A 57,671-nucleotide genomic window follows, 5' to 3' on the forward strand; every position below is an offset into this window, starting at 1 on the left:
GGGATTGTCGTGGCTGCGTCTCATAGAATTCGATACCGTCAAGATCGACCGGTCCTTCCTCCATGACTGCAACACGGAGCGAGGACGACGAATGATGTTGGACATCATCGGTCTGCTTCGTAATCGTGGAACCCGCATTCTTGTCGAAGGGGTAGAAACTATCGAGCATCAGCGTCTGATGCAGCAGTACGGCATTCATCAGCTACAAGGGTACTATCTTGGCCGACCGGCGGCTGCAGACCAACTTCACACCCTCAACGTGGTGCCGTTCGATATCATGAAGAGCCGAATCTGCTAGATTCTGTAAAGTAGGCGCCGAATTACGTGAAGCAACATAGCTCCCGCAGGTGACGACGTATGACACACTGGTGCCGCGGAGCTTCGCAGGTCCGCCATGCCAACCCTGCCAAAGATTCAGGGTTTGACTATATCTTCACATGTAGCCTTTACGACTTGATAGAAGTCGCCATTGAGACTAGGTGCAGCGCCGACCATCAAGTTGATCGACGACGATAGCGGAGCGCCCAACGCATGTTCCCGAGGAAGCAGACCCAATATTGGATCTTTATTGGGCTACTGTTGCTGGGCTTTTGCGGAGCTTCCGCAGTTATGCTGGCCGAACTGCGCCAAGAGAGCTGGACGACTGCCAATACCGGCGCAAAAAACCTCCTGACTAGCCTGTCCCAGGATATAGAAAACCGCATCGACGTCTATGACGACGCTCTGGAGAGCGTTGCCTCCCGGCTGGAGCAGGGAGGCCTTGCAGACCTGCCAGCCGATCTTCAACAATCGGTGCTTTTCGATCGTGTTCTGAAGAAGCCATACTTCTCAAGCTTGCTGGTCCTCGATAGCGTCGGGAACGTTCTGCGTGATGCCGGCGCGTTTCCTGCGAGAACTGATAACTTTGCAGACCGTGTCTACTTCCAGGTCCACGCGGAGGGAGAGGTCCAGGGGCTTTACATAAGCAGCCCTTTTCAGAGGCGTCTGACCGGAGACGACCAGGTGATAGCCTTGAGCCGCCGCATCAATGGTCCAGACGGTAGTTTTGCCGGAATTGTTGTCGGCACGTTGAAACTCAGTTATTTCCGCAATCTCTTTGAGACGGCCAATCTAAACGAGAATGATGCCATCAACCTGTTCTCTCAAAACGGCGTCCTTCTCATGCGCACACCGTATCTACCCGACCAGATTGGCCGCAACCTGTCCGGATCTGAGAATGTCCGCCGCTTCCAAGAGTCTAATGCGGGCGCGTTCTCGGGTACTGCTGCAATCGACGGCATCACTCGACTTTACAATTTTAAAAGGTGGGTTCGCTACCCTTGATCCTCAACGTAGCACTGTCCCATGACGACATCTGGTCTGGATGGCGTAGGCAAGCAATCACTATAGTCGCCATACTGGCTCTGCTTTGCACACTGGCCGGGGCTCTCGCTCTGACGGTGCGTCGCGAATTCAACCGCCGCGCACAAGGAGAAGCAAGGACGCGTGAAAGCGAAACCCAGTACCGCTTGCTGGCGGATCATGCCACTGACGTAGTCACCCGTCTGGACGCAGGTTTGATACGGAGGTACGTTTCTCCTGCATCACGCGATATGCTGGGTACAGAGCCTTCCGAACTGTTTGGAAAGGCTGCCAGCGAAATCATTCATCCGGAAGATTGGCCAAGGGTTGAGAATGTCGCCAGTGAAGCACGCGCAACCCGCTTGCCAGTCGAAGCCATTTACCGCCTGAGGCACAAGCGAGGGCACTATGTATGGGTCGAAGGCCGGTACCGCTACGTTGCTGAAGACAATGGCTTCATCGTCGTCCTGCGAGATATTTCTCAGCGCAAGGCCGCAGAGGCAAAGCTTGAGATTGCTCATGCCGAACTTGCACGCCGCGCCAATACCGATGGATTGACTGGCCTCGCGAACCGCCGGAGCTTCGATGAGAGACTACATGAGGAATGCGAGAAAGCTATTGAGAGGAATGTACCGCTCTCACTTCTTTTCATCGATGTCGACCGCTTCAAACTTTTCAATGATACCTACGGCCACCAAGCTGGGGACGGCACCTTGAAGCTGGGGCTGCCGATCCTAGTTTATTAGCCGATACGCTTTCGCTTTTGCTGGAAGGCGCACGTGTAAACCGACAAGCCACGGGGGCCGAAGGTTCAACAAGTCGGCTGCGGGATTCTTGCAATGCGACTATCAAAGCGTTTGTCCCTTTCGACCTCGCGCGGTAGGCCGGTTAAGTGGGTTCTTTGCGAAAAACGGAAGAGTTCGATTCAGCGTACCCGCAGCCGCTTAGGCACGTAGTAGACACCGTTGCAGATCACCTCCTATCTAGGACGGAAATACGGTAAAATACCGCGTCGACGACATAGAGCGGTCCGGCCTATATCGCCGACGCTTTGTCCTAAACTGTGGAATGTCAGGAACAGAGCGTCTAAGTGCTCATCGAGAACACGCTTTCCAGCCATGGCAGGACGCATTCCCGTTAACTCCAACTAACTTTCCGTAGGTTCCGAACTAGATGCGATCACTTTCACAAGCGCAAGGATCGATCTCCGAGTTGCCACGTCTGAAATCTTGGCAAAAGCGCGATTGAAAGCCAGCCCTTCGGAGGAGCCCATCATTTGTGCAAGCGCCGCAACTTCTTGTGAGCCAACCTCCTGACCTTCGACGAACTGACCAAACAGCGCTGCTGGCTCTACTCGCAACACACTGGCGATCTGGTGAAGGCGGCTTGAACCGACGCGGTTGGCGCCTTTTTCATATTTCTGGACTTGTTGAAATGTCACACCAATCCTCTCCGCCAGATTGGTTTGCGAAAGCCCCAGGAACTTTCGTCTTTCCCTAATCCTTGCGCCGACTTCGACATCGACGAGTTCAATACCTTTTTGGTGTGCCACCTTTATCCTCGCGTTTGTAGTTTTCATTCTTCAAGGTAGAGACCTACGAGCAAGATACGGTGCTCCAAAGCTTCTTTAACTTGGCACGAGGCTCCTATGCATCAGAAGGAACCGCTTTTTCGGTCGTCACTGCTCGGACCTTCAGATAGATATGCTCCACCTCATATTCGCAAGGCTATGCTTTTGGCAAACCCGCAAACCCATCGCGTAAGGGGCCTTTATGTGTTTTAAACCAAAAGCACCAGCCTTGGACGCCGCAGCCTGACAATTGCCCTATACCCGGGATCCATCAAGCGGTTACTCTGTTCCTGTAGACGGCGCTGCTCGATCCCTTCCGAAGCGTGATATCCACACTCGCATTATCCTATCAGGAACTGGCTCAGTCGCGGGCATACGAAATCAAGAAAAACCCGGACGCGGTGTGGCAGTCGCGGTCCTCCGAGATAAAGAGCATGAATTTCTTCCTCATCGCCTTCAACAGCGCTCGACAACACCTCGACAAGCCGCCCATCGGCGATGTCAGCGCGAACATGGTAGTCGCCAAGCCGGGCTAAGCCGACGCCCGCGAGCGCCATGCGTCGAACGGTCTCGCCATTGTTTGCGAGAAGCGACCCTACCACTGCTCTATCAACGATCCGTCCGCTCTCCTTCAGAGGCCAAACGGGAGCCGCACGCCGAAAGTTGAATCCAAGGCAGTTGTGTCGAACAAGATCATCAACCGTTTTAGGCTCCCCATAACGCTCCAGATATATTGGCGCCGCAACGATTTTGCGCCTCGCGGTTCCGATCCTACGCGCAACTATCGTTGAGTCCTGTAAGCTTCCGACGCGAAAGGCAACGTCAGTGCGATCAAGGTAAAGGTTGACCATTTCATCAGACAGCGAGAGATCGACAACGATGTTCGGCTGGGCCTCCCACAACGCCAAAAGTACCGGTTCCAGCCCCAGAGTACCGAATGCAACTGAGGCATTGACGCGGATCGTACCGCTGGCACTGACTGCATCCTGTGCGATGTCCCGCTCGATTTCAGCAAGTTCCTCAAGCAGCGCGAGACTTCTTTCGTAGAAAATCCGTCCTTCATTCGTAAGTGCCAGCTGCCGGGTCGAACGTTTCACTAGACGAACGCCAAGTCGGCTCTCGGTGCGGCTGATGAGTTTGCTCACAGTCGAAGGCGTCATCAAAAGTAGTCTCGCTGCTTGCGAAAAACTTCCGGCTTCGACGACGCGAACAAATACCTGCATCTCCCCGACACGATTATCCATCGCACTACCTCACTCATGAATTTGCTTCACAGATAATGTGGAGGATGAGCCAGTTATCAAGTCCGTCAGCGGTGCCTATCTCCCACCTCACATAGCGCATTCGTGTGTCACCATCAAAAAGGGGCTGACTCACCGAGAGGAGGCCTCCTGTCGATTGGTACTGACTGCGATTCTTTTCTTTACCAATAAGCCCGCGGGCGCCCCGCTCGGCTTTGAAGGAGATACACATGAAGACCGTCAATGTTCACGGGGCTTCAATTCCCGTAGTCGGGTTCGGTGTTTTTCGGATGTCGGACGTCGAGGTGGAACGGGCAGTTCCTGCGGCACTTGAGGCTGGCTTTGTTCACTTCGATACAGCCCAGATCTATGGGAACGAGGCCGCGCTCGGCCGTGCCATCGAAGCAGCGGGAGCCAAGCGCGGCGATCTTTTCCTAACCACCAAGGTATGGGTCGACAACTACACCCCGGAAAAGTTTACCGCGTCGGTGGATGACAGCCTGGAGAAGCTGAAGACCGATCATGTCGATCTGCATTTGCTGCATTGGCCCGGCGAAACGGTTTCGATACGCGATCAAATTGAGATGCTCAATGCCGTCCAAGCCGCTGGCAAAACGCGCTTCATCGGCGTCAGCAACCAGAATGTTGAACAGATGAAAGCGTCGATCGCCTTCAGCCTTGCGCCAATTATCACCAACCAAGTTGAAGTGCATCCCTATCTTGATCAGTCGACAGTAGCACACGCCGCGAAAACGGCAGGGGTCGCTTTGACTGCCTATTACGGGATGGCTGACGGCGCGGTACCCAGCGATCCCGTGCTGCAGAAAATCGGTGGAAGTCACGGCAAGAGCGCCGCGCAGGTGGCACTGCGATAGCTTGTTCAGCAAGGTTTCGTCGCGCTGTCCAAAACATCCAAGCCCGAACGCGTGGCAGAGAACATCGATATTTTTGATTTCACGTTATCAGTCGAAGAAATGACTGTGATTAGCAAGCTCGCCCGCCCGGATGGCCGTCTTGTCAATCCTCCAAGTCTCGCTCCGCATTGGGACGTATGAATGCGTCCTCTTTCCTCCAGCCCTTGGGCCGGACCGCGTATGAAATCAACAAGGAGAAATTCTATGGTAGACTGGGCACCGTCCAAATATGGACCGGATGATGAAATCGGCGCCGCCACCTTGCTGACGCCGGAAATCACGCTCGCAGCGATGCAGCTCGTGAAGACCGGGCGCTCCTATCCGCTTGCCGTTCCGATCGACAAGAACCTGCCCGCGTTCCGGCACAGGAGCTTCAACCTCTACAATGTCCAGCCAGACGAAGCTGGAGGTACGAGCAAGGCAGTGAACAAGTTCACGTTCAACGACGAACTCGTCAACGGCTGGACAGGCGTTGGCACGCAGTTGAACGGGATCGGCCATATCGGAATAGACTATGTCTATTACAACGGAAACAAGGCAGCGGATTTTGTAACCGTCGAGGGCGTGACCAAGCTGGGCATCGAAAAGGTCCCTCCGATGGTGACGCGCGGCGTGGTACTCGACATGGTCGAATACTACGGTCAGCCGATCGTCCCAAAGGATACGGAGTTTACCGTCGCCGATATCAAGGCGGTGCTCGAGAAGCGGTGTATCACGCTTCGCACCGGTGACGTCGTTCTCTTCAATACCGGATGGCTCGAATTGATCGGCAAGGACGACAAGACGTTCTTGGAAGTTGAACCAGGTATTGGCATGGAGGCGGCTGAGTGGCTCGCGGAGCAGGGGATTGTCGCATTCGGTGGAGACACCTGGGCGTCCGAGATCTATCCCGCGAAGGATGGGCAGGAGTTTCCAGTCAACCAGTTCATGCTGGCAAAGAACGGAATCTATAATCTTGAACTCATCGACACCTGGCCGCTCGTTCGCGACGGGGTCTTCGAGTTTCTGTTCGTGCTTGGGCAGCCCCTCTACAAAGGCTCCACACAGGTCAACATCAACCCGGTAGCGGTCTGCTAAAAGCCTGCAGCCATCAGCCTGAAAAAACACAAGGAAAGTATCATGGACTTAAAGCTCAAGGACAAGACCGCGCTCGTGACAGGTGCCACGGCAGGTATCGGTCTCGAGATTGCTCGCCGGCTCTCGATGGAGGGTGCCGACGTCATCATTTGTGGCCGTTCGCAGACCAAACTCGATGCCGCGGTTGCGGATATCGGGCCCAATGTCCGCGCCGTGCTTGCTGATCCGGCGACGGCCGAGGGGGCGGAAGCATTGATAGAAGCCGTCCCTGACGTCGATATCCTCGTCAACAATCTCGGCATCTACGAGTCAAAACCTTTTGCGGAAATCACCGATGAGGACTGGCGTAGGTTCTTTGAGATCAACGTGCTGAGTGGTGCACGTTTGTCCCGGCATTATTTTCCCGGGATGCTGAAACGTGATTGGGGACGGGTCATCTTCATCGCGAGTGAATCCGGGGTGATGGTGCCCCCCGACATGATCCATTACGGAATGACCAAGACCGCTCAGTTGGCGATCTCGCGCGGCATGGCGGCTCTGACCAAGGGCACGCGCGTGACAGTAAACACCATTCTTCCTGGAACGACACGTTCGGATGGGATCATTGACTTTCTGAAAAGCGTTGCCACCGATCCTCACGCGGCTTCCGAAACGATCGAAGCCGAATTTTTTGCTCGTGACCGGCCAACCTCGCTCATCCAGCGAATGATTGAGCCGGAGGAGATCGCAAGCCTCGTTGCGTATGTCGCCAGTCCCCTGTCGGCGGCCGCCAATGGAGCGGCGCTGAGAGCGGACGGCGGCATAACGCCAACAATCATCTAGGGCGCTTGAATCGTTTCGACCGGATCGCGGTCGTGAGAGGCGGGATGTTCAGAAGTCCCGGTTGCTCCTCACGCAGGTTTTTTTTCCGTGGGCGCTGTTGCGCCCACGTCTATGGCCAACGTTACCGGAAGTCTAGGAAACTATTTGCTGCAGACATGCAGTGCGCCAGACCGCCAGGTCCGCTCCAGCGTACCTGAGTATTTAGGAGCCAGGATTGGGCTTTAGTTTCATGCGTACCCCAAATTCGCGTACGTCAAAACCTCTTCAGCAGCTTGTGTTGGCAGACGTTTCCAGCCTAGCTGTCAAACGGCTCTCTTTTATCTACTACCTGGGATCAGGACGGCCAGATGGCCCAGAAAAGAATGCCGAGAACGATGATGTAAGCCATTGGCAGTGCCAGAAATCGAGCCATGCCGCTATTTGTATTGCCATGGCCAACCCAAGCGAACCACCAGTCGGGGCCTTGATTTCCACTCTTTGACATCAATTTCTCCTACTTATTCGCACCGTTCCCTGCTAAAATTCTACGCTGGTCTTTGGCTTGCCAGCCAACATGTTGCGCCTTCCGGGACGTGTCAACGCTGCCCTTCAACTCAAATCAAAGCCGTTCTGGCCGACGAACGTTGGGCCGCTGCTATGGTGGTGATCTGTACCGTTCCACTCTTCCGTTAGCAACGTTCAGCGGAGCTGGAATCCATGCACCTGGCCTGATTGTAGATTTTCGATAAGACCCGGAACAATACACGCTCGTTCTACTTGTGCATGAAACAGGGCGATTGTAGCGTGACAAATGTACTCATTGTTGAAGACGAACCGATCCTGGCCATGATGGCAGAGGATGCAGTGATTGAACTCGGATTCAATGTTGTTGGCATAGCAGCGAGCCGTGATGAAGTTCCGCCGTTTGGCAGCATCGAAGTCGCCTTCGTAGACTGCAACTTGCTCGATGGTCCAACAGGACCTGATATAGGACGAGAACTTGCCACTGCTGGTGTCACAGTTGTTTTCATGACGGCGAACCCCGAGATATTCGGCGACGGCGTTCCTAAGGCCCTTGGGGTGATCAGCAAACCTCTCCTTCCATTGGAATTGACGACTGTTATCCAGTTTGCAGTTGATAGCCGGAATGGCACCAAAGCCGTTGCTCCTGATCGCTTGAGATCATTCGTCTAAACGAGAGGGGTCGGCATCCTCTCAGTTACAGCACCAGTCTGGGGTAGTCTGTGTATCCCTCCGGGCCCTCACCATAGAACGTGTCCCTATTCGGTGTGTTCAGAGGAAGGTTCCATCGAAGGCGCTCGGCAAGGTCCGGGTTGGCGATATAGTCGCGACCGAATGCCACTGCGTCGGCATCTTCAGCGTTGATAAGTCGCTCCCCGTCTTCCTTGGACATAAGTTCGTTGGCGATGACCGGTCCACCGAAGCGGCGCTTGATCTCGCCGAGCAGGCTATCTTCGGCTTCAATCTCGCGGACAAAAATGAAGGCGATCTTCCGTCTAGCCAGTTCGTCGGCGACGAAACCGAAAATTGCCTTGGGATTGCTGTCGCCCATATCGTGTTCCTCGCCCCGAGGTCGCAGGTGCACTCCGACATGATCAGCGCCCCAAACCTCGATCAATACATCAACGATCTCAAGCAGGAACCTGGCACGGTTCTCGACTGAGCCACCGTAGCGATCAGTGCGCTTGTTGGTCTTGTCCTGCAGGAACTGATCAATGAGATAGCCATTGGCAGCATGTAGCTCAACGCCGTCGAAGCCAGCGGCCTTTGCTCGCTCCGCGCCCCGCCGGAAGTCCTCGACGATGCCAGGTATCTCGTCTGTCTCCAGAGCCCGTGGAACGGGATGAGGTCGTTTCGGACGTAGTCCCGAGACATGACCAGTCGCCGCGATTGCGCTGGGCGCAACAGGAAGCTGGCCGTCAAGGAGTTCTGGATCAGAGATGCGCCCAACATGCCACAGCTGCAGGAAGATGCGACCTCCGGCATCGTGGACCTGCTTTGTAACGTGTTGCCAACCTTTGGCCTGGTCATCGTTCCATATACCGGGCGTGCCCAAGTAGCCAACGCCTTGCGGAGATACGGAGGTCGCCTCGCTCAGGATCAATCCGGCACCAGCCCGCTGTCGATAGTATTCGGCCATCATTGCGTTCGGCACGCGTTCGACACCAGAGCGCTTGCGCGTAAGCGGGGCCATGATGACGCGGTTAGGCAGCACAAAAGCGCCTACCTTCAAAGGATCGAACAAACGGGACATCAAAATCTCCTTGCTTGGTATGGATATGGCCCTAACTCCTTCTGGAGACAATCGCCCCTCTGGTTGTCCTACTGTACACTTGAAGTCGTCAATTGGAGCGAGTGTTAAGTGGCTCTTACGAACCCTTTCGGTGGCGTAGAAATCTTTATCGCGGTTGTGAAGGCTGGCTCATTCACAGCGGCCGCAACACAGTTCGGTATCACCAAGTCCGCTGTCGCGAAGGCGGTCGCCCAGTTGGAAGGTCGACTTGGCGTGACGCTGCTACATCGGACAACGCGTCGGCTATCGCTGACACCCGATGGCCAGGCCTACCTCGGGCAAGCCGAAACCGCATTCGATCTGCTCCGGTCAGCAGAAGACGTTGCGCGGTCGAAGGCCAGCACTGTTCGAGGAATACTACGGGTGGACATGCCAGCGGCGTTCGGTCGGCGGATCGCCATGCCGATCCTGTTAAACATTCTCAGGGCCCACCCCGACCTTCGCCTGGAGGCCAGCTTTTCGGATAGGGTCATCGACCCTGTTGAGGAGGGGGTAGACCTATGTCTGCGATTCGGCGAGTTGCCTGACCGAACTGACATTGCTGCTCGACCACTTGGCTCACAGCGCCTCGTTCTTTGCGCAGCACCGCGCTATCTCAGTGATGCAGGGGAACCCACGGACCTACGCGATCTTCAAAATCACGCTTGCATTCTCGGAGGCTCGCAATCTAGAGCCGCGCCTTGGCGCTTCATCGAGAGCGATGGGCGCGTGAAGTCAGTTGATCCAATTGCAACCCACGTGGTGAGCGACGGAGAGGTGGTCATCGATATGGCAGTTGCCGGTTTCGGCTTATGCCAGATGCCGCAGTCTCTTCTGCAGCCTTACATCGAACGGAAAGAGCTAGTCGAAGTGCTGCCTGAACGGTGCCAGGTGCAGTCGCCATTTAATGCTGTCTGGCCTGCGACCCGTACGATGCTCCCACGGGTCCGAACTGTGGTGGATGAGCTTGTTCGAAGAGCTAACACTAAAGCTCTTTAGCAGGCCAATGACTTGGCCGCCGTTCAGTAACCGGCCCGAGGTCGTTATGCGAAAGTTACTGCAGGTTCGATTAGTCAGCGATAGAGTAGTAAATTAAATGAATTTCAGCAGAAAATTCGAATGAAGAAAAACGAAGACATCCATCCTGAAGCTGCCGTGGCTCCAGGCTATTTGGCAAATCATGCCGAACGAGTGTTCAACCGGTCGGTAGATAACGCGTTGCGATCCCATGGTATATCGCTGACCCTACTTGGCCCGCTGCTATGGTTGTCTTGGCGCGGGCCTATGCTGCAGAGGGACCTCGTAAAAGCATCGGCCGTGAAGCAGCCCGCGATGGTCGCGACACTCGATAAGTTGGAAGTGGCAGGCTATATTGAGCGTTCCCCCGTGCCAGCTAATAAGCGTGCCTCAACAGTGATCATCACGCCACGCGGCCAAGAACTGGCAGCGCTTGGGCGACAGGTGTTGCTCGACACAAATGCGAGAGGGATGCAGGGCTTCAGCCCTGAAGAGGCTGTGGTTTTCGTAGCGATGCTCCAACGCTTTATCGGCAATCTGGAACGATAAAGGCGATTATATCATTCGTGATGTTTACTTAATATCATGCGTGATGTAATCACGGGACAACAGGAGTATCTGTATGTCCAAACGAGTCCTCATTAGTGGCGCGAGCGTCGCAGGCAACACGACGGCCTGGTGGCTATCTCGATATGGCTTCGAAGTCACGGTTATCGAAAAAGCCCCGGCGTTTCGCGACGGTGGCCAAAACGTCGATGTTCGCGGGGCTGGCCGCGAAGTGTTGCGCAGGATGGGCTTGGAGCAAGCGGCGCTCGATCTCACCACTGGAGAGGCGGGAACAGACTGGGTAGATGAGAATGACAACACAATTGCGCGGTTTGCCGTAGCCGATATCGGCGACGGACCGACTGCCGAGCTGGAGATCATGCGCGGCGACATCGCCCGAATGATCTATGACCCGGCAAGCCAGCGAGTAGCCTATCGGTTTGGTGAAACGATACACGCTTTGGAGCAGGATGCCTCAGGCGTCACCGTGCACTTCGCAAGCGGCACAAGCGAACGCTATGACGTCGTGATTGCTGCAGAAGGCGTTGGGTCGCCGACCCGGGAGAAGATATTTCCAGACGAAAACAAACCGAAGTGGATGGACATCACCATCGCGTATTTCGGGATTCCCAAGACGTCCGATGATGGCGAGTTCTCACGCCAGTACAACACCATCGGGGGGATCGGCGCGACGCTGAAGCCGGGTCGCGAAAACAATGTCCATGTATACATGGGTATGCAGAAAAAGCCGGAGGGCGAGAATGAGTGGAGCACCGAGCGTCAGAAGCTCTTCCTGAAGGAGAAATTCTCTCATGCAGGATGGCATTTCCCGCGCATTCTGGACGGCATGTTCAAGACTGACGATTTCTATTTCGATGTCTTGAGGCAGGTTCGGATGGATCGGTGGTCTAACGGCCGAGTGGTTCTGACGGGAGATGCTGCCTGGTGCGCCACGCCATTATCGGGCATTGGAACGACGCTTGCGGTCGTTGGTGGCTATGTGTTGGCAGGCGAATTGTCGAAGACGAATGATCTTCCATCTGCGCTTGCAGCATACGAACGCGTAATGCGGCCTTTCGTAAAGGAAGGGCAAGGCGTACCGAAAATTTTGCCTCGTATGCTCTGGCCTCACTCCCGTATCGGTCTGGCTGTCCTTCGTGGTACGATGCGCGTAGCCGGGACAGCTTTTGTTCGAAAGACTTTTTCGAACTTGTACCTCAGGGACTCGAAGAAGGTCGAACTCCCAAATTATGCAGACACATCGACCGTATAACGGTTCAGGAAACCAGACCTTCGGCAGCATCACCACCATTTGAGACGATGCTGTAGCCGCTTATCTGAATTGATACGTCCTCATCCAGGCTTCCGACCTCGGTGAATGTAAGGCTGTCTCGGATTTGCTTCCTCAACCAGCCATTCGCCGGATCGCTATCGGCATGGTTTGCCCAGACCATTTTCACCGGCGGAAATGTTAGGTTTACAGGTAGTGGACTTGTCTCCAGTCCCAGCAGAGCTGCATAGCGAGCAGCGATCCGACTCGGAACCGTTGCAATCACCGGCGCAACCTGCGCCGCCGAGAGTACCGACATATAGCCAGGTGCGGCCGCAATTACGTTCAGTTCTACGCCAGCCCTCTCAAGCGCGTCCTTGATACAGCCCTGCAACGTCTCATTTTGTGAGATGGTGGCGTGCTCAGCGGAAAGATAGGCAGCAAGGCCGACCGGGTTCGAAAGCTCCAGCAGCGCAGGGTTAAAGCAGCATGCCATCTCGGGTTCATAGAGCGTCTCGAAAGAACGGCGGCTTGCCTTCGAATAGGTGCAGCCGACCGCGATATCGATGCTTCCATCCTCTAAGGACGGCTCCATAGCGTCGTACGGAAATACCCTAGCCAAAACCTTGAGACCGGGCGCGTCGCGACGTAGGCGCATCGTCAACTCGGGGATTAGCAGCAGTTCGATTTCCGGGGACATGGCAATCCGGAACGTTCGCTCTTCCGTCGCGGGGTCAAAAGCTTGGCTGCCGGTCAACGCCATCTGCGCCTGACGAAGGCGCGGCGCACGGGGATAGCAAGGCTCCGGGCTCGTGCAGTCGGCTGCATTACCTGACCAACGCGAATAAAGAGATCGTCCTGTAATAGAACCCGGAGCGTCGATAACGAATGGCTCATTGCCGGTTGCTGAATCTTAAGCCGCCGTGCTGCCTTGGTAACATTTCCTTCTGCCATCAGGGCATCGAAGGCCACGAGAAGGTTAAGGTCGAACGAGCGCAGATTGAAATGATCGATAGTTGTCATGAGCCACATCGATTTGATTGCTGATAAAGCGATACATACGTGGTCTTCAGGTCAGTTCAAGGCCGTCTCCCGCAACCCTTCTACCACTTGGAGTTATACATGCAGAGTCGACGCTCACTTCTCATCAGCACCACCGGTGCAGCATTTGCTGCGGGTGTCATCGCTTCCCTGCCTGCCACCGCTTTAGCCAAGGCACCAATGATCGGTAAACAGGCCGCAAGCTTTTACCGGATGAAATTGGGTACCTACGAGATCACCGCACTGTCCGACGGCACGGTGAATCTGCCAATGGCGCAAATTTATAAGAACATTACTGAAAGTGACGCAGAGACCTATCTCGCTGGTCATTTCCAGTCGGGTTCAGCCGAAACCTCGGTTAATGCTTTTCTGGTCAATACCGGCGACAAGCTCGTTCTCATCGATGCAGGCACCGGGGACCTGATGGGGCCGTCGCTCGGCAAGCTCGTCTCAAATATCGAGGCTGCTGGCTACAAGGTAGATCAGATAGACGACGTAATTCTTACGCACATCCACGCCGATCATTCTGGCGGGCTCGTCGCCAACGGCGAACCTTCGTTTAAAAACGCGATCCTGCACGTCAACTATCGGGAAGCCGAATTCTGGCTCAATGCCGATGCAGAGGCCAAGGCTGACAAGGTGCTGGGCCCGCAGATAGACCAGGCTGAGAGATGCGTTGGACCCTACGTGAACGCCAAAAAATTCGAAACGTTTGCAGACAACGCCGCCCCGTTGCCCGGCTTTGGTTCTGTGTTGCGGGCTGGCCATACTCCAGGCCACAGCGGCATCATCTTGGAAAGCCAGGGGGAGAAGATCGTGTTCTGGGGTGATGTCGCTCATGGCGACGTCCTGCAGTATGACCGTCCGGAAGTTACGGTCGATTTCGACGTCGACCAGACAAAAGCTGCAGAATCACGCGCGATTGCATTCGCCGAAGCAGCAGATCAAAAATATCTGGTCGCAGGGGCTCATCACGCCTTTCCAGGTATTGGTCATGTCCGGCGTGACGAGACGAATTATGATTGGGTACCTGTGGTCTACAGCGCCAATTACTGATTTCGGATCAGGCATCGTTCCCGTGACGGTGCCTGATTTATGAAATTATATGCTGGATTGCGTCAGGCTGAAGATGGCCCATCGATCTCGGTCCGAAGCCGTTACCCGTCGGCACCTTAGCCGATTCAATCGCCGCGCTCCCCGGCGTCAAACCTCGCTCTGGATGCCTCGATGTTCTGCCATGTGTCCCAAATCCAGTCGGTATCAACACAGGGCAGCAGTTCGGTGTAATATTGCCGTGCCACAAGGCCGTCTCTTCGGCTCTTGCCCGGACGATCTGCAATACTTCGATTCCGCAGGAAACGGGTGGCGTCAAGCGTCCGTGCGTCTGTATCGCTCGGCCTTCAACAATGGAGGCTAACAGATGGGTTTGCTTGAAAACAAGGTGGCTATTGTCACGGGTGCATCGTCAGGTATCGGCCGCGCCGCCGCGTTGCTGTTCAGCGCGGAAGGTGCGGCGGTTGTGCTCAACGGCAGAAACACTTCGGCGCTCGATCACGTTTTAGCCAGTATTCGTGCTGCGGGAGGACGATCTGTTGCAGTTGCAGGAGATGTCCGGCTGCCAGAGACCCATGCGAGGCTGGTAGCGGAGGCCTACCAGGCCTTCGGAGGGTTGGACATCGCGTTCAACAACGCGGCGTCCGTCGGTCCTGTTAAACCCCTTGCCGAGGTCGAGTTGCCGGAATGGCAAGATACGATCTCAACGACCCTGACCTCTGCCTTCCTTGCGAGCCGCGTTCAAATTCCCGCAATGCTTCATAAGGGAGGCGGCAGCATCATTTTTACATCGAGCTTCGTCGGCACGAGCGTCGGGCTTCCCGGCATGGCGGTGTATGCTGCTGCCAAAGCGGGCTTGATGGGGTTGGTGAAGGGTATCACGGCGGATTACGGCAGCCAGGGCATCAGGGCGAACGCTCTACTCCCAGGCGGGGTGGATACTCCTATGGCTGGTAACGAAAGCCAGAAGGCCTGGGCGGCCGGGCTGCATGCAATGAAACGCATCGCGCAACCCGAGGAAATCGCGAATGCTGCCCTCTTCCTCGCCAGCTCCATGTCAAGCTTTGTCACGGGTTCAGCCCTCTACGCGGACGGCGGTAACTCTGCGGTCAAGTGATTGTCGCAGCCTGAGGATCGCCGCCGCGCGGCGATCCTCTCCATGGGATCGGCAATGACCGCTCTTGGCGCAGAGCTGCCGAAGTCGCCTTGGCCCCGTGGGGTGACCCCACAAGCTATTGTTAGGCGGGAAACGCTCGTTTTTATTGTGAGACAAGTAAAAAAGGCAAATATTTTTAGAAGCTTGCATAGGTCGGTTGTAGCCCGAATGTAGTCGTTAATCTGGAGCGGGATTTGGTCGAGTAGCTTGGAGAAGCTCCTTGTGTAGCCGCTTCCGGTCGCCTACCGAAATGCCCGCGAGGTCAGAAATCCACAGCCCGTCGGCAGCGAGGCGTACAATGGCCAACTTTAGGTCGCCGTCCGTGTCGCGGTGCCTTTCGATGCGATCGTCGAACCATTTAGCCCAGAGGGCTCGAAGATCGGGGTCGGTCAGCCATGACATCGAGAGTGACACCCAAGGGCCAATCTCGGCATCGGGACCGGCCTCGAATACCGAACCGAGATACGCTCGGGTGAATACGCCGTAGCTTTGGCTGTCTGAGTTTATACGCGTTTGGATGTCACGATCAATGATGTCGATCAGCTCCTTGAACACAGCATCGACCAATGCCTGCTTGGATGGGAAGTGGTGCATGAAGCCACCTTTGGTCACTCCGGCAGCGTCCGAAACAGCTTGCACCGTCACAGCCGCCAGGCCTTGTTCTGCCGCCAGCCTCGCGGCGTGGTCGATCAAAGCCCTGCGGACGAGCTCTGGCTGCTTCTTTCGCTTGTGGGCGTTCTTCAAACTCAGTGTCCCCCGGAGTTTGAGAAGACGTTCACAACGACCACGCCACCGACGATCATGGCTATGCCGACCATAGCAGCAGTGTCGAGCGACTGCTTGAACACGACGATGCTGACGATCGCAGTCAGGACAATGCCAAGGCCTCCCCAGATGGCATAGGCAACGCCAAGCGGCACGAATTTCAGAGCCTGCGCGAGGAAAAAGAACGACCCAGCGTAGAAGACGGCCATGATCAGCGTCGGTGCGAGCTTCGAGAACTGCTCCGACTTCTGCAGGAACGAGGTGCCGACAACCTCAAAGATGATGGCGATGGCAAGTGCGCCGTAGGCGTAGATCGCAGGGTTCATATTAATCACTCTATCCAAAGATTGCTCATGTCCTGATAATACCGTATGTTCGGTTTCTTTCAAGCTTGGTTATGGATGACCCAAATCCGATCTGACTTTCAACAAACCTATTAGAAATGAAGGTGCGAGATGACGCAAAGCTGCCGAGGTCGGCCCCTACAGCCCTGAGCCGTCATCGATGTGTTGTTGGGGAATGCTAGACGGGCAGGTCAACCACAAAGAAACTATTCGATGCTGACGCTTCTAGCGCTTCATGGCTCAGGCCGAGACGAAACTGATTTGGCAGAGTTCTGTCAGCAGCTTGCACCTCAGGCCGGGATAATCGCGCCTCGTGGGACCTTCGCACAGGGAGGCGGGTTCACTTTCTTCAAACGACGCTCTGATCGCAGCATTGCTGCGGCAGAGGTCGTGAATCAAGCGGCAAGCTGGGTTTCGCAGGATGGCAAGGCCAATCTCCCGGCATTATAGTGGGATATTCCAGCGGCGCGATATTCGCTGAAGCATTACTGTCCGTCATGCCCAAAAAGTTTACAGGGGCAATCCTCATGCGCCCCGAGCCGCTGTCCCCGAACTTCCGTTTCCCGGGAATGCCAGAAAAACCGATCCTGATAGTGGCGGGAACGCATGACGAGCGCAGACGTCACGACGACGCTGCTGTTCTCAGTGAGCAGCTTGTCAACGCTGGGGCTGTCGTTTCGCTACATGTCATAGATGCCGGTCATGGATGGGCACGTCAAAATGCGAACCTTACGTTGGCACTCTCCTGGTTGGCGGCCATCGCCACCGATTAACATCCGCTATTGGCGTAACAAGCGGTGGCCTCAGCACGCCGAGAGCTTGTTCACTACTCCGGGTACTAAGGAATGTCCAAGAGCACGGAGCGCAGGTTGTCCTCCCCATACGGCTTCAAAAGCACTTTCGTCATTCCTGAACCAGCCAAAGAAGGCACGTTAGGATCGCCGGTCGCAAATATCACCGTAAGGTTCGGAAACCTGGTCCTGGCACCTTTCGCGAGTTCAATGCCCGAGATGCCGGGTAGTCCCACATCTGTAAACAGAACATCGAAATTGCCGCTTTCAAGCATTTTAAGCGCGTCGGTGCCGTTGCCTACTTCGGTAATCTGATGTCCCATCTCTTCAAGCATATCGGCTGTGTTCAGCCTGATCAGAACGTCGTCCTCAACCAGCAGGATATTCCTGGAGACAGTCGCGGGAATGATTATGGTCGGCGTCGGTGTCACCGAGAGGGATTGATTTCGCTGCGCCTGATTGGCAAATACATGACGGATTTTGCGAGCCATGGCCTCCTTGGTGTAGGGCTTTGATAACAGCTGCACGCCAGGATCAAGTCGTCCGCCATGTACGATTGAGTTTTCAGTGTAACCCGACGTGTAGAGGACAGACAAAGAAGGGTTCTTCTCACGGGCGATCCGCGCTAGTTCGGGACTTTTCAGCGGCCCGGGCATGACGACGTCCGTGAACAGTAGATCGACATGCACGCCGCTTTGAAGAACGACCAAGGCGCTTTCGGCATCGTTCGCGGTGATAACCGAGTAACCTAGATCGCGAAGCAATTCAACGGCCGTCGCCCGGACGGCCTCATCATCTTCGGCCACCAGGATAGTTTCCGTGCCACCCTCGATTTTGCCAACGTCCATATCGATGATCAGGTCTTCATCGGACAGGACTTGCGGAAAATAGAGCTTGATGCTCGTTCCTTCGCCGACCTCGCTGTAAATCTTGATATGTCCGCCGGACTGCTTCACGAACCCGAACACCATGGACAGTCCGAGACCAGTTCCTTTGCCCTCTGGCTTGGTGGAAAAGAACGGCTCGAACACCTTGGCGACAATTTCTGGCGACATGCCCGAACCCGTATCGCTGACAGCCAGCATAACGTAGGAGCCTGGTTTAACCTCAGAATTGTCCCTGGCATACACAGCGTCCAGAGTGATGTTGCAAGCTTCGATTGTCAGCCTGCCCGTTCCATCCATTGCGTCGCGAGCGTTGATCGCAAGGTTCAGCAGCGCATTCTCGATCTGCGTCGGGTCGACCTGGACATTCCATAAATCATCAGAGACGACAGTTTCGATTTCGACGGCTTCACCCAACGAGCGTTTCAACATCTCGTCCATACCCGTGACGACGCGACCGATATTTATGACCTTCGGTTCAAGAGGCTGTCGACGACCGAAGGACAACAATTGACTTGCAAGCTTGGCACCGCGATTGACCCCGTCGAGCGCGTTGGCGATCCGCTTCACTGCGCGGTCGTTGCCAACCACTTCTTTCGACAGCAGTTGAAGATTACCCGAGACGACCTGAAGAAGATTATTGAAGTCGTGAGCCACGCCGCCGGTCAGGTTTCCAATCGACTCCATTTTTTGCGATTGCTGAAGTGCTAGTTCAGCTTTTCTCAGCTGTTCGGCAGCCTCAGTTTCGGCTGTTACGTCGCGACCGACGGCATGAATAACATTGTTGTCGGGGACTGCCGTCCAAGAAACCGTTCGGTAGACGCCGCCTTCACCGCGATAGCGATTGATAAAGTTGAGCGTCCGAAGGCCCTTATCAAGCTTCGCGACTTCATCGAGCGTAGCCTTGCGGTCTGACGGATGGACGTAGTCCATGAAGGGCTGTCCCAGCAATTCCTGCTCGGTCTGTCCGACAAGGGCCAGCATAGCGGGGTTAGCCGCCATTATCTTTGCATCCATACCAGCGACCAGCATGATCTCAGTTGAGAGACGCCACATTCGATCCCGGTCGGCAGTCTTTTCTTCGACCTGCTGTTCCAAATGATTGGTGAGGTTAGCGAGTGCCTCACGCGTGGCTCGGAGATCGTTGATGTCGGTGTTCGTCCCAACCCAACGAGTGATCTCGCCCCGTTCGTCTCGCATCGGTACGGCTCTTGCAAGATGCCATCGGTAGACACCATCATGACGTCGCAAGCGGAATTCCGTCTCGTAGACCAGTCCGCTCGTCAAGGCTTCCAGCCACTGCATCCCTGCGGTGTCGATGTCGTCGGGATGAACGATGCCAGTCCACGCCCGCCCATCAAGCTCGCCCTCGGATGCGCCCGAGTACGCGTAGGTGCGGTCGTTGAACCAATCCAGCAATCCATCGGGCGTTGCCGTCCAGACATGGTTCGGCATCGCCTGCGCGAACGTCTTAAACCGTTCCTCGCTCGCACGCAGGGCGAGGATCGCCCGATCCCGATCCGTGACGTCTTGAACGACGCCGACTAGGCAAACCGGCTGTCCTTCGGAATTGTACTCGAACTCAGCTTTGCGGGCTATGATCCGTTCTTCGCCGTTGTCTGCCCGCTTGATACGGTATTGGACGTCAAGCTGTGCCGTCTGCGTATTCCGTGTCTCTGCATTGGACACCTTGTCCTGGTCCTCCGGTATGACCAGGCTCTCGATTGTCTTCGCGGAGATGTTCTCCGTGTCCTGAATCCCGAACAGGCGGCAGAATTCGGGAGAAACTTCCAGGACGTCGTCACCAACCGAAATAGAGAAGATGCCGACGCCTCCTGCTTCCTGGGCGCGTCGCAGTCGTTCTTCGGTTCGTTTGAGTTTTTCAGTCGCCCGGTGCTCTTCAGTCCTGTCTCTGAGGACTTTGACAAACCCGACGAGATTGCCTCCGTCGTCTAGGAGCCGGGACATCTCCCCGCTTGCCCAAAACACCTCGCCCGATCTGCGGATATGCCAGCGCTCGTCGTTCGCTGAACCATCCTTGATCGAGAGACCCATCTCTGTGGCGATGCGATTTATCTCGCGGTCTTGCGGCGTGAAAATGCGAGAGGCGTCTTGCCCGAGGATTTCGTCCTCCGACCAGCCAAATATCGTCGCAGCACCCTTGTTCCAGCGGGTCACCTTGCCTTCGGTATCAAAGGCAATAATTGCGTAGTCTACGGCACTGTCTAAGACCTGGCGATTTTGCGCTTCGCTCCGTTTTATCGCAGCCTCGGCGGCAACGCGGTCGGTGACGTCGGTGCCCTGAGCGAATATCCCGGTTATCTTTCCCTTGCGGTCGCGGATAGGCTGGTAGACGAGGTCTACGTACCGGTCTTCCGGAGCGGAATTCTCGTCGCGCTGGAGGCCAACTCGCAGTGCTCGCCCTGTAAAAGGCTCGCCCGTCGAGTACACGTTATCAAGGATTTCAATGAATCCCTGGCTCGCGACTTCGGGCAACGCCTCGCGAACAGAGCGTCCGATGATTTGCCTATGCCCCACCAACTGCATGTAAGCCGGATTGGTAATATCGAAGATGTGGTCTGGCCCTTGAAGGATCGCTATGAACCCGGGAGCTTGATCGAAAAGAAGTCGCAGCCGATCCCGTTCGCCGCTGAGCCAGCGTTCCGATAACACTTTGTCCGTCGTCTCAACGACAACGGCCAAAATGCCAATGGCATTACCTTCAGCGTCGAGTATCGGAGAGTAATCGAGATCAACCCAAACGTCGTCCGGCTCACCCTCACGATAGAGGACGAGTGGTTGATCCTCATATGAGAGGGTGTCTCCCGCAAGACATGTTTGCAGGACTTGGGAATTGAGATCGACCGCCTCCGGCCAAGCCTCAAGCACTCCCATTCCAAGCAGGCCTGGATGGCGGCTTCCAGCAAAATCCGCATACGCATCGTTATAGATAAGAATTCCGTCCGGACCCCATAGGGTTGCCATGGCGAGCGGTGACTTTAGAATGAGCATGACGGTTGAACGAATGAGCTCCGACCAATTATCGATCTTGCCGAGTGAGGTCTGCGACCAGTCAAGCTCAGCAATGCGCTCACCAGTAGAGCCTGATTTCGCAATCAAAGCGGTGTATGATGACGCCACCTAGTTTCCCCCCAATACGCCGCTTTGGCGACCGCTACCACGAAGCAATAATCGTTAGATGGAACAAGGGGAAGCTAATGAACTCAGGATTAGCTGCTAAACTCGCAACCAGCCAGTCCAACTTCAGTCGTTCGAAACAGCTTGGCTGGGATGGAGCAGTGCGGCTTTGCAGCGTTGATTTCGGCCTATGATGTCCGAGCAAGTTTTCCTTACTCGCGGTGTAGAGCGTCGGTCCATGTTAGCCAGACGAGGAGAGATCAGTTGTCTCGGACCTCATAGATGTCAGCGTTGTCCTGAACTTCGCGGAGTCCTTTGTAGGAGGCGTGACGGAGATTGTTGTCATCCGTCCACCCTCGAAACTGGATTTCCGCGTAAGGGTTGGCTGCGCGAATACTAAGTTCTTTCCTTTACTGGTGAGTCTGGAAGCGGAAAAGCACGCTGCTACATCTGGCTGGCGGGCTCGATCAGACGAGGCTGGCCACCGGTACGCAGCCAGCCTCTTGACGGATCTTACATGCAGATCGCGCGGTTAAGACGAACGCCAAAATCCGCATCGGGGTTCGTCGTCGCGTCGCCGACCCGTTCCTGGATCACCGCCACGGCTAGATCACGACGCTTCGGCAGGCGAGCCTTCTCCGCCTTCGCCAGCGCGTCAGGCATCTCTTCCCGCGTTAGGTCGGTGCAGTAGCCAGGAGCGCCCGGCTGTTGCCGCCAGGACTCCGCGATAGTGCCCGAGTAGACTGCATCCAGCCCGGAGTCTTCGACAAGCGCGAGCCCTACCTCGCGATCTTCATCCCGGTCTGCTGCAACCGGAATGGCGAGACGTCCAGGACTTCCTGCGGGTTTGCCCTTCCTCGCGAAGGAGTCCGAACCAATCGCGTTCCAGGCTTTGACTATGGGGCGGCCAAGTTGCTCGGACACCCAGACGCTCTCTACCTTGCCGTCTTCGATCTCGACGATCTTCTCGTCGCGCATCGGATAGTAGTTCGAAGTGTCGATTACGACTGTTTCCTCAGTGACCATCGCCAACAGAGAAGCGATACCGGGAATACGGTTCAGGGGTATCGAGAGAATGATAGCGTCGGCGCCTTTAACAGCTTCCTCGGCATCGACAGCCCGTCCGCCTGACGCTAGCACCTCGGACGGGATTGTGTCTGGGCCACGCGAGTTGGCGACCTTCACGTCATGCCCTGCTTCGCTGAGGGTCCGAACTAGGGTTTTCCCAATGTGGCCGACGCCAAGAATTCCTATCTTCACGAGACTGCACTCCTTCACGGTTGTTTCATGTCCTAGATTAGGTGTAGCTGGTGAATTCAACAAGAACAGACAAACAAGTGGGTTACCCACTGCGAGGTAAGTATGGCCATCGAACGCGATTGGAGATGCGACGATTCTAAACAGCAGCTCGTTTGGGCAGCCGCCACTCGGGACGCCCTGCGTGTACTGGAGGGCAAGTGGAAAATCGTTATCGTCTGCCAGCTTTTCGGCGCAAAGGGACCGCTGAGGTTCTCCGAGCTGGAGAGGAGGGTCGAGGGCGTCAATCAGAAGATGCTGATCCAGCAGCTCAAGGAACTGGAAAAAGACGGGATTATCACCCGGACCGTTTTCCCTCAGGTGCCACCGCGAGTGGAGTACGAGCTGAGTGGGATGGGCATCGCGCTCTGCCCCGCGATGGCGGAGTTGATCGACTGGGCGTTCATGCGACGGGAAACGATGGGCGAGCCGACAGTAACGTCCGAAAAGACGAGTGCGCCGCAACTGTGAAGCCACAGAAGCCAGTCGCCTTCGGCGCTTCATGCGGGCCTATGAACACCGCAAGGCAGCGCTTTCCGCTACGCCGCGATCAGCGTTCTATCTCGACCGGCTTCCAATTCAACCTGAGATTTATTGAATCGGGTCCGAAGAGTTCGCCCTACCGCTCTCCGAAAGCCGCCCTATCTCCGTTTTCCACCAATGGAGGATGTAAATGAAAAAGCTAGCAATCATAGTCATCTCGATAATGACGGCGTTCACGGGGTATGTCCCGGCTCAGGCAATGCCAAAGGCGCCGATTGCCGCTTCTACGCCGGCGACCGACGTTCAGCAGGTTCAATACAGAGACGACAACCGCCGCTATGTTCCCCGCGGCGAGCGCCGCTACAGCAATCACTACGATCGTCGGGATCGTTATGATCGCAGAGACAGGTACGATCGCCGCGACCGTTACAGCAACCGCCGCTACGATCGTCGTTATGATAACCGCCGCCGCAACAATGCGGGCGCTATCATCGGCGGCCTCGCTGCAGGCGCCATCATCGGCGGCGCGATCGCCTCGCAGAACCGCAACGGCAGCAGCAGCTGCGCCGCGCGTTACCGCTCGTACCGCGCCTCTGACAACACGTATCAGCCCAGCTCGGGACCGCGTCGCGTTTGCCGCTAAGTTTGGAATGAGACGTTGCAACACAGATCCCGTCAGCGATGACGGGATTTTTCTATGGTATCTGGTGAAAAGCAGATAGGCGCCGCGCCAAATGCAATTTCCGCTCAGGACGGTCAGCAACGGCCGCGGAGCCCTCGGCAGCCAGGAGCCGCCGAAGGCAATCCAGATGACTACTGACGTGGAATGATCACGTTGTGACCGCGGTCGGGCCTGTCACCACCCCAATTTCCAGAGTTGTCGCGATCCGGCCGCGTCGGTCTTTCCGGTCTGTCTGGACGGTCGGGCCTGGTTGGCCGATCCGGACGGTCTGGTCTGTCCGGTCGATCGGGACGACCGGGTCTGTCTGGACGATCTGGTCTGCCATCCCAACCGCCCGGACGATCTGGCCTACCGGACCAATGGCCGGGGCGACCGGGGCGGCCTGGCCGGCCATCCCAGTGGTCCGGGCGGCCATAATGGCCGTGGTATCGGACGCGATCTCGACGCCAATAGTAGTCCGATCGGTCACCGCGATCGTAGACAGTTTCGTACGTCGAGTAGCCGCCAGTCTCGCTGACGCAGCCCGCAAGCGTCAGGCACGCCAAACCGATGGCAACCGCTCCTCCAAAACTTCTCATTTTCATTGTCAAGCTCCCTCCATGTGTCGGGACAGCGTCTGTCGACCGACCAAGCTCCTAACAGAAAAGGCCGGGGCGAAAGCCACCGACCTCGTCGCTGCTCTACCGCGCCAGTACATCCGTGGTCGTGGTGAGCATTCAAGGCGAAAGGTAGGATCATTCTTGCCCAAAGCAAGAGCCGCAGCCGACAGTTGACTCCGCCGCACGATGAGGGTCTTTCCAAGGGATGCGAGTAAAGTTGTGGGTGGAGTCGCGCTCTCTGCGCCCGGTCGCTTAGGTTCAACAGTGCGAGATCTGGCCGTTGCGCTTTCCTACCCATCGATACAGGATGCGAAGCCGCGGTTGCCTTCCTTAAACGGACCCCCACCCGCGGCGGAGGCTCGACGCGGCGGACCACGTTGAATGTGCGTCGAGCCTCGTCACGAGCAAGTGCTTACATGCTGCTAGATCTTCGAAGAATTGATGCGTCGTCCTGAGGCGGCCTCCACTGTCTTTCACCTCAATGCAATCAGAAAGAGCAGATGAACCACCTCTCCACGACAGTCGGGACCCTTGCATCGCTCGTCCTAATGATGTGGTGGCCGCTGACGTTTTTGCCCATTGGTTTGCCTTGGCCTGCTGCGCTGTCTAAGGGGATCGAAGAGCGCGAAAGGCTGAAGCGCCTCGGTCCTTGATTTCTTTACCCGTTGCTGCTCACATACGCGTGCCCCTCGGGGTACGGGTGTGACAGTAACTTGGGTGCTGTCTGATGGGACCTTTGCTCGAAATATCGGCCCGTCGCTGGAGCTACCTTGAGCTCTAGCCGCCCGACGTGACCGGACGGGCATTTTGCAATCTAAAGCCGTGTTCCGACGTCCTCACATCGATATGACACTCGACAGCTAGCGGGTCAGTCTTTCTTCAAGAAGCGTGGGTTGTCACGGTAGGCTTGATAGCTATCGCGGCAAAGGCTCGGCGTTGGGTCTCTAATTCCCTACATTTGGCGCCGAGTTTCACTTGTCATCACTGAATTTCCGCAGTTGATTGCCCGCCGCCCTGATGATCAAAGGTATGTGGTTGCCGACGGTCGGCTCTCCTTCAGTTCCCGATTGCTCTGCTGTCACCGGCTGACCGGCAACTGCCATATGGATTGGACCAGTAATACCGAACAGTGGCCGTGCTGCCGATCAACGTGCATTCTATTGTAAGGCGTCTCAGCACCGACCAGCGGCCAGATCGCCTCATCGTCCGTCGCACCCGTTTTCCTCGTCGACACGCGAGTTCAGCCGAACAGGTCCCTCGGCGGTGCCGAAACTCCGCCAAGGCCGCCGACCGCCGTGTAGCGCGGCAGCACCATCATTCGGTCGGCGGGCAGGGGACGCTGCAATCCCTTCGCCTCGCTCCACGGCGCCGTCATCCAGATCTCGCATTCTTCCTTAGTCGTCAGAAGAACGGGCATGGCCTTCGGGTGGATTGGCTTTACGATCTCGTTGGGGTCGGTCGTCAGGAAGGCATAGAGGTCGTGTTCTCCCTCACGCGGCGCCTTGATCGGTCCCCGTGAGCCGATCCACTTCGTATGGATGCCCGCAAGCATGAACAGCGGCTGATCCTCACCGACGACGAACCATCGAAGCGGCTTCTTTCCCGTCGCCGCGTCAGCCGTTTGTTCGTACTCGCTGAATGCCGTTGCAGCGACAAGACAACGGTTCTCGACGCGGAGCCACTGTTGCCAGTGGGGAATGAACGTCTTGCGGACGTTGGTTACGCCCCTGTCTGGCTTGCCGTCGAGATGCACCTCGGGCGTCGGCATGCCCCACGTCGACATCGTCAGCTCGCGCTCGCCGTCCGAGTCCATGCGGATGCCCCTTGACGATCGGGGTGGACGTTGATTGACGGGGGCAGGTTTCCTTCCCTGAACCGCGTGATGCTGATGAAGTCTCTGATGGCCGCCTGGTTAGTTGTGACATTGTAGAGGTTGCACATGCTCGCCTCTCCGTGTCGTCGGGTAGATAAGCGACAGAGTTAGAGTATCAACTGCACCAGACGCGCTGTCGGACACTGCGGAATGACGGGCATGCCAAGACCGTCTGGCCGCAAGCCGTGGCTACATGCTCAAGCTTAGGGGGTGCATCCCGCCTGCTACAAAGCTATCCCCCGGATGAGGCGGGACCCCCTTGTAGGGATCTGACCAGCGCCGACGACAGCGCCCCCGATGCGACAGGCTTGCGAACGACCGGAACCCCCGAGTATCCAGCAGGAATGCTGATCCCGTCGCGATAGCCGGTAGCGAACACGTAGGGTATCTCAAGGCGTTCGAGTTCGGCGGCTACGTCCTCGGATGTCTGTTCACCGAGGTTAAGATCGAGGACCGCACATTCCGGACGCTTATGCTCGATAGACAGGAGCGCAGCGTCGACCGTCGCGGCCACGGTCACTTCGATCGCGCCAAGTGCCCGAAGAAGTTCCTCCGTGTCCATGGCGATAAGCGACTGGTCTTCGACGAGAAGAACCCGCATGCCACCGATCGGATAAGATTCCTGCTTTATTGCCTCATCAGTCCGCGACTGCACCGCTGTCGTGACCTTGAAGAGATGTTGCGCAGGAAGTACGAAGGTCGCTTTTAGGCCGGCTTTGGCAAACTGCAGGTCGACCGTTCCATCGAGGTCATGGGACACCGTCTTCTCGATAAGCTTGGACCCGAAACCCTTTCGGGTCGGAATGACGACTTCAGGACCCCCGCTTTCCACCCAGTCGAGACGGCAGTCTCCGTCTTCGGTCAGCGCCCAAGAGACTTCCAGCTTACCGGACGGTACGGACAGGCTGCCGTACTTGGATGCATTCGTCATCATTTCGTGGAGGAGCAGGGCGAACACGCCGAACGCCCGCTCTGTCAGCCCGACAGGTTCACCTGAGATAACGATCCTGTCCGGCATCTGCGCGAAGCGGTGCATGTCCGCCTCGGCAGTAATCAGGCTACCGAGTTCCCCGCCGTCGGAACCAGCGAATGACTGGTCGTGCGCGTAGGACAGCGCCCTCAGGCGGCCCTCGAACGACTTTGCGTAGTCGTCAACCGACTCGGAGTTCGCTCCGGTCTGAGCGGCGATCGACTTCACGAGACTCAGGATGTTCTTGACCCTGTGATTGAGCTCAGCGTTCAGAAGCTTACGCTGATTTTCGGTCTTTTCGCGCTGCTCCTCGGTCGCGTCGTTATGGGAGAGCATTACGTCCCTGACATACCCGCGGATCGCATCCGCGATGACAAGGTCCGCATCCGACCATGGGACGGACTTGTGACGCACATCTTCCCGCCAGGTGTCGAAGCTGCCGCGAGGGGTGAGGCGCTTGCCATATTCCGTCTTGATCTCGGTCTTGGTCGGCTCTCCCGCCCATTCGATCTGGTGTGCCTCTTCGCTGCGGAAGAAGACGAGGAAATCGGGATTCGACACCGAGATCGGTATGGCTAGCATGCCGGCGACGCGCGTTCCGTAGATCTCCCTGTTTCCAGTGAAGGATGCAAGGTCCTGAGTGTCCCAGATGGCGCGTCCGGCCCGCCCGGCGACCAGTTCCATCAGTTCGGGTACCATGTTCTCGGGTGGAGACACTCCGTGGGACGCCCATTCCCCCTTCGACCACAGTCCAGCGCCATCGCTTGCGATCAGCCTCGCGAAGTCGTCGAGGCGGGATTTCAGGACTGTATCAACTGACTCTTCCGGCCTCACCTCGGCAATGATCGCGTCGAGGCGCGTGCGGGTCGACATCGCCGCAGCCTTCTGCTCCCGATGTTCGATGGAGGCAACATGGAGCGAGAAGTACTGTGCGAAAAGCTCGATGGAAACGCGGAGCGGAATGGACAGCCACTTGGGAGAGTTGTGGTGACACGAGATCAGGCCCCACAACTCGCCGTCGACTACGATAGATACCGACATGGAGGCCGCGACACCCATGTTGCGCAGGTATTCGCAGTGTATCGGCGACACGCTACGCAGATGGGCGTGCGACAGGTCGACGGGTGCCTCTTCCTCGGAAACGCGGGGGGTGAGGGGAACGGGGACGAAATTGGCGTCGCCAATCACCCGTACCCAGTTCTGGACGTAGAGCTTTCGCGCCTGCATCGGAATGTCGGAGACGGGAAAATGCTGACCGAGAAAGCTCTTGAGCGACGGGTCCTTTGCTTCAGCCACGACTCGTCCGGCCCCGTTGTGAAGAAAACGATATACCATGACACGGTCGTAGCCGAGCATGGCGCGGACAAGCCGCGCCGTCGTGCGGAAAAGCGGATCGAATTCCTTTTGACCGTCCACCCGCCTCACCAGCGACTGCGTGAGGTGCAGCGCGACCTCAGTATCCTCAGGCGATGCGGGGTCCTCGAACTCGAGAAATGTCCGTCCACCGTGACGATGGACCGTAATGTCGGCAAGGGTGTTCGAGTCACCGAGCTTGGCCTTCAGAACCAGTCCGGCAGTATGGCTCGACCCGGATCGGGCGACGGCGTTGCCAAGATCATGCGCGACCGTCGAACCAACGACGTCTGATAGCTGGGCGCCGACGTATTCGCGGTTGGTACTTCCGAGAAACCTGTCGACGTTCTGTGATACGAAGAGGACCCTGCCAGTCTCTTCGTCCAGGACGACCATGGCTCCGTGCGGCTGAATGCTGCCAGGAATGTGAATAGGTTCACGATCGCAGTTGCTGAGATCAACCTCGGACCTGTCGTAACTCAAGGGCAGAATCCTGCTTTCTGAGGGGGTTCTTGGGAACGGTTGTGCCATGACAGAAACCACCGTGCAACCGCATGGGGCTCGTCAAACAAAGAGGGATCGGTGTGGGATTTTGATGTCATACTAATAGCAGGACGCTTTTCAGGATCATAAAAGTCCGCAATTTCAAAGTTGTTCCAGTTCAGAAGTGAGCTACGAGACAATATCGCGTTGAGTTTCAATAAAGACGGCGTAATCCGCCCCTCTCAAGCTGAGCTTTAAGCACGACGGCAGCGCGACGCAGTGAAACGTCAGCGTGTCGCCAGCTTAGACGACCTGTCCATGGCGAGCGACGTCCCGCCTGACCAGGCGGCAACCAGCTTCGCCGTCACAGGTTCTTTAGCGCGTCCCCGAGCTCGCGAGGGGAGAACGGTTTCTGGATCACCTTTGCCGACAGATAGGGCGCTGAAAGACCTGCTGCGCCGTACCCGCTTGCGAACATGAAAGGGATGCCACGCTGTGACAGGCAATCCGCGACAGGAAACGACTGTTTTCCTGCAAGGTTGATGTCGAGAATCGCGAAGTCGAATTGTTGGCTGGATGCCGCTTCCAGAGCCGTCTCAAGACGCATCGCAGGTCCTACTATCTCATGCCCAAGATCGGTAAGCGCATCTTCGATCAGCATCGCGACGAGCATTTCGTCTTCTACGATAAGTATACGCGCCATCTAAAGTCCGACGCTAGCCGAGCTGTCGACAACGGCCTCCATGGAAGTTTCCAGTTTGAACTTCAGGCCGTCTTCCTCGAAATCCATCTCGGCGGTGCCCTGGAGCTCCTTTGGCAGCACCCTCAGAATCAGGCGTGATCCAAACCCTTTCCGATCAGTTTGGCGAACCTTGGGTCCACCGCGCTCTGTCCACTTCAGCGTGAACCGATTCTCGGAGGACACTGTCCACTCCACGGTCACTGTTCCAGTGGAATTCGACAGCGCTCCGTATTTGACAGCATTGGTGGCGAGCTCGTGAAGAGCCAAGGCAATCGACAGCGCGGCATGTGGACCGACACGAAGTCTCGGACCGTCAATGCTGATAGCCTGTCTGCCGGGGTAGCGGAAAGCTTCCATAGAGCTGTCGACCATCACGCGCAGGTCTGAACCGTCCCAGTTCTGTTCGGTTAAGACATTGTGGGCGCGAGAAAGGGCGAGGATTCGCGAATTGATCGCATCTGAAGCCTCCTCCTTCGTCTGTACCCCACGCAACGTTTGGCTGACGATGGACTGTATGGACGCGAGCGTGTTCTTGACCCGATGGTTGAGCTCGTTGATCAGAAGCTTCTGATGGCTTTCGGCCCTGACCCGTTCGGTAACGTCCGAACCCTGTATGAAGATGTTCGTGACCTTGCCGTTGTTGTCGCGAATTGGTTGATAGACAAAGTCCGCGAAGCGCTCTTCCAAAGCGCCGTGCTCGTTCCGCTTCAATAACACTCGATCCGACATGCGCTTCAACGGCTCACCAGTTTTGAAGACTTGATCAAGAAGCGCTGTGTACCCCTGTTCGGCGACCTCCGGAAGTGCGACGGCAATAGGGAGGCCAATCACGTCGCGTCCGCCGATCAGTTTCCGGTATTCCGGGTTGACCAATTCGAACCTATGGTCGGCTCCGCTAACCATCGCCATGAACGTTGGAGCCTGGCTAAACAGGTTCTGAAGCCGCTGCGACTCTTCCATGATACGACGTTGTGCCAAGACCCGCTCGGTGGTTTCGACCACAATCGCTATCACGCCAGCCGGCCGCCCGTTTTCGCCTGGGACGGGTGAGTAGTCGAGGTCCATCCAGACTTGTTCCGGATAACCTTTACGATGAAGCGTCAGCTCCTGGTCGCGGTAGGCGAGTGTCTCGCCCGCCAGACAGGTTTTCATGACATTGTCGTTGAAATCGGAAATTTCCGACCAACCTTCGCGGACCTTCGAGCCAAACAGCGCTGGATGTCGATGTCCGGCAAAAACGGAGTACGCGTCGTTGTAGATCATTACGCCGTCGTCGCCCCAAAGCATGACCATTGGGACCGGGGAGTGCAGAAGGAGCGCTGTCGCAGTTCGTAGGGAGTGCGGCCAGGTATCCACTCGCCCAAGCGGCGTCTTCGACCAGTCAAATTCTCTAATGATAGCTCCTACCGCCCCGTCGTGGCCAAGAAACTGGAAGGGGTCGGTTCCGTGAAGATTGTCGTTTGGCATCGGGCCTCAATGAGGAAGTTACTGAGCGAGAAGTCGAGGACGTGATGTGAAATAGTGGGGACTAATGCTGAATGGAAGGCATTCAAGAGGGTCTCTATGAAACTTTACTCATGTTCTCCTACTGAGGCATTTGGATAGATCTATCATCTCCCCGAAGCATCAAAAACCGCCTATTGTCCTGGGGACGGTAGTACCATTGCAGTTGCACGGGAGCAGCGGCCCTTCGCCGAGCGCGACAGATGGCAGGGAAGGCAGGTCTGCGGAGTGTCGGGTAGAAGGATGTTGTCCGGATATGGTTCGTAGAAGAACTGAGCTGACGGGGCAAGTCGACGTCGCATGGCACGATACGACCCGATGCAACTACTATCCCAGCCCCTGGGAAACGAGCCGCCACCTCGTTGGAGAGGTCGACGCCTCTCAGACGACCCGGGCATCTGGATGTCGGTAAACAGGAATTGCCAAAACGACGCCTGGTTACTGAGGATAGGTGATGAGTTCGCAACAATTCCTTAAACAAAAGCCGGATAACTAGTCAGCATCTTGGCAACGCCTGCCGAGATGCGTGACGACCGCGACGAACGTTTTAAGCATGAACGTTTCGGTCGTTGTCGGCTTCCAAGAAGGCAAAGGTATCAGATCACAGCCTTTGCCTTCTTGGTTCGGTCAGTGATCATCACCACCGTGTTGGACTCGCGACAACCGAGAATTAACAATACTGTGGCATACGGGAATTACGCGTTAGGGATACTCGCGTACTGGCTTGAGCGGACTGTCGTCGTTGTGGTGCGATGATGGTCCGCTCGCTACCCTTCCTTATCCGTTTGAACCACCTCGTCGTGGCTGGATAAGCTGTCCCCATCATCGACCGGGATGCTTCCTACGACCTGCAGAAGGGCAGGGCATCAGACTACCGAGCCTTGCCATATTCTGCCATAAGTCCTGATGCTGATTGATTGCGTTCCCGATCAACAATGCTTCCTTAACCAGAATCACTCATATTCGTGCTGCCTCTGGTGCCGCAATATCAGTAGCTTGGCGAGCATGTCGGCAGTAATTGGTACCTGCTCCCGACATGCTTCGCTACAATCCTCGCCTTGAGCGTCCTGTTGCCGCCAAGCGTATCTAACCATTGTTCCCTACACTGATCATTGTTACGCTTTCGTTGTTGCCGAGAGTTGATTCCTCCGGCTATGGCGACGAGTGACGATGGTTTAGCGGTAGGACGTCAGAACCATGGTCTCTACTTGCAACGGTTGCCCTCAACATGCTCCCCGCATGAAGCGTCCGTTGCAACGGGAAGGCTGATGAATGTTGGCCTTCCCAAGTCCCCACTCGTTGAAACAGCCTGTTTGTAGCTTGCGTCATAAGGGTGACGTTGATAGCCCTTCGGCTGGTCCGAAGCCAAACCCGGACCTCCGACTTGGAAGGCTCTGTCTTCGCGACAGCCTTCCCCTTTTCGATCGGCTGGGAACGCTAAAATCCTCTGAATCAAGGGTTTTTTCGATTTTAATCAATCTGAGAGCATTTTTATTTCGGTACGACTTAACATTTCCGGATCTGGAAAAAACCAGTTTCCTAGCCTCTCAGACCCCGTGTGGATCAGGGCGTTTCCAGACTTCAGAATGACGAAATTGGTCCTGCTCGCGTGACGCCGGGCGCGACTTCAAACCCTAAGGCTCTGTACGATGTGGTTTTCTCCTCTCGCGCCATCCGGATCATACAGCGTATCGCAGAGATCGGCAGTCGTATCCAATGGTGTCGATCGGATTTGGCAGCGTCAAGCAGTTACCTTCAGGATAGCCATCGCATAAGGTGGCAAAGCTAACCTTTACCCAATTCATTATTTTTATGCTTAGGGGACGCAAGCCGGACCCCTTCTCGCGTTGCGAGCGTCACGAGCAGCCCGCGCAAAGATGCAGGGTTCCCGTTTATTCTACAGATGTTCGTGAATGGTTCCGCTGGTATGACTTTTTGCCAACAAGATATTTTTAAAGTGTTGTTAATGCGCTGGCCTGTCCATCCGCGATAGTCGCTGGAACGGCACGACATTATGACCAGAAACGTTTGTCGGAACGTCCTGCTGCCGATCCGGTCGCTCGAAAATCGTACCTGTGTAGAATGAAGGCAAGCCCGTAGTATCGTGTAGGCATCTGCCAATCGACATGACCTTTTTCAAACAAAAGCCGTCAAATACGGTGTAGCAGGTGGAGCCAGCCTCACCACTGAGTATGCCGGTGTGGACTTCAAAAGCCACCCTCTCACGATCGCCGGGGATGATGCGTGCCATGACGTCTTCGATGGTCACACCTCTAACCACCTCATCCAAAGTGAACCCGTAGAGACTGGCGAATATCGCATCGCCGGTAAGGCAATTATCCACCACGTTCCAATTGTAGAACCCTAAGTTAGGAACGTCGTTTTCACTGAAGGCCATCTCAAACCCCTGATCGAATCATCCCAATTCTGCCATTAATGCGAGTATTCGTAATTGCTAATTTTAATCAGTGAGTTGTAGTAGTGAGGTGAGTGAGCGCTCTGTCGCTTACGCCAAGAACGCGGAAGTCAAGCAGGCTGCTGCAATCATCACGCCCATTACAACAACCGTCATTAGATGGTTTTGGTGAGGTTTGATCAAGGAGGGCAGGGCGGGAGTCTTGCGGTTTCGGTTGCAAGGAAGAAGGCTGTGGCGTTGCATGTCGGGGTCTGCCAGCGCATCACGACGTCGACACTGGGTGTTGCTTACAGTCATTTGGTTCGGGAGAGCAGACGTCGAATCAACCCCTCATCGCCCGGAGAGTTGAAAGCGACGTCATGCGGCTTCGCCACGGCTTATTTGGCGGCAGGCTTCTCGACCACGGCCGCGCACCAAAACCGCTGATCTCAAACGATATCTAGGACATTAATCCTATAAAGACGGCACGGCTGCCTGTTAGGACATAATTTGACTTTCGGACATTTTACGTGACCTACAACAGAGCGTTCTGGATCGGCTTACCCGGCGAGATATTTTGCCGAATATATCCCTTGGCAAAAATTCCCCGTGCGATATATCGAGATGGATATCTTGCTTATGCCTGGGAGCGCGATTGGATGAATGGTAAGACACGACGTTCCTATGTTTTTCAAGGGTTGCTGACCGTCCTCGCAGCCTCCCTGTCTCTCACCTTGCTGGCTGCTCCGGCCGCGGCGGATGAGAAGGTGACGGTGTTTGCTGCAGCCAGCATGAAGAATGCGCTCGACGCTGCCAACAAGGCCTATGGCAAGCCGGTGACAGCCTCCTATGCGGCAAGCTCGGCGCTCGCCAAGCAGATCGAAAGCGGTGCGCCGGCAGACGTGTTCATCTCCGCGGATCTCGACTGGATGAACTATCTGTCCGACAAGGCTCTGGTGAAGGAAGACACAAAGTCCAACTGGCTCGGAAATCAAATCGTGCTGGTCGCGCCCAAAGAGAATGCCGCACCGGTCGATATCATCAGGGGTCTCGACCTTGCCCGGCTTCTGAACGGCGGCAAGCTTGCCATGGGTGAGCCGAATTCGGTTCCTGCGGGCAAATACGCAAAGTCGGCGCTGGAAAAGCTCGGCATCTGGTCGTCGGTCGAAAAAAGCGTCGCCGGTGCCGAAAGTGTGAGGGCAGCGCTCGCGCTGGTGTCGCGCGGCGAAGCGCCTTACGGCATCGTCTATGCAACCGATGCCGCTGCCGATCCGGGTGTCGCGGTGGTTGGAACCTTCCCCGCGGACAGCCATGCGCCGATTATCTACCCGATTGCGATTCTATCGGATTCAAAATCGCCGGATGCCGCGGGTTATCTCGATTACCTGAAGTCCGCCAAAGCCGCGCCTTTCTTCGAAAAGGAAGGCTTTACGGTTCTGAAGTAAGCCAGTTTGACTTGGGCCCCTTGGGCTGATGTCTGAAGGGAAGCAGCGTTGGACTGGTTGGTACTCAGCGAGGAGGAATGGACGGCGGTGCGCCTGAGCCTTCGGGTCTCGAGCGTGGCCGTCCTTGTCAGCCTGCCCCTCGGCATTCTCGTCGCCTATGTCTTGGCGCGCGGAAAATTCTGGGGCAAATCGATCCTCAACGGCATCGTGCTTTTGCCGCTGATCCTGCCGCCTGTTGTGACCGGGTTCCTGTTGCTCATCGTCTTCGGCAGACGTGGCGTGGTGGGCTCGTTCCTCGCGGATTATCTCGGCATCGTCCTCTCCTTTCGCTGGACGGGTGCCGCCCTTGCCTGCGGGGTGATGGGATTTCCCCTGATGGTCCGCTCGATCCGGCTGTCGATCGAGACTGTCGATCGGAAGCTGGAGGAGGCGGCCGGCACGCTTGGCGCCAGTCCCCTCTGGGTCTTCCTCACCGTTACCCTGCCGCTCATTCTTCCCGGCATTATCGCCGGTATGATCCTCGCCTTCGCAAAGGCCATGGGTGAATTCGGTGCGACGATCACATTCGTGTCCAATATCCCCGGCGAAACGCAGACGCTGTCGGCAGCGATCTATACGTTCACTCAGGTTCCCGGCGGTGATGTCGGCGCCATGCGTCTTACCATCGTAGCGATCGCGATTTCGTTTGCGGCGCTGCTCGCGTCCGAATGCATGGCCTATCTGGTCGGACGCAAGGTGGCGGTCGAATGACGATGATCGTGGACGTGCGGCAGTCGTTCAAGAGCTTCGTGCTCGACGCATCCTTCACCTCGACAGGCGGCGTGACGGCGCTGTTCGGCCGCTCGGGATCCGGAAAGACATCGCTGGTGCGCGCCATTGCCGGCCTCTCCAAACCGCAGCGCGGACGGATCGAGATTGACGGCGATGTCTTGCTGGATACCGACCGTGGCATCTTCGTGCCAATGCACAGGCGTCGCTTCGGATATGTCTTCCAGGAAGCACGGCTCCTCCCGCATCTAAGCGTCCGTCAGAACCTTCTTTACGGAAAATGGTTCGCGCCCAAGTCAGCGCAGGTCGAGAATATCTCGCATGTTGTCGAACTGCTCGGCATCGGTCCGCTCCTCGACCGCCGGCCGGGCAACCTTTCCGGTGGCGAAAAGCAGCGCGTGGCGATCGGCCGAGCGCTTTTGTCGTCACCAAGACTGCTCCTGATGGACGAACCACTCGCAGCGCTCGACGACGAGCGAAAGGCCGAAATCCTGCCCTATCTGGAGCGGATGCGCGATGAGACCGCGATGCCTATCGTCTATGTCAGCCATTCGGTCGCGGAAGTGGCGAGGCTCTCGGACCGCGTCGTGATGATGAGCGACGGTCGGGTGGAGATATCAGGCACACCGTCGGACGTGCTGTCCGGCAGCCAAGTACTGGCCACAGAGCGCCGCGAAGCCGGCGTGGTGCTTTCCGGAACCGTCGAAGCGATCGATTCGGCGCATGGCTTGGCGACTGTGCGGCTTTCGTCCGAAGTTCTCGTCGTTTCGAACGCGCGGGCGCAGGTTGGACAGAGCGTCAGGCTCCATGTGCCGGAGCGAGATGTGATGCTCGCCACCAGGAAGCCCGAAGGGCTGAGCGCCCTCAACATTCTGGAAGGGCAGATCGCCCAGATGGATGCCGAAGGGGAGGGCATGGTGCGCGTCAAGATCCGGTGTGGCGAAGACGTGGTGCTTGCCCGGATCACCGGCCTGTCGGTTGAGCGTCTTGCACTTCAAGCCGGACTTCCCGTCTATGCGGTGATCAAGACCGTCGCCCTGGCACGGTAATTGGCCGGGTAAGCTGTGCCCGAAATAAAAAGGGCCAGCGCTGGCTGACCCTTTTCGTCTGTCTATAGGCTTTAACCCGTTCGATCAGGTCGCGACACCCTGCGGGCTGTCGGCCGACCTGTCGGGTGCACGGCTGAGCATCAGGGCGACGATCGTGCAGATGGCACCCGAAATCAGGTATCCGCCGATGAAGATGATGCCGAACTGGCTCGCGAGACCGAGCGCGGTCAGTGGCGCAAAACCTGCGCCGACCAACCATGCGAGGTCGGACGTCAGGGCCGAACCGGTGTAACGGTAAGGCTGGCTGAAGCGCGACGAAACCGAACCGGAGGCCTGACCAAAGGAAAGGCCTAGGATGGCAAAGCCGATGATGATGAATGCATCCTGGCCGGTACCGCCCGCATTCAGCAGGAACGGCGCCGTAAAGCTGAAGATGGCGATGATCACCGCACCAATGATCAACTGGCGGCGACGACCGATCCTGTCTGCAAGAAGACCGGAGATCACGACCGTCACGAGTCCGAGCAAAGCACCGATGACCTGGACGAACAGGAATTTCCCGGCGCTCTGGCCACCGAAAAGTGTCACCCAGCTCAGCGGGAAGATCGTTACAAGGTGGAACATCGCGAAGCTTGCAAGCGGGGCAAAGGCGCCGAGAACGACGTCGCCCCCGTGAACGCGCAGCACTTCCAGAACCGGCTTTGCCTGCAATTCGTGGGCTTCGAGCGCATCGCCGAACTCTTTCGATGCAACAATGCGCAGACGAGCAAACAGGGCCACAACGTTGATGGCAAACGCGACGAAGAACGGATAGCGCCAGCCCCAGCTCAGGAAGTCGGCGTCGGAGAGATTGAAGACGAAATAGCCGAACAGGACGCTCGCGAGCGCAAACCCGAATGGCGCGCCGAGCTGCGGGATCATCGCGTAAAGGCCGCGGCGGTTCGGGGGTGCATTCAGTGCCAGCAGCGATGCAAGACCGTCCCAGGCTCCACCCAGCGCAAAACCCTGGCCCAGACGGAACAGCGCCAGCAGAGCCGGCGACCAGTATCCGATCGTCTCATAGCCGGGCAGGAAGGCGATCGAGGCCGTCGAGCCACCGAGCACGAGAAGGGCAATCGTCAGCTTCGTGCCGCGTCCATAGGTACGGTCGACCCACATGAAGACCACCGAACCAACAGGACGCGCGATGAACGCGAGCGAGAAGATCGCAAACGAGTAAAGCGTGGCGGTGACCGGGTCTCCGGCAAACGGAAAGACCACCCGAGGAAAAACCAGGACCGAGGCAAGGCCGTACACGAAGAAGTCGAAAAATTCCGACATTCTGCCGATGACGACCCCGATAGCAATATTGCTCGGTTCGACCGGCTTGTCGTCGTGGATCTGCCGGGCATCCCGTTCCATCTCTGTGGATGTAGGATTGGCAAGTTGGCTCATGAATGTGTTCTCCTGCACGTCTGTTTCCACATGAGAATGTCGGGCGTACCAGCTGTCAATCAAGACGTCGCGCAAAAAGCATATTTTGGGCGGATTTTGGTGTTTTCTGAGGCACCCATGGCAACAGATGGACATTGAGGCGGAGTTGATGTTTTTGCAACGACCATCATCAATCCACACACCCCGCTTGCATTGCAGCGCGAAAAAGTTATTGCACTGCGACGAAACACCTCATGGAGATCAGTTGCTTGCTCCGTTAGGCCGACTGGACACATCGAAAGTTTCGAGCAGACCAATGTTCCCAATGTTGAAACGTCTCATCCAAATCGCTTTGCTGCCGCTTTTGGCCACCCTTTCGGGCTGCAATCTCGTCGTGATGTCGCCATCAGGCGATATCGCCAGGCAGCAGGCAGATCTGATTATCGTCTCGACCGTTCTGATGCTGCTGATCATCGTGCCGGTCGTGTTTCTCACGCTCTACTTCGCCTGGCACTATCGTCACGCGAACACCACAGCAAAATACGATCCGGAATGGCATCACTCGACACGGCTCGAAGTGGTTATCTGGGCCGCGCCGCTGGCGATCATTGTCGCGCTCGGTGCGATCACCTGGATCAGCACCCACCGTCTTGACCCGTATCGTCCTCTCGACCGCCTCGATGCGGAACGTCCGGTTCCCGCCGAAACGCGGCCTCTGACGGTTCAGGTCGTGGCGCTCGACTGGAAGTGGCTGTTCTTCTATCCCGAATACGGCATCGCCACGGTCAACGAGATGGCCGCACCGGTCGATCGCCCGATCACGTTCGAGATCACCTCGAGCTCGGTGATGAACTCGTTCTACATTCCGGCGCTCGCCGGCCAGATCTACGCGATGCCGGGGATGCAGACCAAACTGCACGCCGTCATCAACAAGGAAGGCGAGTTCGAGGGGCTTTCGGCAAACTACAGCGGTGCCGGGTTCTCGCACATGCGCTTCAAGTTCCACGGCTACACGGCCGAAGGCTTCGACGGCTGGATCGCAAAGGTCAAGCAGCAGGGTACCGCACTCAACCGCGATGCCTATCTGAAGCTTGAGAAGCCTTCCGAGCGCGAGCCGATCCGCTATTTTGCGGCGGCCGACAAGGATCTCTACAGCGCGATCCTCAACATGTGTGCCGAACCGGGCAAGATGTGCATGAACGAAATGATGCATATCGACATGATGGGTGGTGCCGGCACTGAGAGCCACGAGAACCGCGCGAAACTTCAGTATGACAATCGTCGTATCGGAGATGCGGAAGGTACAAACGCCGCGACTTTCCCCGCGACTGGCACACCTGCCAAGAGCGATGAACAGCCGCACAATGAGCAAGGTCACGGCAACCACTCGATGCCGGACACGAACAATGGCGACGCCGATCCGGCGCCTGCGCAGATCAACAATTAACGGGTTGTCCCATGTTTTCCAATCCTGACATCCTGAAGTTTATCTTCGGAAGGTTGTCCTTCGAATCACTGCCGTTTCACGAACCGATCCTGATCGTGACGTTTGCGGCCGTGTGTCTGGGCGGCATCGGCGTGGTGGGTCTCATGACCTACTTCAAGCTCTGGGGGCCATTCTGGCGCGACTGGGTTTGCAGTGTCGATCACAAAAAAATCGGCATCATGTACATCGTGCTGGCCATCATCATGCTGTTCCGCGGCTTTGCCGACGCCATCATGATGCGCGTACAGCAGGCCATCGCCTTCAACGGCAACGAGGGCTACCTCAACTCTCACCACTACGACCAGATCTTCACCGCCCATGGCGTGATCATGATCTTCTTCGTGGCGATGCCCTTCGTTACCGGTTTCATGAACTATATCGTGCCGCTGCAGATCGGCGCGCGTGACGTCTCGTTCCCGTTCCTGAACAACTTCTCGTTCTGGATGACGACGGCCGGTGCGATCATCATCATGATCTCGCTGTTCATCGGCGAGTTCGCACGTACCGGCTGGCTGGCCTATCCGCCACTGTCGGGCGCTGACTACAGCCCGGGCGTCGGGGTCGATTATTACATCTGGGGTCTGCAGGTGGCGGGTGTCGGCACAACGTTGTCAGGTATCAACCTGATCGCGACGATCGTGAAGATGCGTGTTCCCGGCATGTCCTTCATGAAGATGCCGATCTTCACCTGGACGGCACTCTGCACCAACATCCTGATCGTTGCCTCGTTCCCGATCCTGACCGCAACCCTCGTGCTGCTGTCGCTTGACCGTTACGTCGGCACCAACTTCTTCACGAACGACCTCGGCGGTAATCCGATGATGTACGTGAACCTGATCTGGATCTGGGGTCACCCGGAAGTCTACATCCTGATCCTTCCGGTCTTCGGGATCTTCTCGGAAATCGTTGCGACCTTCTCCGGCAAGCGCCTGTTCGGCTATGCCTCGATGGTCTACGCGACTTGCGTGATCATGATCCTGTCCTACCTCGTGTGGCTGCACCACTTCTTCACGATGGGTTCGGGTGCTTCGGTCAACGCCTTCTTCGGCATCACCACGATGATCATCTCGATCCCGACGGGCGCGAAGATGTTCAACTGGCTGTTCACGATGTATCGCGGTCGTATTCGCTACGACGTTCCGATGCTCTGGACGGTCGGCTTCATGGTGACCTTCGCCATCGGTGGTATGACCGGCGTCATGCTGGCTGTTCCGCCTGCCGACTTCGTGCTCCACAACTCCCTGTTCCTGATCGCCCACTTCCACAACGTCATCATCGGCGGCGTGCTGTTCGGCCTTCTCGCAGGCGTCAACTACTGGTTCCCGAAGGCGTTCGGCTTCAAGCTGAACCAATTCTGGGGCAAGGTATCGTTCTGGTTCTGGTTCGTTGGCTTCTACTTCGCCTTCATGCCGCTCTACGTTCTTGGCCTGATGGGCGTCACCCGCCGCGTATCGCAGTTCGAAGATCCGTCGCTGCAGATCTGGTTCATCATCGCAGCCTGCGGTGCAGGTATGATTGCCATCGGTATCGCCTCATTCATCATCCAGATCGGCGTCAGCGTCTGGAAGCGTGATGAACTGAGGGACGAAACCGGCGATCCGTGGCACGGCCGTACTCTGGAATGGTCGACATCGTCGCCGCCACCGGACTACAACTTCGCCTTCACTCCGGTGGTCCACGATCACGACAGCTGGTACGACATGAAGAACCGCGGTTATGCGCGTCCTCTTCAGGGTTTCAAGCCGATCCACATGCCGAAGAACACCGGCACCGGCGCGATCCTCTCCGGCATCAGCGTGGCACTCGCCTTCGGCCTGATCTGGTACATGTGGTGGCTTGCTGCCCTGTCCTTCATCGCCATCATCGTTGTGTCGATCGTCCATACGTTCAACTACAACCGCGACTACTACATTCCGGCGGACGACGTTGTCGCGGAAGAGAACAAGCGGACCGAACTGCTCGCTAGGCAGGTGTGATAACCATGAGTGCTTCTAAAACAGAGACGGCGGAAAACCCGCAATTCTACCTGGAAGAAGATCATCATCCGGAGAACAGCACCAATCTTGGGTTCTGGCTCTACCTGATGAGCGACTGCCTGATCTTCGCGATCCTGTTCGCCACCTACGCTGTCGTCGGCCGCAATTATGCGGCCGGCCCATCGCCGGCGGATCTGTTCGACCTGCCGCTCGTCGCGCTCAACACCGCGATGCTGCTGTTCTCGTCGATCACCTACGGGTTCGCGATGCTTCAGATGGAGCGTGGCGCCAAGGCGGAGACGCTGTTCTGGCTGGGCGTGACCGGCGTGTTCGGTCTCGCCTTCCTGGGCATCGAGCTCTACGAATTCAGCCATCTCCTGCACGAAGGTGCCGGCCCGCAGCGCTCTGCGTTCCTGTCGGCGTTCTTCACGCTGGTCGGAACCCACGGTCTGCACGTTACCTTCGGTATCATCTGGTTGGTCACGCTGATGGTGCAGGTTTCCAAGCATGGCCTGATCCCGGAAAACCGCCGTCGCCTGATGTGCCTCTCGATGTTCTGGCACTTCCTCGACGTCATCTGGATCGGCGTCTTCTCCGTCGTTTACCTCATGGGAGTCCTCGGATGACCGACAAAGCACCCGCGCACGAAGATGCGCACGCAGCGCATCACGCCCATAGCCACGGGCACGAGGCCAGCCACGGTTCGCTGAAAAGCTATACGACCGGCTTCATCCTGTCGGTGATCCTGACGGCGATACCGTTCTGGCTTGTGATGGGCGACGTCTTCGACAACAAGGCTGTCACCGGCGCTCTGGTTATGATCTTCGGCGTCATCCAGATCGTTGTGCACATGATCTACTTCCTGCACATGAACACCAAGTCCGAAGGCGGCTGGACGGCGATGGCACTGATCTTCACGATCGTCATCGTGGTCATCGCTCTCTCCGGCTCGCTCTGGGTCATGCACCATCTCAATGCAAACATGATGGTCATGTCGCCGGAGATGATGAAGAACATGCCTTGAGGCGGTCATGAGACCGGTTGAGACAGACACCAATCAAAGTGGCGCGGGTCATTCCGCGCCACTTTCCCGTTCTCGCTCCCATATCATGCGGGCGTTTCTGGTCTTCGCGACGCTGATTTTCGTGGCGCTCGGATCCTGGCAGGTGCAACGCCTGTTATGGAAGCTCGATCTTATCGCAAGGGTCGACGCCCGTGTGCATGCAACGCCGGTGGGACCTCCGGCAGCCGGCCAGTCACCTGACGATATCGAATATCTCCACGTCGCCATCTCCGGGTCCTTCGATCACACGAAGGAAGCGCTGGTTCAGGCCGTGACGAAGCTCGGGCCCGGATACTGGGTCGTGACGCCGCTGAAGCTTGAAGACGGCAGGACGATCCTGATCAATCGCGGCTTCGTGCCCCCTGACCGCAGGGATCCCTCAACCCGGGTTGAAAGCCAGACCGTCGGCGAAGCCGCCGTCACAGGTCTTGTCCGCCTCTCCGAACCCGGCGGCGGCTTCCTGCGGGAGAACGATCCGGGCAACGAGCGTTGGTATTCGCGCGATGTCGCAGCGATCAGCGCGTCGCGCGGTCTTCAGGGCGTCATGCCCTATTTCATCGATGCGGACGCAACGTCGAACCCGGGTGGCTATCCGGTTGGCGGCCTGACCGTCATCCAATTTCCCAACAGTCATCTGAGTTACGCACTGACCTGGTTTGCGCTCGCAATCATGTCTCTCGGTGCTGCGATCTTCTTCGGACGCTTGCAGCGCGCGGCCGGTTGATCCGCAACGATTTCATCTTGAGGAGAACGCGCCTTGGATACTCCCGCCATCAACGATATTGGCCTCGATTCTGATGTCGAGATCGCGGTTCGCCAGGAATTGACGCTCGTCGCACTTGGCAAGTTGCCAGCCGATACGGCGCTCCGGGTAGGCCGGCTGCTCGATGTCAGCACGCGGACATGGCGCACGAATCAGGAAATCATCACCAAGGGCCGCCGCATTGCCTATGTCGGCGATGCGGGATCCTATCCGGGCACCGTCGCTCACCGGGTGCATGAACCCGATCTGGCTGCCATTCCAGGGCTTGGAGAGGTGCACAAGCATATCGAAAGCTCGCATTTGACACCGGAATGGGAAGCAGCACTCGTTCTTCCCCGCGGCAATACCTGGACCTGTGAGGCAAGCCATGAGTTTTCGAACGTCAACGGCGCAAAGACGCTTGAATTCTGGCTGAAGGCCCGCGCCGCCGGCTCGCCGCTCAAGATCTTCCCGCTGCCCGGATCGGCCGTGCCGCCCACCGGTTACGAGCATGGCGGCGGGTATCTCGGTTATGACGAGCAAAAGCAGTTCATGTCCGAAAGCCTGATGGTTGCGGGCCTCGACGAGGTGATGGACTGGCCGGGCGTGTGGGACAGAACCAGCCCTTCCTACGACCGCCTCTGGGGCATGATCCGAGCAACGTTCGAGAAGCGCGGAGTCGTTGAAGGTCACGCGGCGGGCATTCGCGACATCCCAACGATCAACGCTTTCGCCGCGGCCGGTCTGGCATCGGATCACGAAGCCTGGACGGTCGAGGAGTTCTGGGACAAGCTGACCCGCGGCCTGTTCATGGAACTGCGCCCGCACAGTTTGCCGGAGGTTATCGCCGGTCTCCTCGAGAAGGGCCTCGCCGACTGGTCGCAGATCGCGCTGACGACCGACGATCGCAGCGCCTCCGATACTCTGAAACTCGGCGCCACCGATTACAATGTTCGCCTCGCCATCGAGGCAGGCCTTGCGCCCGAGATAGCCATCCAGTGTGTGACCATCAATCCGGCCCGTCACATGCGCCTGACGCCCTGGGTGGGCACGATCGCGCCGGGACGTTATGCCGATATCGTGCTTCTGTCCGACGTTGAGAAATTCGAGATCGCCAAGGTCTGGGCCGATGGCATCCAGGTTTCTGATGGCAAGCGCTATCTGCCCGAGGTGCCCAAAATCGACTGGCCGGACTGGGCAACGAAGACAATCAATATCGGCCGTGAGCTGACGGCCGCAGATTTCGCGATTGCCGCTCACCCCGGCCGCCAGACAATGACGGCTGCGGTGCTGCGACCGTTTCACTGGACGGATGATTTCCTGACCTTCGAACTTCCTGTCGAAGACGGGCTCGTCCAGCGCGATGCCGATCGCAACATCACCAAGTTCTCGATCATCGACCGGTTCTCGGGCAAGGGAGCGGTGTCGAAAATGTTCTGGCTTGGCTGCGGGCCGCGGACGCCGGATACGGCGCTTGCCTGCTCCATGGCACATGACAAGCACAATATCTGGTGCCTCGGCTCATCGGACGAAGCGATGGCCGCAGCTGTCAACGCCGTCGCTGCCAATGATGGTGGCTGGGCATTGGTTCGCGATGGAAAGGTCGTCGCGCGGGTTCGCTACGAGGTGGCGGGGCTGATGAGCTGCCGGTCGGCGGACGCTCTGCATGAGGAGATGCAGGTGCTCTATGCACAGGGCGAAAAGGTCGAGTGGATGTTCGAGCCGAGCTTCCATCCGCGCTGGTCTGCAGGCTTCCCGGAGCGTCTCGCCTTTGCGACGCTCACCTGTGCACCCTGGCGCTGGGTGCTGGTCGCCCCGAGCGATTACGCGCCGGAGGGGCTCGTCAACGTCCAGACCGGCAAAACCCATCCGGTCGTTTTTTGACGCCGCTTCACCTTCCGAGCTTCGGCCAGGTATCCGAAAGACGGTAACCGCCCGGCCAAGGGTCCGACGGATCCAGCATCAATTGATGCGTTCCGGTAATCCAGGCGCGGCCGGAGATCAGCGGATAGATTGCCTCGCGATCACCGACACGCGTCGTCGACTCGATACGGCAGTGGAATTCCGAACCGATGATCGAGCGGCCGATATAGGTCTCGCCGATTGCCATCTCGCCACGCGCATGGAGAACCGCCATGCGCGCCGAGCAGCCCGTACCGGTGGGAGACCTGTCGATCTTGCCCGGCTGGATGACGACGGCGTTTGCACCGCTCAGCACGCCGTTTTCCCGGGTGAGGGGAGTTACAATCTGGCAGAAGGAAATGTGGTCCCAGCCGGCATTGTCCGGATGGGTAAAGCCGATCTGCTCGTTGGCGGCCGCGGTAATCTTCACGCCCGCTTCTGCAATCTCGCGTGCCTCGTCGGGTTTCACCTCGAACCCCAGTGAAGCCGCATCGACGATGACGAAACTGTCGCCGCCATAGGCTGTGTCGACCGTGAGTGTTCCGAAGCCGGCCACTTCCAGCGACACTGCGAGCTTGTCTGTAAAGGATGGCACGTTGCGCACCGTGATCCGATCGGCCTTGCCGTCGCGGCATTCCGCTGTGACCTCGACCAGGCCGCCTGGCGCTTCGAGCGTCATGCGTGTCACCGGCTCGGTCATGGGAATGATGCCGGTGTCGAGCAGTACGGTCGCAACACAGATGGAGTTGGAGCCGGACATCGGTGGCGTGTCGGCGGGCTCCATGATGATCCAGCCCATCTGGGCGCGCGGATCCTTCGGCGGCACCAGCAGGTTCACATGCCGGAAGACGCCGCCACGGGGCTCGTTCAGCACGAAGTTGCGCAGCGTCTCGTCACGGGCGATGAAGCGTGACTGTTCCCAGAGTGTATCGCCCGGCGGCGGCAGCACACCACCGACGATGACGTCCCCGACTTCGCCCTCCGCATGGCAGCTGACGATGTGGATGACCTTTGATGTGCGCAAACGCGACCCCCCGGCAGATGTTACCGCTTGGGTGTCATCAGGTAATGCCCAACGCCCCAGACCTCTCCCTTGTCATGGCCGAACAATCCGGCAGTGGCAAGGAAGAACAGACGCCAGCGGCGCTGCCAGAGGCAGGCATCCTTGCCGTAGACATCCTTCAGGATCGGCTGGATTTGCCCGATCTCGCGATCGAAATTTTCAAGCCAATGCATCGCGGTGCGGCGATAGTTGAGACCCGACCAGCGCCAGTCTTGTTCGACGGTGAAAATATCATCGAAACGACGCGGCAGGTCGTGCGCGGGCATGATGCCGCCTGTGAAGAAATGGTGGGCGATCCAGTCCGCTGGGTTGTCGTGCTCGAACCGGTAGGACCGATCCTTGTGGGTGAACACGTGCAGGAACAGCTTTCCGTCAGGCTTCAGCCATCCTCTTGTGCGCTCCATCAGGCCTCGCCAGTTCGACATGTGTTCGAACATTTCCACCGAGACGACCCGGTCGTAGGTCTCATCCGTCGAAAAGTCGTTCATGTCGGCCGTGATGACGGTGAGGTTGTCGAGCTTCAGCCGCTCGATTTCGCTGAGGATGTGTTGACGCTGCGGGGCCGAGTTGGAGACGGAGGTGATCCGGGCATTGGGAAAATGCTGGGCCATGTAGAGCGACAACGAACCCCAGCCGCAGCCGAGCTCGAGAATGTCCATTCCATCGCTCAGTTCCGCGTGACGCACGGTTTCGGCCAGCGCGTAGGATTCCGCTTCCGCAAGCGTGGTATCGTCAGCCAGATACAATGCGCAGGAGTATTTTCGCTGTGGACCGAGAGCGAGGCTGAAGAACTCTGGCGGCAGTTCGTAATGCTGGCGGTTGGCATCATCCGTATGGGTGGCGATCGGAAAGTCGGCCATCGACCTTGCGAACGCGTCCTCGGCGGTTGCCGGCGTGGAGGCCAGCTTCCGCTTGGTGCGACCGCATAGAAAGTCGATCCCGGCAAGCGTCACGCCATCGCTTAAGGGTGCTCGTTCAGCCGTATTGATGGCAAAGGCCAGCATGTTCATCGTGGCGTTCCCTTATTGTGTTGAGAGTTTGGATCGACGCGGACCGGGGAAAAATGCGTTGACGCGTGCCTGAACAGCACGGAACTGGTCACCCCGGGATTTCAGCATGTGTTCCTCAAGCGGCGGAATGCCGGAGACGTGCACCAGCAGCCAGTACATCATCACGGGCGCGAGGAGCGCGACAGCGGCAAAGCCCAGCGCCGGAAGCGCCATCAGCGGCCAGCTGCACCAGAACAGCCACTCGAAGAAATAGTTGGGGTGGCGGGAGTATGCCCACAGCCCCTTCTGGCAGATTTCCCGCTTGGCTTCCGGCGTCTTGCGGAATCTCGAGAGCTGAACGTCGGCTACCATCTCGCCGATAACGGCAATCGCTGCCACGGCAAGCGCGAGAAGATCGCCCACCTGCGGGTATTCTGCCGGGTTCGAAGCGGCGCAGTAGACTGCAAGCACAAGAATGAAGGCAGCGACCGCCTGGATCTGGAGAAAATAGAACAGGCGGAAGGAAGCGCGATCGCCCCATTCCTTTATAAGCTTTTCGTAGCGGGGATCCTCGCCACCGAGCCGCGTGCGGGCGCCAATATGGAAGGCAAGCCTCAGCGACCAGGCCGCAACGATGACGATTGCCGTCACGCGGCGCTCGACGGGACCGGCCGCCAGATAGGCTGCAGCCACGCCGCCGACGCCGACCGCCAGCGACCAGATCGTGTCTATCCAGCCGCTCGCACCCGTCGCGCGCTGTACGGCCCAGGAGATTGCCATGGCCAGCGACAGGCCTATCGCCAGAAAAATGAGGTGAATGTAATCCATTGGTCTCCTCGAACGTAGAAAGCCCGACACGTTCTTTGTGTCCCTCTACGGCTGACATAGCCAATCAGTTTCATGGGCTTGAAAAAATGTCGCAAAAAGAAGTGATATTGCGTGAAACTCTCTATCTCAATCTCTCGTAATGATTACAGAGCCCACAGGGCAGGTGATCGATTGCTTTGGGAGCTGGGGGAATTGTATGGCATTTCGTGAGACGCATAGGACCTCGGGACGTCGACGCATCGCAGTTGTCGGCAGTGGAATATCCGGCATGTCCGCTGCATGGCTTCTGGCCAAGGCCCACGATGTTACCATGTTCGAGGCAGCCGATCGTATCGGTGGCCACAGCCATACCGTGGATTTCGACGCATCGGGAAGAACCGTTTCCGTCGACACCGGCTTCATCGTCTATAACGAGGTGACCTATCCTAATCTGACGGCGTTGTTCCGTCATCTGGATGTTCCAACCACGGCCTCCAGCATGTCCTTCGCCGTCTCTCTCGACGATGGCGGTTTCGAATATTCTGGTGGCACAGGGTTCGGACTGTTCGCCCAGAAGTCCAACATCGTCAGCCCACGCTTCTGGTCGATGATGCGCGATCTCGTCCGCTTCTACCGCAATGCTCCCCGTGATCTGTCGACGATGGGCGGTTTGTCACTCGATGACTACCTCGACCGACATCACTACGGACGGGCGTTCCGCGACGACCATCTCTACCCGATGGCGGCTGCGATCTGGTCGATGCCCGCGGGTAAGGTGGGTGAGTATCCAGCGGTCAACTTCGTCCGTTTCTGTGGCAATCACGGGTTGCTCGAACTCTGGAACCGTCCGATCTGGCGCACGGTGACGGGCGGAAGCCGGGAATATGTGGATCGCCTGACAGCTGACTTTCGCGATCGCATTCGCCTGTCGACACCCGTCCAAGCGATCAGGAGAACCGGTGGCGGTGTTGAAATTTCTACCGGACCGGACGGATGGCAGGCATTCGACGAGGTGGTGATCGCCACCCACGCAGATCAGGCACGTCGTCTTCTGTCGGACGCTGATGACCACGAGACACGCATTCTGGGTGCCTTCCGCTATTCCCGCAACGAGGCGATTCTGCACAGCGACCAGAGCTTCATGCCGAAGCGCAAGGGCGCATGGTCCAGCTGGAATTATTCGGCAAAGACCGGCGAGGCGCAGGTCCAGCCTGCCATCACCTACTGGATGAACAAGCTGCAGCCGCTTGGCGATGCGCCGCCGACCTTTGTGACACTCAATCCCCCACGTCAGCCCCGCGAGGACGCCGTCATTCGGCGCGAGATCTACGAGCATCCGATCTTCGACATGGCAACCGAACGGGCACAACGGGAAATCTGGTCGCTTCAGGGTGTGCGCAACACATGGTTCTGCGGCGCCCACTTCGGCTCGGGCTTTCATGAAGACGGCCTCCAGGCAGGCCTGGCGGTCGCGGAAGATCTTGGCGGCGTTCGGCGTCCCTGGAAGGTCGCCGAGGAAAGCGCCCGGATCGTGCGCCGGCCGCTCGGTGCTACCGTTCCGATCGAGGTCACGGCATGACGGCTTCGTTTCGGTCGGCGCTTTATCCCGGTCATGTCACGCATGCACGCATGCGGCCGAAAGAGCATCGGCTGGCCTACAGGATCTATTCGCTGCTGATCGATCTCGATGAGCTCGACGCGCTTGATCGCGGCCTGAAACTGTTTTCCGTCGACCGGTTCAATCTATTCTCGTTTCGGCAAAGAGATCGCGGCGACCGCTCGGGATCCGATCTTCGGGGCCAGATAGAGCAATGGATGCGCGCCGCAGGGCTCGAGCCTGATGGCGGGTCGATCAAGCTTCTCACCATGCCGAGAATACTCGGCTGGGCCTTCAATCCGCTCAGCATCTTCTTCTGCTACGGACGCGATGGCGAGGTGAAGGCGATCCTGTGGGAAGTGGATAACACATTCGGGGAACGCCATGGCTACCTCATCCCGGCCGATAATCGTGTCGGCGGCGAGATCGTCCAGCACTGCGACAAGGCATTTTATGTCTCGCCGTTCATGGACATGGACCAGCGCTATACCTTTCGCGTGACGCCGCCGTCCGAACGGCTGTCGATCAAGATCGATACATTCGATGCCGAGGGGCCAATGCTGACTGCCCGTCATCTCGCCCACCGCCGTGATCTGACAGACCGGGCGCTTCTGAAGGCCTTCTTCGCCATTCCCTTCCTGACGCTCCGGGTCGTCGGCGGCATCCATTGGGAGGCACTGAAAATCTGGCTCAAGGGCGTGCGTTTGCGCAAGCGTCCAAAGCCACCGGGAAACCCCGTCTCCGTCACTCCTGCTGCTCCCCTACGCAAAGTGGAAATCCATGAGCCAATCTGACGAATTCACCTCCGTAACGACCGATCGCACACCCGGAGCTGGCGTTGCCGGCTTCGGCGCGCGCGTCGTGAACCGGCTGCTGAGCGGTATCCGCTACGGTTCCATTCGCGTTGTGCTGCCTTCCGGTCGCACCATAGAGATGGCCGGGCCGGAAAAAGGGCCGGACGCCGTTATCGTCATCAAGCGCTGGCGGATGCTGAGCCGCGTTCTGCATGCGGGCGACATCGGCTTTGCAGAAGGATATCTCAAGCAGGAATGGACGACACCTGATCTTACCAATGTGATCCGGTTTGCTGCGCGCAACCGGCATGGGCTGACGCTTGCGACCCATGGGGGCTATCTCGGCCGGATCGCGGTTCGCCTGTCGCATCTTCTCAACGCCAATACCAAGCGTGGCAGCAAACGCAATATCGAGGCGCATTACGATCTCGGCAACGAGTTCTACGCTGAGTGGCTAGACCCTTCGATGTTCTATTCCTCGGCGCTCTACGAGCATCAGGGACAGTCTCTCGAAGATGCCCAGCGTCAGAAACTCGAGCGTATCCGCGAAAAGCTCGCCATGAGCCAAGGCGACAGCGTGCTGGAGATCGGCTGCGGCTGGGGCGCTCTTGCCTTGGATCTCGCACAGAACGTCAATGCCCGGGTGACCGGCCTTACTCTTTCTCCTTCGCAGCTGGCCTTTGCAAACGAGCGCATCCGGCAGGCCGGCGTGGAAGGGCAGATCGATCTCCGACTGCAGGACTACCGCGATACATCAGGGCAATTCGACCGGATCGTCTCGATCGAGATGTTCGAAGCGGTCGGGGAGGCCTATTGGCCAGCTTATTTCGACACCATCCGTCGCTGTTTGAAGCCCGGTGGCCGTGCGGTTTTGCAGGTGATCTCGATCAACGAGGACCGCTTCGATTCCTACAGGCGCAATCCGGATTTCATCCAGAAATATGTGTTTCCGGGAGGATTTCTTCCCTCGGACAGCGCGTTCACGGCAGCCGTTGAGAAATCCGGGCTTGTCGTCAGCGACATCGAACATTTTGGCGCGTCCTATGCGCGGACGCTGGCCGAGTGGCGGACGCGGTTTCACGCCGCTTGGCCGAAGATTGCGGAACTCGGTTTCGACGGCCGTTTCCGTAGGTTGTGGGACTACTACCTTTGCTATTGCGAGGCTGGCTTCGAGGAGGAAGCGATCAATGTTGGCTTCTATACGATTGAACATGCGTAATCTGGGTTTGCGAATCGGTGCTGTCGCAGCACTCTTGTCACTGTCGGCAGGGCCGCTTCTTGCCGCTGATTTGGACGGCAAATGGGCTCGCGGAGACGGCAATGCCAAGGTTGAGATTGCGCCTTGCGGCGCCCAGATCTGCGCCACCAACACATGGATCAAGCCCGGATCGGGAAGCGAGAAGGCCGGCGACAAGCTGGTCATGACGATCGACCGGACAGCTGACGGCTCCTATTCCGGTACCGCCTTTGATCCACAACGCAACATGACGTTCAAGATCACGGTCGTTGTCGCGGAAAAGAAGATGACGACGAAAGGCTGCGTTGCTGGCGGTATTCTTTGCCGTGCCGTCAACTGGTCCCGCATCGACTGACACAAAAAGAGGGAACGAACCCATGGCGAAGATCTCGCTGAAGACGCTGGCTCTTGCCTACATCACCACGTTCATCGTGTTCGGCGCGATAGACTCCGTCTGGCTCAGCACGATGACAAGCCTGCTTTACCGGCCGGTCATGGGCGACATGCTTCTGCCGAGTTTCCGTCTCGCGCCTGCCGTGATCTTCTACCTTCTCTACATCGGCGGACTGACGCTGATGGCAGTGCGTCCGGCCCTGATTGCAGGCGGTGTTGGAGCAGCGGTGCGGCAGGGAGCGGCGATCGGGTTCATGTCGTACATGACCTACGATCTCACCAACCATGCGGTCATGAAGAACTGGTCGACGCTGCTTTCCGTGGCCGACATCATTTGGGGAACCTTGCTTTCGGGTCTCGCCAGCGGTCTTGCCACCTGGATCGTTCTGCGGTTCTTCAGAACAAAACACCACTAGCGTTCGAAAACAATATGGCCGGGAAATCCCGGCCATATCTTTGAGCTATTACTGTTCAGGCTCCTCGGCCACGGTCGGCTGACCGCGCTGGTCGAGTATCTCTCGTTTGCCCACATGGTTGGCCGGGCCGACCAGCCCATCCTTCTCCATGCGTTCCACAAGCGATGCGGCTCTGTTGTAGCCGATCGACAGGCGGCGCTGGATGTAGGAGGTCGAGCACTTCTTGTCGCGCATGACGACCTTGATCGCCTGCTCGTACATCTCGTCCCGGTCTTCCTCGCTAATCGCGGACCTGTCGAAGACCGCCTGGTCTTCCTCCTCGACCTCTTCACCCTCTTCGTCTTCCGTGACGCTGCCGAGATAGAGCGGCTGACCTTGCGTCTTCAGATGCGCAACGATGCGCTCGACTTCCTGGTCCGATACGAAGGGACCGTGAACGCGGGCAATGCGTCCGCCGCCCACCATATGCAGCATGTCGCCCTGACCGAGCAGGTTTTCGGCACCCTGTTCGCCAAGGATGGTGCGGCTGTCGATCTTGGACGTCACTTGGAAGGAGATACGGGTCGGGAAGTTCGCCTTGATCGTACCGGTGATGACGTCGACCGAAGGCCGCTGCGTCGCCATGATCAGGTGGATGCCGGCAGCACGCGCCATCTGCGCAAGCCGCTGGATCGCACCTTCGATCTCCTTGCCGGCCACCATCATCAGGTCGGCCATCTCGTCGACGATGACGACGATATACGGCAACGGCGTCAGGTCCATGTCCTGCTGCTCGTTGATCGGCTCGCCGGTCTGACGGTCGAAACCGACCTGGACGCTGATCGAGATGACCTCGCCGGATGCGGACGCGGCCGCCACACGGGCGTTGAAGCCGTCGATATTGCGAACGCCAAGACGCGACATCTTGCGGTAGCGGTCCTCCATTTCGCGCACCGCCCATTTCAGCGCCAGAACCGCTTTCTTGGGGTCGGTCACGACAGGGGTGAGCAGATGCGGGATACCGTCATAGGCCGACAGTTCGAGCATCTTCGGATCGACCATGATCAGCCTGCACTGGTCCGGCCGCAGACGGTAGATCAGCGATAGGATCATCGTGTTGACCGCGACCGACTTGCCCGAACCGGTCGTGCCGGCGACGAGCAGATGCGGCATCTTCGCAAGCTCGGCGACGACGGGTTCTCCGCCGATCGTCTTGCCGAGGCAGAGCGGAAGCCTGAAGCCCGTACCCGCATAGGTGCCGCTTTCGATCAGCTCACGCAGGTAGACTGTTTCGCGCACGGGGTTTGGCAGTTCGATACCGATCACGTTGCGACCGGGAACGACAGCCACGCGGGCCGAAAGCGCTGACATCGAGCGGGCGATATCGTCCGAAAGACCGATCACGCGCGAGGATTTGACGCCGGGTGCCGGGGCGAATTCGTAGAGCGTCACGACAGGGCCGGGACGAACGTCGATGATCTCGCCGCGGATGCCGAAATCCTCCAGCACGCTTTCCAGAAGCCCGGCGCTCTGTTCCAGGCTTTCCTGGCTGACGGGGCTGATCTGGTCGTCCACCGGTGCCTGCAGCAATTCGATCGACGGGAACTCGTAGTCGTCGGACGCATGCAGCGGTTCGGTGTTGAACGGCCGGATCGGAGAGATCGCGCGGGTCGCCATGACAACCTGCCGCGTCGACTTTACTGGCACGACGGGAGCGACCGCAGGCGCCGGGGCCTCGATGACGGTCTCAGCGATGACGGGCGCAACGAGAACAGGCTCAGGAATGACAGGCTCAGGAGCGACCGGAGCAGCAGCAGCGATGACGGGCGCATCCTCCATTGGAGGCCCCACCGGATTTGGCGCAGCATCGTGGCCGGCCTGGCGCAACGTGATCGAACGATAGAGATCAAGCGGCGACGGCCCCACCGGAATTTCTTCAACCAGACGTTTGGTCAGGGTCTCGATCGGCTGGCGAATGACCGGCGCCCTCAGGGCAACCCGCACAGGTTCGGGCCGGACCGGCTGTTTCGGATAGGTCGGGAGCGGACGCTGAGCAACGAACACAGGTCTCTGCTCGACCTTTGGCGGGGGAGGCGGGGTCAGCGCGAACTCTTCGCCGGTGGCCTCTCCAAGGCTCATCACCTCGAAGAACAGATGATCCGGCAGGTTGGCGATCGGAGACTGTCTTTCAGTGCTAATCACGGGAGCATCAATCACTGCTTCAGGCTGCGGCGGCGCAACTGCGACCAGCACCGGTTCAACGGTTTCCCTGGCAAACGTGGCCCGGCGTTCCCTCAGCGCCTGATCGAGAGTGCCGACGAGATTGCGGGCGCCGGGTTCAGGCGACAGGAAGCTAGCGATAGAGGTCGACAGCGCGTCGCCGTCATGTCTTTGGGTGAAAGTAATCTCGGAAATCTCCTGAACGGCTGGCGCCGCCATAGGGGGAATGACAGCCTCGGGGACGGCGTGGGAAGCGACGGCTTCGCCCTCCGCTTCCGGGCCGGAGGGTGCCCCACGCCTGGAGATGGTTTTCTCCGGCGTGCGGGTGAAACGAACGGTCGGGCCCAACATGAAGGCCTTCTGCCAGTCCGGCAGCGCCTCGATCTCGTGAGCCTGCATCTGGACTGTCGACACGATGTCGCAAGCCACCTGTTGCCCCGCATTCGGGGGCTCAGGCGGATTTATGGGGTGAGAGTGGCCGGTATCCGGCAGTTCGGAAGCCTGGGCTTCCAGCTTGTCAGTTTCGCGAAATTGCGGGCCTGTGAGACGCATTGCCACCAATGAAACCATATGAACAAATCTGGGACACGAACGTCCTTGGATATAAAACAAACATTAACCATGCGTTGCCGGCGCCGATAAATCGTCAGAGCGCGGTGATGGCCTGTGACAAAAGGCGCCGGTGAAATGGTCTTTGGGACGGAACAGACTCGGGCAGTTGGTGGTTATTGGGTCAACTGTAGTCGTCAAGATGGAGCCCCCATGTCGAGTCCGAATTCGTTTGAAATGTCACGACGGGATCTTCTCGTCGCAACCGCTGCCGGCTCTGTGGCCGTGGCAAATAGCAACAGAGCTGCAAATGCGCAGGCGGCAACACCGCCTCCCCGGCCGGGGACGGCGACGTCGCGGGTGGGTTTTGTCGTCAACGGCACACGCCAGGATCTCGATCTCGACAACCGTACGACCCTGCTCGACGCGTTGCGTGAGAACCTGCACCTGACCGGCACCAAGAAGGGTTGCGATCACGGCCAGTGCGGCGCCTGTACTGTCATGGTCGATGGTCGCCGCATCAATTCGTGCCTGTCGCTTGCCATCATGCACGAGGGCTCCGAGATCACCACGATCGAAGGCCTTGGCACACCGGACGAGATGCATCCGATGCAGACGGCATTCGTCAAGCACGATGGCTTCCAGTGCGGCTATTGCACCCCTGGGCAAATCTGTTCCTCCGTCGCCGTTCTTGAAGAAATCAAGGCCGGCATTCCGAGCCATGTAACGGAAGACCTGACCGCCCCCACGCAGGTTTCCGAGATGGAAATCCGCGAACGTATGAGCGGCAATATCTGTCGATGCGGGGCCTACCCGAACATTGTTGCGGCTATCACGGAAGTTTCGGGGAGGCAGGCATGAAACAGTTTACTTATGAACGCGCCGCATCACCGGCTGAAGCTGCGTCCAAGGCCGCCAACAACCAGAACGCCAAGTTCATCGCGGGAGGCACCAACCTCCTTGACCTGATGAAGCTAGAGATCGAATCACCGACCCATCTCATCGACGTCAACGGTCTCGACCTCGACAAGATCGAACAGAGCGAAGATGGCGGCGTCCGGATCGGAGCGCTCGTGCGCAATACGGATCTCGCCTCGGACGAGCGCATCCGCCGCGACTACGGCGTGCTTTCGCGCGCACTTCTCGCAGGCGCATCGGGTCAGCTCCGCAACAAGGCAACGACGGCCGGCAACCTGTTGCAGCGGACGCGCTGTCCTTACTTCTACGACACCGCCCAGCCTTGCAACAAGCGAAAGCCCGGTAGCGGCTGTTCCGCCATCGGCGGCGTGACCCGCCAGCTGGGCGTGATCGGCGTCAGCGATGCCTGCATCGCCACCCACCCCGGCGACATGGCAATCGCCATGCGTGCCCTCGATGCAACCGTTGAGACGGTCAAGCCCGATGGCGCAACACGCGCGATCCCGATTGCCGACTTCCATAAACTGCCCGGCGATACGCCCGAGATCGAAACCACGCTTGAGCGCGGCGAGATCATCACGGCCGTTACGCTGCCGGCACCTGTGGGTGGCAAGCACGTGTATCGCAAGGTGAGAGACCGTGCGTCCTATGCGTTCGCTCTTGTGTCGGTTGCCGCGATCATCCAGCCGGATGGCACCGGTCGCGTTGCGGTCGGCGGTGTGGCTCCCAAACCATGGCGCGTCGAAGAGGCGGAAGCCGACTTGCCGCAGGGGTCCAAGGCCGTGATGGCCAAGGTCTTTGCAGGCGCAAAGCCAACCGAAGAAAATTCGTTCAAGGTGACACTGGCGGAGCGCACGCTCGCCGGCATCCTTGAAGAAACCAAGGGGTAAGCCATGCTATTCGATCGTCCCGCCACGACCAATCCCATCGACCAGATGAAGGTGGTCGGCCAGCACATCACGCGTATCGACGGCCCTAAGAAGGTCACCGGCACGGCGACCTATGCCTATGAATGGAACCACGCCAACCTCAACGTTGCCTACGGCTATCCCGTAGGCGCCGGCATCGCAAAGGGTCGGATCAGCTCGATGGATATCCAGGCGGCCCGCAACGCTCCGGGCGTTCTGGCTGTCGTCACGGCTGAAACGGCTGGCAAGCTCTCCAAGGGCAAGATGAATGCGGCCAAGCTTCTCGGTGGCCCCGAGATCTCGCATTATCACCAGGCCATCGCCGTCGTCGTCGCT

General features: G+C 57.8%; 48 protein-coding genes and 4 pseudogenes (1 of these 52 only partly in view). 30 read left to right on the plus strand and 22 right to left on the minus strand.

Annotation, left to right across the window (positions count from 1 at the left end; genetic code table 11):
- From ASF70_RS23440 to ASF70_RS23445, 3 genes are all read left to right on the plus strand, one after another.
- On the plus strand, window positions 1-298 hold a 298-nt coding region (locus ASF70_RS23440), incomplete at its 5' end, for an EAL domain-containing protein (protein WP_156461749.1).
- A 311-nt stretch (window positions 299-609) separates the two neighbouring features.
- Window positions 610-1,323, plus strand: a complete 714-nt coding sequence (locus ASF70_RS03280) for a cache domain-containing protein (RefSeq protein ID WP_162237942.1) — start codon at window positions 610-612, stop codon at window positions 1,321-1,323.
- A 116-nt stretch (window positions 1,324-1,439) separates the two neighbouring features.
- A complete protein-coding gene (locus ASF70_RS23445; RefSeq protein WP_244473949.1) occupies window positions 1,440-2,087 on the plus strand; it encodes a sensor domain-containing diguanylate cyclase in 648 nt (215 codons plus the stop codon).
- A 401-nt stretch (window positions 2,088-2,488) separates the two neighbouring features.
- Here ASF70_RS23445 and ASF70_RS03290 read toward each other — a convergent pair whose 3' ends face one another.
- The gene (locus tag ASF70_RS03290; RefSeq protein ID WP_244473937.1) at window positions 2,489-2,893 is read right to left on the minus strand and encodes a helix-turn-helix transcriptional regulator; all 405 of its coding nucleotides are present in this window, start codon (window positions 2,891-2,893) and stop codon (window positions 2,489-2,491) included.
- 359 nt (window positions 2,894-3,252) lie between these two features.
- On the minus strand, window positions 3,253-4,155 hold the full coding sequence (locus ASF70_RS03295) for a LysR family transcriptional regulator (RefSeq protein WP_062577399.1): 903 nt from the start codon (window positions 4,153-4,155) through the stop codon (window positions 3,253-3,255).
- Between the two features lie 227 nt (window positions 4,156-4,382).
- Here ASF70_RS03295 and ASF70_RS03305 point away from each other — a divergent pair.
- From ASF70_RS03305 to ASF70_RS03315, 3 genes and pseudogenes are all read left to right on the plus strand, one after another.
- A pseudogene (locus ASF70_RS03305) lies at window positions 4,383-5,207 on the plus strand (aldo/keto reductase).
- A gap of 63 nt (window positions 5,208-5,270) precedes the next feature.
- Window positions 5,271-6,143, plus strand: coding sequence for a cyclase family protein (locus ASF70_RS03310; protein WP_200943498.1), 873 nt, complete (start codon window positions 5,271-5,273; stop codon window positions 6,141-6,143).
- Between the two features lie 42 nt (window positions 6,144-6,185).
- A complete protein-coding gene (locus tag ASF70_RS03315; RefSeq protein ID WP_062577404.1) occupies window positions 6,186-6,965 on the plus strand; it encodes an SDR family oxidoreductase in 780 nt (259 codons plus the stop codon).
- A gap of 334 nt (window positions 6,966-7,299) precedes the next feature.
- On the opposite strand, the gene ASF70_RS24295 is transcribed toward ASF70_RS03315, so the two are convergent.
- Complete coding sequence (locus ASF70_RS24295; RefSeq protein WP_165699863.1) at window positions 7,300-7,449, minus strand: hypothetical protein; 150 nt, start codon at window positions 7,447-7,449, stop codon at window positions 7,300-7,302.
- 299 nt (window positions 7,450-7,748) lie between these two features.
- On the opposite strand from ASF70_RS24295, the gene ASF70_RS03320 reads away from it, so the two are divergent.
- A complete protein-coding gene (locus tag ASF70_RS03320) occupies window positions 7,749-8,138 on the plus strand; it encodes a response regulator (protein ID WP_244473938.1) in 390 nt (129 codons plus the stop codon).
- A gap of 25 nt (window positions 8,139-8,163) precedes the next feature.
- Here ASF70_RS03320 and ASF70_RS03325 read toward each other — a convergent pair whose 3' ends face one another.
- Window positions 8,164-9,219, minus strand: coding sequence for an alkene reductase (locus tag ASF70_RS03325; RefSeq protein WP_062577406.1), 1,056 nt, complete (start codon window positions 9,217-9,219; stop codon window positions 8,164-8,166).
- Between the two features lie 1,137 nt (window positions 9,220-10,356).
- Here ASF70_RS03325 and ASF70_RS03335 point away from each other — a divergent pair.
- Both ASF70_RS03335 and ASF70_RS03340 read left to right on the plus strand, forming a co-directional pair.
- Complete coding sequence (locus ASF70_RS03335) at window positions 10,357-10,803, plus strand: MarR family winged helix-turn-helix transcriptional regulator (RefSeq protein ID WP_062577410.1); 447 nt, start codon at window positions 10,357-10,359, stop codon at window positions 10,801-10,803.
- A gap of 73 nt (window positions 10,804-10,876) precedes the next feature.
- Window positions 10,877-12,073 (plus strand): FAD-dependent monooxygenase, encoded by a 1,197-nt coding sequence (locus ASF70_RS03340; RefSeq protein WP_062577412.1) that lies wholly within the window; start codon window positions 10,877-10,879, stop codon window positions 12,071-12,073.
- Window positions 12,074-12,077: 4 nt separating this feature from the next.
- Here ASF70_RS03340 and ASF70_RS03345 read toward each other — a convergent pair.
- Window positions 12,078-13,093 (minus strand): annotated as a pseudogene (locus ASF70_RS03345) (LysR substrate-binding domain-containing protein).
- 99 nt (window positions 13,094-13,192) lie between these two features.
- Here ASF70_RS03345 and ASF70_RS03350 point away from each other — a divergent pair.
- Window positions 13,193-14,167 carry an MBL fold metallo-hydrolase gene (locus ASF70_RS03350; RefSeq protein ID WP_062577413.1) on the plus strand — a complete coding sequence of 325 codons (975 nt, stop codon included), beginning with the start codon at window positions 13,193-13,195 and terminating at the stop codon, window positions 14,165-14,167.
- Window positions 14,168-14,531: 364 nt separating this feature from the next.
- Complete coding sequence (locus tag ASF70_RS03355) at window positions 14,532-15,281, plus strand: SDR family oxidoreductase (RefSeq protein WP_062577415.1); 750 nt, start codon at window positions 14,532-14,534, stop codon at window positions 15,279-15,281.
- Between the two features lie 216 nt (window positions 15,282-15,497).
- On the opposite strand, the gene ASF70_RS03360 is transcribed toward ASF70_RS03355, so the two are convergent.
- The 6 genes and pseudogenes from ASF70_RS03360 to ASF70_RS03380 all read right to left on the minus strand — a co-directional run bounded on the left by ASF70_RS03360 (window position 15,498) and on the right by ASF70_RS03380 (window position 22,592).
- The gene (locus tag ASF70_RS03360; RefSeq protein WP_082471726.1) at window positions 15,498-16,064 is read right to left on the minus strand and encodes a TetR/AcrR family transcriptional regulator; all 567 of its coding nucleotides are present in this window, start codon (window positions 16,062-16,064) and stop codon (window positions 15,498-15,500) included.
- A gap of 2 nt (window positions 16,065-16,066) precedes the next feature.
- The gene (locus tag ASF70_RS03365) at window positions 16,067-16,411 is read right to left on the minus strand and encodes a multidrug efflux SMR transporter (RefSeq protein WP_062577418.1); all 345 of its coding nucleotides are present in this window, start codon (window positions 16,409-16,411) and stop codon (window positions 16,067-16,069) included.
- Between the two features lie 856 nt (window positions 16,412-17,267).
- Window positions 17,268-19,160, minus strand: a complete 1,893-nt coding sequence (locus ASF70_RS24520; RefSeq protein ID WP_280136582.1) for a response regulator — start codon at window positions 19,158-19,160, stop codon at window positions 17,268-17,270.
- 72 nt (window positions 19,161-19,232) lie between these two features.
- Window positions 19,233-21,116, minus strand: a pseudogene (locus ASF70_RS24525) (PAS domain S-box protein); the annotation flags it as partial.
- A 386-nt stretch (window positions 21,117-21,502) separates the two neighbouring features.
- Window positions 21,503-21,654, minus strand: a pseudogene (locus ASF70_RS24530) (ATP-dependent DNA ligase); the annotation flags it as partial.
- A 101-nt stretch (window positions 21,655-21,755) separates the two neighbouring features.
- Complete coding sequence (locus ASF70_RS03380) at window positions 21,756-22,592, minus strand: NAD(P)-binding domain-containing protein (protein WP_280136581.1); 837 nt, start codon at window positions 22,590-22,592, stop codon at window positions 21,756-21,758.
- 12 nt (window positions 22,593-22,604) lie between these two features.
- On the opposite strand from ASF70_RS03380, the gene ASF70_RS03385 reads away from it, so the two are divergent.
- Window positions 22,605-23,009, plus strand: coding sequence for a helix-turn-helix domain-containing protein (locus tag ASF70_RS03385; protein WP_062577424.1), 405 nt, complete (start codon window positions 22,605-22,607; stop codon window positions 23,007-23,009).
- 202 nt (window positions 23,010-23,211) lie between these two features.
- Window positions 23,212-23,664, plus strand: a complete 453-nt coding sequence (locus ASF70_RS03390) for a BA14K family protein (RefSeq protein ID WP_062577426.1) — start codon at window positions 23,212-23,214, stop codon at window positions 23,662-23,664.
- Between the two features lie 187 nt (window positions 23,665-23,851).
- Here the strand turns inward: ASF70_RS03390 and ASF70_RS03395 are convergent, their stop codons facing one another.
- The 6 genes from ASF70_RS03395 to ASF70_RS03420 form a co-directional block, all read right to left on the minus strand.
- On the minus strand, window positions 23,852-24,172 hold the full coding sequence (locus ASF70_RS03395) for a hypothetical protein (protein WP_156461739.1): 321 nt from the start codon (window positions 24,170-24,172) through the stop codon (window positions 23,852-23,854).
- 1,370 nt (window positions 24,173-25,542) lie between these two features.
- Window positions 25,543-26,115: an SOS response-associated peptidase family protein gene (locus ASF70_RS03400; protein WP_348270985.1), complete on the minus strand. Its 573-nt coding sequence runs from the start codon at window positions 26,113-26,115 to the stop codon at window positions 25,543-25,545.
- Between the two features lie 292 nt (window positions 26,116-26,407).
- The gene (locus ASF70_RS03405) at window positions 26,408-28,981 is read right to left on the minus strand and encodes an HWE histidine kinase domain-containing protein (RefSeq protein ID WP_244473939.1); all 2,574 of its coding nucleotides are present in this window, start codon (window positions 28,979-28,981) and stop codon (window positions 26,408-26,410) included.
- Window positions 28,982-29,345: 364 nt separating this feature from the next.
- On the minus strand, window positions 29,346-29,684 hold the full coding sequence (locus ASF70_RS03410) for a response regulator (RefSeq protein ID WP_062454524.1): 339 nt from the start codon (window positions 29,682-29,684) through the stop codon (window positions 29,346-29,348).
- Window positions 29,685-31,190, minus strand: a complete 1,506-nt coding sequence (locus tag ASF70_RS03415; protein ID WP_062577432.1) for an HWE histidine kinase domain-containing protein — start codon at window positions 31,188-31,190, stop codon at window positions 29,685-29,687. It lies immediately after the preceding gene.
- 1,999 nt (window positions 31,191-33,189) lie between these two features.
- A complete protein-coding gene (locus tag ASF70_RS03420; RefSeq protein WP_062577433.1) occupies window positions 33,190-33,624 on the minus strand; it encodes a hypothetical protein in 435 nt (144 codons plus the stop codon).
- A gap of 656 nt (window positions 33,625-34,280) precedes the next feature.
- Here ASF70_RS03420 and modA point away from each other — a divergent pair.
- From modA to modC, 3 genes are read left to right on the plus strand one after another with little or no spacing between them, the layout of a single operon-like run.
- Window positions 34,281-35,066, plus strand: a complete 786-nt coding sequence (gene modA, locus ASF70_RS03425; RefSeq protein WP_082471729.1) for a molybdate ABC transporter substrate-binding protein — start codon at window positions 34,281-34,283, stop codon at window positions 35,064-35,066.
- Between the two features lie 48 nt (window positions 35,067-35,114).
- Window positions 35,115-35,816 carry a molybdate ABC transporter permease subunit gene (modB, locus tag ASF70_RS03430; protein WP_062577437.1) on the plus strand — a complete coding sequence of 234 codons (702 nt, stop codon included), beginning with the start codon at window positions 35,115-35,117 and terminating at the stop codon, window positions 35,814-35,816.
- Complete coding sequence (modC, locus tag ASF70_RS03435) at window positions 35,813-36,883, plus strand: molybdenum ABC transporter ATP-binding protein (protein WP_062577439.1); 1,071 nt, start codon at window positions 35,813-35,815, stop codon at window positions 36,881-36,883. Before modB ends, modC begins: the two co-directional genes overlap by 4 nt.
- A gap of 84 nt (window positions 36,884-36,967) precedes the next feature.
- Here the strand turns inward: modC and ASF70_RS03440 are convergent, their stop codons facing one another.
- Window positions 36,968-38,317, minus strand: a complete 1,350-nt coding sequence (locus ASF70_RS03440) for an MFS transporter (protein WP_062454408.1) — start codon at window positions 38,315-38,317, stop codon at window positions 36,968-36,970.
- A gap of 304 nt (window positions 38,318-38,621) precedes the next feature.
- Here ASF70_RS03440 and cyoA point away from each other — a divergent pair, with 304 nt between their 5' ends.
- From cyoA to ASF70_RS03470, 6 genes are all read left to right on the plus strand, one after another.
- The gene (gene cyoA, locus ASF70_RS03445; protein WP_244473942.1) at window positions 38,622-39,743 is read left to right on the plus strand and encodes a ubiquinol oxidase subunit II; all 1,122 of its coding nucleotides are present in this window, start codon (window positions 38,622-38,624) and stop codon (window positions 39,741-39,743) included.
- An 11-nt stretch (window positions 39,744-39,754) separates the two neighbouring features.
- Window positions 39,755-41,758 (plus strand): cytochrome o ubiquinol oxidase subunit I, encoded by a 2,004-nt coding sequence (cyoB, locus tag ASF70_RS03450; protein ID WP_062577440.1) that lies wholly within the window; start codon window positions 39,755-39,757, stop codon window positions 41,756-41,758.
- Window positions 41,759-41,763: 5 nt separating this feature from the next.
- Window positions 41,764-42,384 carry a cytochrome o ubiquinol oxidase subunit III gene (gene cyoC / locus ASF70_RS03455; RefSeq protein WP_062454402.1) on the plus strand — a complete coding sequence of 207 codons (621 nt, stop codon included), beginning with the start codon at window positions 41,764-41,766 and terminating at the stop codon, window positions 42,382-42,384.
- Complete coding sequence (cyoD, locus tag ASF70_RS03460; protein ID WP_062454400.1) at window positions 42,381-42,782, plus strand: cytochrome o ubiquinol oxidase subunit IV; 402 nt, start codon at window positions 42,381-42,383, stop codon at window positions 42,780-42,782. The genes cyoC and cyoD overlap by 4 nt, the downstream gene beginning before the upstream one ends.
- Window positions 42,783-42,867: 85 nt before the next feature.
- Complete coding sequence (locus ASF70_RS03465; RefSeq protein ID WP_062577442.1) at window positions 42,868-43,545, plus strand: SURF1 family protein; 678 nt, start codon at window positions 42,868-42,870, stop codon at window positions 43,543-43,545.
- Between the two features lie 33 nt (window positions 43,546-43,578).
- Window positions 43,579-45,447, plus strand: coding sequence for an adenine deaminase C-terminal domain-containing protein (locus ASF70_RS03470; protein WP_062577445.1), 1,869 nt, complete (start codon window positions 43,579-43,581; stop codon window positions 45,445-45,447).
- A 7-nt stretch (window positions 45,448-45,454) separates the two neighbouring features.
- Here ASF70_RS03470 and ASF70_RS03475 read toward each other — a convergent pair whose 3' ends face one another.
- From ASF70_RS03475 to ASF70_RS03485, 3 genes are read right to left on the minus strand one after another with little or no spacing between them, the layout of a single operon-like run.
- Window positions 45,455-46,489, minus strand: a complete 1,035-nt coding sequence (locus ASF70_RS03475; RefSeq protein ID WP_062577447.1) for a proline racemase family protein — start codon at window positions 46,487-46,489, stop codon at window positions 45,455-45,457.
- Window positions 46,490-46,509: 20 nt separating this feature from the next.
- Window positions 46,510-47,538, minus strand: a complete 1,029-nt coding sequence (locus ASF70_RS03480) for a cyclopropane-fatty-acyl-phospholipid synthase family protein (RefSeq protein WP_062577449.1) — start codon at window positions 47,536-47,538, stop codon at window positions 46,510-46,512.
- 12 nt (window positions 47,539-47,550) lie between these two features.
- Window positions 47,551-48,345, minus strand: a complete 795-nt coding sequence (locus ASF70_RS03485; protein WP_062577451.1) for a DUF1295 domain-containing protein — start codon at window positions 48,343-48,345, stop codon at window positions 47,551-47,553.
- A gap of 196 nt (window positions 48,346-48,541) precedes the next feature.
- Here ASF70_RS03485 and ASF70_RS03490 point away from each other — a divergent pair, with 196 nt between their 5' ends.
- From ASF70_RS03490 to ASF70_RS03510, 5 genes are read left to right on the plus strand one after another with little or no spacing between them, the layout of a single operon-like run.
- Entirely contained in the window at window positions 48,542-49,903 is a 1,362-nt protein-coding gene (locus ASF70_RS03490; RefSeq protein ID WP_062577453.1) for an NAD(P)/FAD-dependent oxidoreductase, read from the plus strand.
- The gene (locus ASF70_RS03495) at window positions 49,900-50,715 is read left to right on the plus strand and encodes a DUF1365 domain-containing protein (RefSeq protein WP_062577455.1); all 816 of its coding nucleotides are present in this window, start codon (window positions 49,900-49,902) and stop codon (window positions 50,713-50,715) included. The genes ASF70_RS03490 and ASF70_RS03495 overlap by 4 nt, the downstream gene beginning before the upstream one ends.
- The gene (locus tag ASF70_RS03500; protein WP_062577457.1) at window positions 50,702-51,934 is read left to right on the plus strand and encodes a cyclopropane-fatty-acyl-phospholipid synthase family protein; all 1,233 of its coding nucleotides are present in this window, start codon (window positions 50,702-50,704) and stop codon (window positions 51,932-51,934) included. The genes ASF70_RS03495 and ASF70_RS03500 overlap by 14 nt, the downstream gene beginning before the upstream one ends.
- Window positions 51,927-52,307, plus strand: coding sequence for a DUF2147 domain-containing protein (locus ASF70_RS03505; protein ID WP_156461740.1), 381 nt, complete (start codon window positions 51,927-51,929; stop codon window positions 52,305-52,307). Before ASF70_RS03500 ends, ASF70_RS03505 begins: the two co-directional genes overlap by 8 nt.
- A 22-nt stretch (window positions 52,308-52,329) precedes the next feature.
- On the plus strand, window positions 52,330-52,761 hold the full coding sequence (locus ASF70_RS03510) for a DUF2177 family protein (RefSeq protein WP_092664551.1): 432 nt from the start codon (window positions 52,330-52,332) through the stop codon (window positions 52,759-52,761).
- A 48-nt stretch (window positions 52,762-52,809) separates the two neighbouring features.
- Here ASF70_RS03510 and ASF70_RS03515 read toward each other — a convergent pair whose 3' ends face one another.
- Window positions 52,810-55,359: a DNA translocase FtsK gene (locus tag ASF70_RS03515; RefSeq protein ID WP_062577458.1), complete on the minus strand. Its 2,550-nt coding sequence runs from the start codon at window positions 55,357-55,359 to the stop codon at window positions 52,810-52,812.
- 363 nt (window positions 55,360-55,722) lie between these two features.
- Between ASF70_RS03515 and paoA the strand changes: the two genes are divergently transcribed.
- The 3 genes in view from paoA to paoC are tightly spaced (at most 3 nt apart) and all read left to right on the plus strand, a layout consistent with a single transcriptional unit that may run on beyond the window.
- Entirely contained in the window at window positions 55,723-56,370 is a 648-nt protein-coding gene (gene paoA, locus ASF70_RS03520; protein WP_062454375.1) for an aldehyde dehydrogenase iron-sulfur subunit PaoA, read from the plus strand.
- Window positions 56,367-57,317, plus strand: a complete 951-nt coding sequence (locus ASF70_RS03525) for a xanthine dehydrogenase family protein subunit M (protein WP_062577460.1) — start codon at window positions 56,367-56,369, stop codon at window positions 57,315-57,317. Before paoA ends, ASF70_RS03525 begins: the two co-directional genes overlap by 4 nt.
- A gap of 3 nt (window positions 57,318-57,320) precedes the next feature.
- A protein-coding gene (gene paoC, locus ASF70_RS03530; protein ID WP_062454371.1) for an aldehyde oxidoreductase molybdenum-binding subunit PaoC crosses the window boundary here: on the plus strand, window positions 57,321-57,671 show its beginning. The gene runs 1,857 nt beyond the window's last position; 351 of the gene's 2,208 nt are visible here — the first part of the coding sequence; it begins with the start codon at window positions 57,321-57,323; its stop codon lies off the right edge, out of view.

The sequence above is a fragment of the Rhizobium sp. Leaf321 genome (genome assembly GCF_001423215.1).
GTDB lineage: Bacteria > Pseudomonadota > Alphaproteobacteria > Rhizobiales > Rhizobiaceae > Neorhizobium > Neorhizobium soli.

Coding starts and splice junctions, on each gene's coding strand:
- ASF70_RS03440 (WP_062454408.1), bottom strand. CDS start 38,317: ATGAGCCAACTTGCCAATCCTACATCCACAGAGATGGAACGGGATGCC.
- ASF70_RS03525 (WP_062577460.1), top strand. CDS start 56,367: ATGAAACAGTTTACTTATGAACGCGCCGCATCACCGGCTGAAGCTGCG.
- ASF70_RS03365 (WP_062577418.1), bottom strand. CDS start 16,411: ATGAACCCTGCGATCTACGCCTACGGCGCACTTGCCATCGCCATCATC.
- ASF70_RS03510 (WP_092664551.1), top strand. CDS start 52,330: ATGGCGAAGATCTCGCTGAAGACGCTGGCTCTTGCCTACATCACCACG.
- ASF70_RS03325 (WP_062577406.1), bottom strand. CDS start 9,219: ATGTCCCGTTTGTTCGATCCTTTGAAGGTAGGCGCTTTTGTGCTGCCT.
- cyoC (WP_062454402.1), top strand. CDS start 41,764: ATGAGTGCTTCTAAAACAGAGACGGCGGAAAACCCGCAATTCTACCTG.
- ASF70_RS03415 (WP_062577432.1), bottom strand. CDS start 31,190: ATGCCAAACGACAATCTTCACGGAACCGACCCCTTCCAGTTTCTTGGC.
- ASF70_RS03515 (WP_062577458.1), bottom strand. CDS start 55,359: ATGCAGGCTCACGAGATCGAGGCGCTGCCGGACTGGCAGAAGGCCTTC.
- ASF70_RS03390 (WP_062577426.1), top strand. CDS start 23,212: ATGAAAAAGCTAGCAATCATAGTCATCTCGATAATGACGGCGTTCACG.
- ASF70_RS03480 (WP_062577449.1), bottom strand. CDS start 47,538: ATGAACATGCTGGCCTTTGCCATCAATACGGCTGAACGAGCACCCTTA.
- ASF70_RS03500 (WP_062577457.1), top strand. CDS start 50,702: ATGAGCCAATCTGACGAATTCACCTCCGTAACGACCGATCGCACACCC.
- cyoD (WP_062454400.1), top strand. CDS start 42,381: ATGACCGACAAAGCACCCGCGCACGAAGATGCGCACGCAGCGCATCAC.
- ASF70_RS03310 (WP_200943498.1), top strand. CDS start 5,271: ATGGTAGACTGGGCACCGTCCAAATATGGACCGGATGATGAAATCGGC.
- cyoB (WP_062577440.1), top strand. CDS start 39,755: ATGTTTTCCAATCCTGACATCCTGAAGTTTATCTTCGGAAGGTTGTCC.
- modA (WP_082471729.1), top strand. CDS start 34,281: ATGAATGGTAAGACACGACGTTCCTATGTTTTTCAAGGGTTGCTGACC.
- ASF70_RS03350 (WP_062577413.1), top strand. CDS start 13,193: ATGCAGAGTCGACGCTCACTTCTCATCAGCACCACCGGTGCAGCATTT.
- ASF70_RS03385 (WP_062577424.1), top strand. CDS start 22,605: ATGGCCATCGAACGCGATTGGAGATGCGACGATTCTAAACAGCAGCTC.
- ASF70_RS03340 (WP_062577412.1), top strand. CDS start 10,877: ATGTCCAAACGAGTCCTCATTAGTGGCGCGAGCGTCGCAGGCAACACG.
- ASF70_RS03485 (WP_062577451.1), bottom strand. CDS start 48,345: ATGGATTACATTCACCTCATTTTTCTGGCGATAGGCCTGTCGCTGGCC.
- ASF70_RS03495 (WP_062577455.1), top strand. CDS start 49,900: ATGACGGCTTCGTTTCGGTCGGCGCTTTATCCCGGTCATGTCACGCAT.
- ASF70_RS03505 (WP_156461740.1), top strand. CDS start 51,927: ATGCGTAATCTGGGTTTGCGAATCGGTGCTGTCGCAGCACTCTTGTCA.
- paoA (WP_062454375.1), top strand. CDS start 55,723: ATGTCGAGTCCGAATTCGTTTGAAATGTCACGACGGGATCTTCTCGTC.
- ASF70_RS03420 (WP_062577433.1), bottom strand. CDS start 33,624: ATGGCCTTCAGTGAAAACGACGTTCCTAACTTAGGGTTCTACAATTGG.
- ASF70_RS03355 (WP_062577415.1), top strand. CDS start 14,532: ATGGGTTTGCTTGAAAACAAGGTGGCTATTGTCACGGGTGCATCGTCA.
- ASF70_RS24520 (WP_280136582.1), bottom strand. CDS start 19,160: ATGTGGCGTCTCTCAACTGAGATCATGCTGGTCGCTGGTATGGATGCA.
- ASF70_RS03295 (WP_062577399.1), bottom strand. CDS start 4,155: ATGGATAATCGTGTCGGGGAGATGCAGGTATTTGTTCGCGTCGTCGAA.
- ASF70_RS03400 (WP_348270985.1), bottom strand. CDS start 26,115: ATGGACTCGGACGGCGAGCGCGAGCTGACGATGTCGACGTGGGGCATG.
- ASF70_RS03280 (WP_162237942.1), top strand. CDS start 610: ATGCTGGCCGAACTGCGCCAAGAGAGCTGGACGACTGCCAATACCGGC.
- ASF70_RS03335 (WP_062577410.1), top strand. CDS start 10,357: ATGAAGAAAAACGAAGACATCCATCCTGAAGCTGCCGTGGCTCCAGGC.
- modC (WP_062577439.1), top strand. CDS start 35,813: ATGACGATGATCGTGGACGTGCGGCAGTCGTTCAAGAGCTTCGTGCTC.
- ASF70_RS03315 (WP_062577404.1), top strand. CDS start 6,186: ATGGACTTAAAGCTCAAGGACAAGACCGCGCTCGTGACAGGTGCCACG.
- cyoA (WP_244473942.1), top strand. CDS start 38,622: ATGTTGAAACGTCTCATCCAAATCGCTTTGCTGCCGCTTTTGGCCACC.
- ASF70_RS24295 (WP_165699863.1), bottom strand. CDS start 7,449: ATGTCAAAGAGTGGAAATCAAGGCCCCGACTGGTGGTTCGCTTGGGTT.
- ASF70_RS03410 (WP_062454524.1), bottom strand. CDS start 29,684: ATGGCGCGTATACTTATCGTAGAAGACGAAATGCTCGTCGCGATGCTG.
- ASF70_RS03490 (WP_062577453.1), top strand. CDS start 48,542: ATGGCATTTCGTGAGACGCATAGGACCTCGGGACGTCGACGCATCGCA.
- ASF70_RS03465 (WP_062577442.1), top strand. CDS start 42,868: ATGCGGGCGTTTCTGGTCTTCGCGACGCTGATTTTCGTGGCGCTCGGA.